At 66.2% G+C, this 53340-nt stretch carries 45 protein-coding genes and 2 tRNA genes; 27 read left to right on the top strand and 20 right to left on the bottom strand.

Translation table 11 applies throughout. The annotated features are described in order from the left end of the window. Positions 1-60 precede the first annotated feature (60 nt). On the bottom strand, positions 61-2088 hold the full coding sequence (locus tag U0R18_RS21435; protein ID WP_526372271.1) for a TPM domain-containing protein: 2028 nt from the start codon (positions 2086-2088) through the stop codon (positions 61-63). A gap of 72 nt (positions 2089-2160) precedes the next feature. Between U0R18_RS21435 and U0R18_RS21430 the strand changes: the two genes are divergently transcribed. From U0R18_RS21430 to U0R18_RS21420, 3 genes are all read left to right on the top strand, one after another. Next, positions 2161-3426: a deoxyguanosinetriphosphate triphosphohydrolase gene (locus tag U0R18_RS21430; protein ID WP_526372269.1), complete on the top strand. Its 1266-nt coding sequence runs from the start codon at positions 2161-2163 to the stop codon at positions 3424-3426. Positions 3427-3555: 129 nt separating this feature from the next. After that, positions 3556-5463, top strand: coding sequence for a DNA primase (gene dnaG, locus U0R18_RS21425; protein ID WP_526372267.1), 1908 nt, complete (start codon positions 3556-3558; stop codon positions 5461-5463). A gap of 28 nt (positions 5464-5491) precedes the next feature. Further along, the gene (locus tag U0R18_RS21420; RefSeq protein ID WP_526372265.1) at positions 5492-5776 is read left to right on the top strand and encodes a DUF7155 family protein; all 285 of its coding nucleotides are present in this window, start codon (positions 5492-5494) and stop codon (positions 5774-5776) included. A gap of 3 nt (positions 5777-5779) precedes the next feature. On the opposite strand, the gene U0R18_RS21415 is transcribed toward U0R18_RS21420, so the two are convergent. Beyond that, on the bottom strand, positions 5780-6061 hold the full coding sequence (locus tag U0R18_RS21415) for a hypothetical protein (protein WP_526372263.1): 282 nt from the start codon (positions 6059-6061) through the stop codon (positions 5780-5782). Positions 6062-6223: 162 nt separating this feature from the next. Here U0R18_RS21415 and U0R18_RS21410 point away from each other — a divergent pair. From U0R18_RS21410 to U0R18_RS21395, 4 genes are all read left to right on the top strand, one after another. Continuing rightward, positions 6224-6299 (top strand) — tRNA-Asn (locus U0R18_RS21410). 79 nt (positions 6300-6378) lie between these two features. Beyond that, positions 6379-7179, top strand: coding sequence for an alpha/beta hydrolase (locus U0R18_RS21405; protein WP_526372261.1), 801 nt, complete (start codon positions 6379-6381; stop codon positions 7177-7179). 71 nt (positions 7180-7250) lie between these two features. Beyond that, positions 7251-7409 carry a hypothetical protein gene (locus U0R18_RS21400; protein WP_526372259.1) on the top strand — a complete coding sequence of 53 codons (159 nt, stop codon included), beginning with the start codon at positions 7251-7253 and terminating at the stop codon, positions 7407-7409. 66 nt (positions 7410-7475) lie between these two features. Next, complete coding sequence (locus tag U0R18_RS21395; RefSeq protein WP_526372257.1) at positions 7476-8090, top strand: dihydrofolate reductase family protein; 615 nt, start codon at positions 7476-7478, stop codon at positions 8088-8090. 1 nt (position 8091) lies between these two features. Here U0R18_RS21395 and U0R18_RS21390 read toward each other — a convergent pair whose 3' ends face one another. The 6 genes from U0R18_RS21390 to U0R18_RS21365 form a co-directional block, all read right to left on the bottom strand. After that, positions 8092-11226: a bifunctional cytochrome P450/NADPH--P450 reductase gene (locus tag U0R18_RS21390; RefSeq protein WP_526372255.1), complete on the bottom strand. Its 3135-nt coding sequence runs from the start codon at positions 11224-11226 to the stop codon at positions 8092-8094. A gap of 70 nt (positions 11227-11296) precedes the next feature. Next, the gene (locus U0R18_RS21385; protein WP_526372253.1) at positions 11297-14656 is read right to left on the bottom strand and encodes an ATP-binding protein; all 3360 of its coding nucleotides are present in this window, start codon (positions 14654-14656) and stop codon (positions 11297-11299) included. Next, positions 14649-15356 (bottom strand): DUF4194 domain-containing protein, encoded by a 708-nt coding sequence (locus U0R18_RS21380; protein WP_526372251.1) that lies wholly within the window; start codon positions 15354-15356, stop codon positions 14649-14651. Before U0R18_RS21380 ends, U0R18_RS21385 begins: the two co-directional genes overlap by 8 nt. Beyond that, entirely contained in the window at positions 15353-16825 is a 1473-nt protein-coding gene (locus U0R18_RS21375; protein WP_526372249.1) for a DUF3375 family protein, read from the bottom strand. The genes U0R18_RS21380 and U0R18_RS21375 overlap by 4 nt, the downstream gene beginning before the upstream one ends. Positions 16826-16963: 138 nt before the next feature. Further along, on the bottom strand, positions 16964-17101 hold the full coding sequence (locus U0R18_RS21370) for a hypothetical protein (protein ID WP_526372247.1): 138 nt from the start codon (positions 17099-17101) through the stop codon (positions 16964-16966). 246 nt (positions 17102-17347) lie between these two features. After that, positions 17348-19267 carry an acyl-CoA dehydrogenase family protein gene (locus U0R18_RS21365; RefSeq protein ID WP_526372245.1) on the bottom strand — a complete coding sequence of 640 codons (1920 nt, stop codon included), beginning with the start codon at positions 19265-19267 and terminating at the stop codon, positions 17348-17350. Between the two features lie 75 nt (positions 19268-19342). Between U0R18_RS21365 and U0R18_RS21360 the strand changes: the two genes are divergently transcribed. Beyond that, positions 19343-20053, top strand: a complete 711-nt coding sequence (locus tag U0R18_RS21360) for a VIT1/CCC1 transporter family protein (RefSeq protein WP_526372243.1) — start codon at positions 19343-19345, stop codon at positions 20051-20053. A 21-nt stretch (positions 20054-20074) separates the two neighbouring features. After that, positions 20075-20368, top strand: coding sequence for a hypothetical protein (locus U0R18_RS21355; RefSeq protein WP_526372241.1), 294 nt, complete (start codon positions 20075-20077; stop codon positions 20366-20368). Here the strand turns inward: U0R18_RS21355 and U0R18_RS21350 are convergent. Continuing rightward, the gene (locus tag U0R18_RS21350) at positions 20361-21560 is read right to left on the bottom strand and encodes an MFS transporter (protein WP_526372239.1); all 1200 of its coding nucleotides are present in this window, start codon (positions 21558-21560) and stop codon (positions 20361-20363) included. The genes U0R18_RS21355 and U0R18_RS21350 overlap by 8 nt on opposite strands. A 19-nt stretch (positions 21561-21579) precedes the next feature. After that, a complete protein-coding gene (locus U0R18_RS21345) occupies positions 21580-22011 on the bottom strand; it encodes a MarR family winged helix-turn-helix transcriptional regulator (RefSeq protein WP_526372237.1) in 432 nt (143 codons plus the stop codon). 98 nt (positions 22012-22109) lie between these two features. Here U0R18_RS21345 and U0R18_RS21340 point away from each other — a divergent pair, with 98 nt between their 5' ends. Next, entirely contained in the window at positions 22110-24188 is a 2079-nt protein-coding gene (locus tag U0R18_RS21340) for an ABC transporter ATP-binding protein (protein ID WP_526372235.1), read from the top strand. After that, positions 24185-25018 (top strand): energy-coupling factor transporter transmembrane component T family protein, encoded by an 834-nt coding sequence (locus U0R18_RS21335; RefSeq protein WP_526372233.1) that lies wholly within the window; start codon positions 24185-24187, stop codon positions 25016-25018. The genes U0R18_RS21340 and U0R18_RS21335 overlap by 4 nt, the downstream gene beginning before the upstream one ends. Positions 25019-25080: 62 nt before the next feature. Here U0R18_RS21335 and U0R18_RS21330 read toward each other — a convergent pair whose 3' ends face one another. Then, entirely contained in the window at positions 25081-25692 is a 612-nt protein-coding gene (locus U0R18_RS21330) for an LpqN/LpqT family lipoprotein (RefSeq protein WP_526372231.1), read from the bottom strand. Between the two features lie 45 nt (positions 25693-25737). On the opposite strand from U0R18_RS21330, the gene U0R18_RS21325 reads away from it, so the two are divergent. From U0R18_RS21325 to U0R18_RS21305, 5 genes are all read left to right on the top strand, one after another. After that, positions 25738-27228, top strand: coding sequence for a PucR family transcriptional regulator (locus U0R18_RS21325; protein WP_526372229.1), 1491 nt, complete (start codon positions 25738-25740; stop codon positions 27226-27228). A gap of 156 nt (positions 27229-27384) precedes the next feature. Beyond that, a complete protein-coding gene (locus U0R18_RS21320; RefSeq protein ID WP_526372227.1) occupies positions 27385-27828 on the top strand; it encodes a GreA/GreB family elongation factor in 444 nt (147 codons plus the stop codon). Between the two features lie 23 nt (positions 27829-27851). Continuing rightward, the gene (locus tag U0R18_RS21315; RefSeq protein ID WP_526372225.1) at positions 27852-29366 is read left to right on the top strand and encodes a metallopeptidase TldD-related protein; all 1515 of its coding nucleotides are present in this window, start codon (positions 27852-27854) and stop codon (positions 29364-29366) included. Next, positions 29363-30724 (top strand): metallopeptidase TldD-related protein, encoded by a 1362-nt coding sequence (locus U0R18_RS21310; protein ID WP_526372223.1) that lies wholly within the window; start codon positions 29363-29365, stop codon positions 30722-30724. Before U0R18_RS21315 ends, U0R18_RS21310 begins: the two co-directional genes overlap by 4 nt. A gap of 244 nt (positions 30725-30968) precedes the next feature. Beyond that, the gene (locus tag U0R18_RS21305) at positions 30969-31766 is read left to right on the top strand and encodes a carboxymuconolactone decarboxylase family protein (protein ID WP_526372221.1); all 798 of its coding nucleotides are present in this window, start codon (positions 30969-30971) and stop codon (positions 31764-31766) included. On the opposite strand, the gene U0R18_RS21300 is transcribed toward U0R18_RS21305, so the two are convergent. Continuing rightward, entirely contained in the window at positions 31727-32797 is a 1071-nt protein-coding gene (locus U0R18_RS21300) for a threonine aldolase family protein (protein ID WP_526372219.1), read from the bottom strand. The genes U0R18_RS21305 and U0R18_RS21300 overlap by 40 nt on opposite strands. A gap of 66 nt (positions 32798-32863) precedes the next feature. On the opposite strand from U0R18_RS21300, the gene U0R18_RS21295 reads away from it, so the two are divergent. The 4 genes from U0R18_RS21295 to U0R18_RS21280 all read left to right on the top strand — a co-directional run bounded on the left by U0R18_RS21295 (position 32864) and on the right by U0R18_RS21280 (position 37394). Further along, positions 32864-34933, top strand: a complete 2070-nt coding sequence (locus tag U0R18_RS21295; RefSeq protein ID WP_526372217.1) for a DUF4185 domain-containing protein — start codon at positions 32864-32866, stop codon at positions 34931-34933. A 186-nt stretch (positions 34934-35119) separates the two neighbouring features. Next, positions 35120-35193, top strand: a tRNA-Ile gene (locus U0R18_RS21290). A 193-nt stretch (positions 35194-35386) separates the two neighbouring features. Continuing rightward, positions 35387-36046 (top strand): DUF4145 domain-containing protein, encoded by a 660-nt coding sequence (locus U0R18_RS21285; RefSeq protein WP_526372215.1) that lies wholly within the window; start codon positions 35387-35389, stop codon positions 36044-36046. 823 nt (positions 36047-36869) lie between these two features. Then, entirely contained in the window at positions 36870-37394 is a 525-nt protein-coding gene (locus U0R18_RS21280) for a hypothetical protein (RefSeq protein ID WP_526372213.1), read from the top strand. Between the two features lie 750 nt (positions 37395-38144). On the opposite strand, the gene U0R18_RS21275 is transcribed toward U0R18_RS21280, so the two are convergent. Beyond that, a complete protein-coding gene (locus U0R18_RS21275; RefSeq protein WP_526372275.1) occupies positions 38145-39254 on the bottom strand; it encodes a hypothetical protein in 1110 nt (369 codons plus the stop codon). Between the two features lie 604 nt (positions 39255-39858). Here U0R18_RS21275 and U0R18_RS21270 point away from each other — a divergent pair. From U0R18_RS21270 to U0R18_RS21245, 6 genes are all read left to right on the top strand, one after another. Beyond that, complete coding sequence (locus U0R18_RS21270) at positions 39859-40371, top strand: hypothetical protein (RefSeq protein ID WP_526372211.1); 513 nt, start codon at positions 39859-39861, stop codon at positions 40369-40371. Positions 40372-41175: 804 nt separating this feature from the next. Then, positions 41176-41484, top strand: coding sequence for a hypothetical protein (locus U0R18_RS21265; RefSeq protein ID WP_526372209.1), 309 nt, complete (start codon positions 41176-41178; stop codon positions 41482-41484). Between the two features lie 277 nt (positions 41485-41761). Beyond that, on the top strand, positions 41762-43153 hold the full coding sequence (locus U0R18_RS21260; RefSeq protein WP_526372207.1) for a winged helix-turn-helix domain-containing protein: 1392 nt from the start codon (positions 41762-41764) through the stop codon (positions 43151-43153). Positions 43154-43188: 35 nt separating this feature from the next. After that, positions 43189-44013, top strand: a complete 825-nt coding sequence (locus U0R18_RS21255) for a hypothetical protein (protein ID WP_526372205.1) — start codon at positions 43189-43191, stop codon at positions 44011-44013. A gap of 126 nt (positions 44014-44139) precedes the next feature. Continuing rightward, complete coding sequence (locus U0R18_RS21250; protein WP_526372203.1) at positions 44140-44778, top strand: recombinase family protein; 639 nt, start codon at positions 44140-44142, stop codon at positions 44776-44778. A gap of 1 nt (position 44779) precedes the next feature. Next, entirely contained in the window at positions 44780-46330 is a 1551-nt protein-coding gene (locus U0R18_RS21245; RefSeq protein WP_526372201.1) for a site-specific integrase, read from the top strand. Positions 46331-46343: 13 nt separating this feature from the next. Here the strand turns inward: U0R18_RS21245 and dag1 are convergent, their stop codons facing one another. The 6 genes from dag1 to U0R18_RS21215 form a co-directional block, all read right to left on the bottom strand. Continuing rightward, positions 46344-46949, bottom strand: coding sequence for a Dag1 family anti-phage DNA glycosylase (gene dag1 / locus U0R18_RS21240; RefSeq protein ID WP_526372199.1), 606 nt, complete (start codon positions 46947-46949; stop codon positions 46344-46346). Next, positions 46946-47878: a DUF8453 domain-containing protein gene (locus tag U0R18_RS21235; RefSeq protein WP_526372197.1), complete on the bottom strand. Its 933-nt coding sequence runs from the start codon at positions 47876-47878 to the stop codon at positions 46946-46948. Before U0R18_RS21235 ends, dag1 begins: the two co-directional genes overlap by 4 nt. Before the next feature lie 323 nt (positions 47879-48201). Continuing rightward, positions 48202-49608 (bottom strand): homospermidine synthase, encoded by a 1407-nt coding sequence (locus U0R18_RS21230; protein ID WP_526372195.1) that lies wholly within the window; start codon positions 49606-49608, stop codon positions 48202-48204. Then, entirely contained in the window at positions 49605-50789 is a 1185-nt protein-coding gene (locus tag U0R18_RS21225) for a type III PLP-dependent enzyme (protein WP_526372193.1), read from the bottom strand. The genes U0R18_RS21230 and U0R18_RS21225 overlap by 4 nt, the downstream gene beginning before the upstream one ends. A gap of 164 nt (positions 50790-50953) precedes the next feature. Further along, complete coding sequence (locus U0R18_RS21220; RefSeq protein WP_526372191.1) at positions 50954-51709, bottom strand: nucleotidyl transferase AbiEii/AbiGii toxin family protein; 756 nt, start codon at positions 51707-51709, stop codon at positions 50954-50956. 2 nt (positions 51710-51711) lie between these two features. Further along, positions 51712-52353: a type IV toxin-antitoxin system AbiEi family antitoxin domain-containing protein gene (locus U0R18_RS21215; protein WP_526372189.1), complete on the bottom strand. Its 642-nt coding sequence runs from the start codon at positions 52351-52353 to the stop codon at positions 51712-51714. A 121-nt stretch (positions 52354-52474) separates the two neighbouring features. Here U0R18_RS21215 and U0R18_RS21210 point away from each other — a divergent pair, with 121 nt between their 5' ends. Beyond that, the gene (locus tag U0R18_RS21210; RefSeq protein ID WP_526372187.1) at positions 52475-53092 is read left to right on the top strand and encodes a dihydrofolate reductase family protein; all 618 of its coding nucleotides are present in this window, start codon (positions 52475-52477) and stop codon (positions 53090-53092) included. 5 nt (positions 53093-53097) lie between these two features. Here U0R18_RS21210 and U0R18_RS21205 read toward each other — a convergent pair whose 3' ends face one another. After that, positions 53098-53331 carry a CDGP domain-containing protein gene (locus U0R18_RS21205; protein ID WP_526372273.1) on the bottom strand — a complete coding sequence of 78 codons (234 nt, stop codon included), beginning with the start codon at positions 53329-53331 and terminating at the stop codon, positions 53098-53100. Positions 53332-53340: the final 9 nt, after the last annotated feature.

The following is a 53340-nucleotide window of genomic DNA, read 5'->3' as shown; positions in this document are numbered from 1 at the left end:
CGGCGTGTCGCTGTACAAACACGGACGCTCGCGAGAAAGAGAGAAGAGAAAGGGGAAAAGCTAGAAGCGGCCGCCGCCGTAGCTGCGGCTCGACGAGTTCGACGACCCGCCGTAGGACGTTGGCCGGCCCGGGCTGCGGCCCCCGCCCCAGCTGCCGCCATAGCCTCCACCGTATCCGCCGCCCCAGCCGCCGCCGAACCCGCCGCGCAGCACGTTGCCGATGATCACCCCACCGAGCACCGAACCGAAATCGGAATTGCGGGCGTACTGCGGCGCATAGCTGCGCTGGGCGGATTGCACGTCGCTGTTGGCCAGCGACTGTGCTTGTGCCGCAAGTGAAGCCGCGCCGTTGGCATGGGCCATCGCCTCGGTCGGGTCGGTGGTCTGCTTGGCCTGGGCGGCTTCCAGTTGCCGCTTGGCCTCGGCCAGCCGGGTGCGCGCCTCCGGGCCGATGCTGCCCCGCCGGGTGTCGATGTAGTCCGACACCGACTGCACCCGGGTCTGCGCCGTCGACAGTGCCTGGGCCAGCATGCGAGCCTGAGTCTCGTCCTCCTGGCGCTGGTGGGTGACGGCGGCCAGCACCCGGTCCAGTTCCGCGTCGGCCGCCGTCAGCCGCACGAAGGTGCCCAGCGGATCGCCGGTGCCGTTGGTGCGGGCGTCGTCGGCGGCCTTGGCGGCGACAGTGCGTGCCTTGGTCAGTTCGTCGGCGTGCGGGGTGCCCGGCTGGGCCAACTGCTGGGCGGCCTGATCGATGCCGGTCTGGATGTCGGCGATGCGATCCGGCAGGTCGGCGACCGCGCGGTTGATGTCGGTGGCCGCGCTGTCGACGGCGTCGAGCAGCGTCTGGGCCTGGCCGAGTGCGCCCTCGGTGGCGCGTACGGCGTCGACGAGCTGCGTCTGGTCGGTGGCCGGCTTGCTGATCAGGCCGCGTCCGGCGGTGATGCTCTCGTCGGCGAACGTCAGCCGCTGCCTGGCGGTATCCACGTTCCCCGACACCGAGGACAGCGCGGTGTCCGAGAACTGTTGGTGCAAACCGGCCAGCGTCTGCGCGGTGGGATCCAGCCGCGCCGACAGCGCCACCATCTGCTGGGTCAGTCCGTCGAGCCGGTCGGGTGCATTGATGACCAGGTCCCGTAACTCATGGAATGCCTTGTTCTGCGACTCGAGCTGTTGATCCGCCTTCCCGGCGGCCACCACCACGCTGGTCAGCAGGCGGCGCTGCTCGAGCGGCGGCTCCGGCGAAGCGTCGTCGAGGGTCTGCCGGACCGAGAATGCCTGGGCCAGCGCGGCTTTGGCATTCGCCACGGCGTCGGCGAAGGGCTTGGTGCGCTCGGCGCCGAACTCCTCGACCGCCAGCTGCAGTTCGCTCTCGGAGGTGCGCACCGCATTGTCGACGTCGACGACCATCTGCTTGGACAGCTCATCGAGCGCTTCCAGCGGCACCGACGCCAATGCCCGTTCGTCGGTGGGGTCCAGCCGTTTGGCCGCTTCGACATCGGCCCGGTGCCGGCGGCGGTGCCGCGAGCGCATCCACCACCACAGCAGCACCGCGAGCAGGACCAGCGCCGCGGCAGCGATCAGCACCGCCCTGCCGGAGATCTGCGTGCCGCCACCGGACGGGGGCTGGGCGTTGAGTCCGTTGGCCGCGTTGATGGCCGCGCCGGCCCAGTCGTCGTTGCGCAGGGCGGGCGTGATCTTGTCGCGCCGGACGCTGTCGATCAGCGACGAGGAGCCGCCCGTCATCGAGGGGTCGACGTTGAACGCGAACGAGCGGTCCTGCGTGGCGATGGCCAGCAGCGCATCGTCGGTGCCCAGATCGCTGAGCCGTTCGGTCTGCTTGGACCAGTCCAGCCAGCCGAGGTCGTCGAACGACTTGACGTAGACCACCCACAGTTTGATCCGCCGGTCGTTGAACAGTCTGTCGACGGCGGCCTGGACGTCACGCTGCTGCGAGCCGGACAGCACCCCGGCGTTGTCGGTGACCTGCTGTTGCACCCGGAACGGCGGCTCGGCGACGGCGGCCGGCGCCGAGAGCAGACCGGTGAGCAGGACGACGAGCAGCAGTGGCAGAAGCCGGACGACGTGCATGAAATGCAATCTAGTGGCTGCGACCGACACGGACCGTTGAATGGTCGGCGCACCCTGGCAGACTGGGGCCCGGTGATGAGCAACGAGCAGGGTGGGTACGGGCCGTTCGACCGGGAACGGCTCGTCGCCGAGGGGCCCAAGAGCGCCGGAATCCCCGGCTCGGACACCGAATTCCGCAGCGACTTCGCCCGGGACCGCGCGCGGGTGCTGCACTGTGCGGCGCTGCGCCGGCTGGCCGACAAGACGCAGGTGGTGGGTCCCCGGGAGAGCGACACCCCGCGGACCCGGCTGACGCACTCCCTCGAGGTCGCCCAGATCGGGCGGGGAATGGCCATCGGGTTGGGCTGCGATCCCGACCTGGTGGACCTGGCCGGTCTGGCGCACGACATCGGCCATCCGCCGTACGGGCACAACGGGGAACGGGCCCTCGACGAGATTGCGTTCGCCCATGGCGGGTTCGAGGGAAATGCCCAGAACTTTCGGATTCTGACCCGGCTGGAACCGAAAGTGATTGACGCCGAAGGTCGTTCGGACGGCCTCAACCTGACCCGCGCATCCCTGGACGCCGTCACCAAGTACCCGTGGCCCAGGGATCCCGGGCGCAGCGGCCCCAGCAAGTTCGGCTTCTACGACGACGACCTGCCTGCCGCGCAGTGGGTCCGCGCGGGTGCACGGTCGGCGTGGCCGTGCCTGGAGGCCCAGGTGATGGACTGGGCCGACGACGTCGCCTATTCCGTCCACGACGTCGAGGACGGCGTCATCTCCGGGCGCATCGACCTGCGGGTCCTGGCCGACGGCGACACCGCGGCGGCCGTCGCCAAGCTGGGTGGTTCCTCGCACGGCGCCGACTTCGACGACCTGCTGGCCGCCGCCGAGCGGCTCTCGCAGCTGCCGATCGTCGCCGCCGTGGGCAAGTACGACGGGACGCTGACCGCGTCGGCGGCGCTCAAGCGGCTCACCAGCGAACTGGTCGGCCGGTTCGCGAATGCCGCCGTCCGGGAGACGCGCACCGAGGCCGGGCCCGGGCCACACCGCCGCTACGGGGCGGACCTGGCGGTGCCGCCGATCGTGCGCGCCGAGGTGGCGGTCCTCAAGACGCTTGCGCTGCAGTTCATCATGTCCGATCCCACCCATCTGAACATCCAGGCCGAGCAGCGCGCCCGGATCCACGCCGTCGCCGAGGCGATGCTCGCCGGTGCGCCGGCCACGCTGGACCCGCGGTTCGCGCCCGAGTTCACGGCCGCCGCCGACGACGGGGCGCGGCTGCGGGTGGTGATCGATCAGATCGCGTCGTTCACCGAGACCCGTCTCGAGCGCTTCTACGCCACGCTGGACTGACTCCCGGGCACGTCGGCATCGAGTCAGCGTCCAGCGCGACGTTGTGCGAGTGGGCCTCGCCGTGAGCGCTGAGTCGATCAGACGGCCATCGGAAGAGAACCGTCGCGGCCCGTCCGTACACTGACCCGCATGGCTGGCCGCATCTCCGATCGCGACATCGCGGCCATCCGTGAGCGCACCCGCATCGAGGACGTCGTCGGCGACTACGTCCAGCTGCGGCGGGCCGGCGCGGATTCGCTGAAGGGGCTGTGCCCGTTCCACGACGAGAAATCGCCGTCGTTCCACGTCCGGCCCAACCACGGCCACTTCCACTGCTTCGGCTGCGGCGAGGGTGGCGATGTCTACGCGTTCGTCCAGAAGATCGAGCACATCAGCTTCGTCGAGGCTGTCGAACTGCTCGCCGACCGGATCGGCCACACCGTCACCTACAGCGGGGCGGCGGCCACCAATGTCCAGCGCGACCGCGGCAGCCGCAGCCGGCTCGTCGCCGCCAATGCCGCCGCCCAGGAGTTCTACGCCGCCGCGCTGGAGTCGCCGGAGGCCGCCCCGGCCCGGCAGTACCTGACCGAGCGCAACTTCGACGCAGCCGCAGCGCGGCTGTTCGGCTGCGGGTATGCCCCCTCGGGCTGGGACAATCTGACAAAACACCTGTTGCGCAAGGGATTCGAATACAAGGAACTCGAAGCGGCGGGGCTGTCCAAGCAGGGCAAGCGGGGGCCGATCGACCGGTTCATGCGCCGGTTGCTGTGGCCCATCCGCGGCTCGGCCGGAGAAGTGATCGGCTTCGGCGCGCGCCGCCTCTACGACGACGACCCGATGACCGCCAAGTACGTCAACACGCCCGAGACCACGCTTTACAAGAAGTCGAACGTGTTGTTCGGCATCGATCTGGCCAAGCGGGACATCGCCAAGGGGCATCAGGCCGTCGTCGTCGAGGGCTACACCGACGTCATGGCGATGCACCTGGCGGGCGTGACCACCGCGGTGGCCTCGTGCGGCACCGCATTCGGCGACGAGCACCTGTCGATGCTGCGCCGACTCATGATGGACGACAACTTCTTTCGCGGCGAGCTCATCTACGTGTTCGACGGCGACGCCGCCGGGCGGGCAGCAGCGCTGAAAGCCTTTGACGGCGAACAGAATCTGGCCGGTCAGTCGTTCGTAGCCGTCGCCGCCGACGGTATGGACCCGTGCGATCTTCGGCTCAGGCAGGGCGATACGGCGCTGCGCGATCTGGTGGCCCGACGCACGCCGTTGTTCGAATTCGCCATCCGCACAGCGCTTTCCGAGATCGACCTGGATACCGCCGAGGGCCGGGTCTCGGCATTGCGGCGCTGCGTGCCGATGGTCGCCAAGATCAAGGACCCGACGCTGCGCGACGAGTACGCCCGCCAGCTTGCGGGGTGGGTCGGCTGGGACGACGTCGGACAGGTGATCGCACGGGTTCGCGAGACCGCCAAGGGCGGCCGGGCCGACAACGGCCGGGGCCGGCCCCGGGCCGCGACGACGGCCGCCGCGGCGACGGGCCCGGCGGGGGAGACTCGTCGGCCGGACCCGCGTGATCCCACCCTCTGGCCGCAGCGAGAGGCGCTCAAGGCCGCGTTGCAGTACCCGGCGCTGGCGGGGCCGGTGTTCGACTCGCTGGCCGTCGAGGGCTTCACCCATCCGGGCTATGCGGCGGTGTGCGGGGCCATCGCGGCCGCCGGGGGAACCGCGAGCAGCCCGGGTGGCGCGCAGTGGATCGACGCGGTGCGCCAGCAGGGGCAGGCCGATGCGGGGCTGATCAACGAGCTCAGTGTCGAGTCCATCCGAATGGACGACGAGGAGAAGCTGCCGCGTTACATCGGCGGTGTGCTGGCCCGCCTACAAGAGGTATGGATCGGGCGGCAGATTGCCGAGGTCAAATCGAAGCTGCAGCGGATGTCGCCGGTGGAACAGGCCGACGAATACCACGCCGTCTTCGGCGACCTGATCGCCCTCGAGACCTACCGCAAGAGCCTGCTGCAGCAGGCCAGCGGCGATGATGTCGGGACATGACCACCGTTCAGCGGTTACCCTTGCAGCCATGGCATCCATGAAGCGGACCCGTCGCGCCGTCGCTGTCGGCGCGTTCCTGCTGGCCGCCGGGGCGGCTCCGCTGGTTTCGGCGCTGACCGAGACCGCCGTCACGCCGCAGGCCGGCCAGGGTCAGTGCCTGGCCTGGTTCGGGGCCCGGGACACCGGCAAATGCATCGGCTGGGCCAATACCAGTGCCCCGGCCTGGTCGGTGGGCACCAACGGCGTCTACATCAACCCGGCCCAGCCCGGGCAGTCGGTCCTGCCGCCGAGCCACCCCGGCTACGGGGGCTGACGGCTACCTGCGGCGTCCCCGGCTCCGCGCGGGGACCTGCGGCGTTTCCAGGATCGGCTCTACCACCACGGTCTCGTCGTCGATCTGGATCTCGGTCAATTCAACGATCCGGGGATCGGGCGACACCTTCTCGGCGATCTTGCGGCGCCCGGCGTCGATCACGGACTTGGTCGCGGGACTCTGCGTGATGGCCCGGGCGGTCGCGGCGATCTGCTCATAGCGTTCGCGGCCGGCCTTGGTGCCCAGCACGTAGCCGACCCCGAGCACGGTGAGGGCGCGTAACACTGATGGCCTCCTGGGCGGTCGAACCGGATCGTCGGGCTCCATCCTGCCTCACCGAGCTGGGTGCCGAAGCCCAGGCGCGGTGAGCAGGCGATTCCCGGGTAACCGGCCCGATGCGCTAGAGTCAACGCTCGGTCCGCGGGCACGTTTCGCGGCCGAGTGCATTCCCCTGTAGCTCAATTGGCAGAGCTCCCGACTGTTAATCGGGCGGTTATTGGTTCGAGTCCAATCGGGGGAGCCAGGTCACTGAGGTGCCGACGGCGGGAGAAGTTTCCGACGTTGCGGACACTCTCGGACCGCTTCGATGAGAGCCTTGGGCCGTGTCGGCCACCAAGCATGTCGTCCTGATTCATGGCAATTGGAGTCGTGGCGAACAGTTGGCGGGCGTTCGCGCCGCCTTCGAACAGCGCGGGTTCACCGCGCACACACCAACACTTCGCCATCACCAACTGCCGATCGACGACGGCGCGATGAAGATCGCGTCACTGAGCCTTCGGGACTACACCGACGATCTTGTCGGTTTGGTCAATTCCCTGGATTCCCCACCGCTCTTGGTCGGCCACTCGATGGGCGGCCTCCTCGCGCAGCTGGTCGCCGCACGGACGCACCATATGGGCCTGGTCGCTGCATGTCCCGCTCCAGCGGCAGGCATCAACGCTTCGACGCCTGCCAACAGACGCATGGCCCTGCCGTTCTTCTTCCGGCTCCGTCCCTGGGCCAAACCGGTACCGCCGCCTGAATACGACCGTTGTCGCGAGTGGATCGCCAACACGCAGACCGAGGAGACCGCGCGTGAGATTCACGATGGCCTGGTGTGCGAATCCGGTCGGGTGCAATGGGAGTTGCTGCTCGCGGTACTCAGGCTTTCCAAGTCCACCGTCGTCGACTACTCGGCGATCACAACCCCGGTACTGGCGATATGGGGCGAGTGCGATCACATCGTGCCGGCCGGAGCTGTACGTCAGGCCGCGACCCGGTATCGGCACGGTACTTCGGTCGAGATTGCCGGGTCCGACCACATGGTGTTCTCGGGCGCGGCCCTACCGGTGACGATGGGCCACATCGACGACTGGATGCTGAGAAACCGCCTGTTCTCGGTGTCGGGCGGGCCCTCGATGTGAACCCGCCATCATTCGTTCCCGTATCCGGAGGGCAGGATGCGCCACGGCGCACATGACCGAAGGTGCGAATCATGGCACGCAGATTCTTGGCGACCAGTGCGGTCGCCGGCATGGTCCTGATCGGCGTCGCGGGGTTGGCCAACGCCGAGCCGAACTCCGGTGATCCGAGTGCGCCGGCAACACCCACGACCACCACCACGAACGCCCCCTACCAGCGCCCCGGCTACTGACGTCGGCGATGAGTTCCCCGGCCCACCCCGGTCTTCATTGGTATACCGAAGCTGGATGGAGGCCACGTGAGCAGAACCAACCTGTCGATGTCGATCTCGGCCGACGGCTATGTCGCCGGTCCCGATCAGGGCGAGGACAACCCGCTGGGGGTCGGAGGCCCGCGGCTGCACCAGTGGCACCTGGGCCCGGCCGCGGATCACCCGGTCAATCGGCAGGTGGTCTCGGACATGATGGACGGGATGGGCGCCACGATCATGGGGCGCAACATGTTCGGCCCGATTCGCGGTGACTGGGGGGATTCGGATTGGCAGGGGTGGTGGGGCGACGAGCCGCCGTATCACTGCCCGGTGTTCGTCCTGACGCACCACCCGCACGAACCGATCGAGATGGCCGGCGGCACCACGTTCCATTTCGTCACCGACGGGATCGAATCGGCGTACGCCCGGGCGCAGACCGCCGCCGGCGACCGCGACATCTCGATCGCCGGCGGCGCATCATGTGCCCGGCAGGCGATTTCGGCAGGGCTGGTCGACGAGATCGATCTCCAGATCAGCCCGGTGATCCTGGGTACGGGTGAGCGCCTGTTCGACGGATTCGCGCCGGGGACTCCGAACCTGGAGCTGGTCCGCGTACTGGAAGCCCCGGGGGTCGCACACCTGCGCTACCGCGTCATCCGCTGAGTCAGCCCGCCCACACGTCCTCGACGTAGTGGTCGGAGGCCACCAGCGCTTCGAGCCAGACCTTCGCGGCGTCGTCGTCGGCACCGGTCCGGTCCCGGTAGATACCGAGGAACGCCTGCCGGACCGCGGGTGCCATTCGCGCGCCGTCACCGCAGATGAACACGTGGGTGTCCTTGGCCGGATCGCCGAGCAGGGCCCAGACCTCGTCGGCGTCGGCGGCAATCCGATCCTGCACGTAGCGGACGCCGTCCTGCGGGGCGCGGGAGAACGCCGGCCGCATTCGCACGATCCCGAGGCGTTCGCCCTCCGCGAACAGATCGCGGAAGATGTAGTCGACGTCGGGATCGCGAACGCCGAAGAAACACAACGCCGGCGCGAACGGCGCACCCGCGTCCTTGGCGGCCAGCCGATCGCCCAGGAAGCCGCAGAACGGCGCGACGCCGGTGCCCGCACTGACCAGGATCACGTTCTTCGCCGGCTCCGCGCCCGCCCGAAACGCCTGCCGGGCCGGGTCGACGCGGGCCCGGATCTGGGTGCCGGGGGCCACCCCGGCGAGATGATTGGAGGCGACGCCCTTGAACACGCCGCGGCCGGAGCGGGCCGGGGTGTCCAGCACGCTGACGATCAGGGCCACCTCGTGTGGCGAGCGCTTCGACGACGATCCGATCGAATAGTGCCGCGGCGTCATCGGTTCCAGCAATTCCAGGAGTTCGGCGCCAGTGATCGCGCAGGCGGGGAACTCCTGCAGGCATTCGATGACGCTGAGCGCGCACGGCTCTTCCGAGTCGGCGAGTTGTTGTAGCTGTTCCTTCTCCGGTGCGCAGGGATTGGAGTTGGCCAGCTTGCGTAACTGACTGTGCGTCACCGGTTTACGCAGTTCGACGAAATGGGTCAGCAGTTCGTGCACGCTGACCTCCCGGTCCAGGGCGATGAGCCGACGCGATGTGCGGCGCGGGTTGATCGACAGCCGCAGCTGCGGGTCGATCCCCAGGGCATCGGTCACCGCGTCGACCAGTTCGGGCGGGTTGTCCGCCAGCACGGTCAGGTGATCGCCGGTGGAGTACTCGATAGTGTCCGGCAGGCTCACGCGCACATACCTTTTGGCCTGCCCCGGCACGTTGACCAGTTCATCATTGAGCACCACGGTCATCGGCTCGACGTTGAATCGGGCGTCGATGGCCGCGGTCACCGGACCGAAGATCGGGTGCAGGTCGTAGAGGGGCTCGTCGTCGGCGGTCACCGGGGCTGCGTTCGGATCGCCGAAGTGCTCTGACAACGCCGCCCACAGCGCGGTGGTGAACTCCTCGAGAGTACCGGTGAGATCACCCGAGGTGTCGGCCGACGCGCGCGGAACCAACGCGGTGGCACCCAGTGCGGTCAACCGTTCATCGATCTCCTCGGGGATGGCCTGATAGGTGTCGGCCCAGTTGTGATCCCCGACGCCGAGCACGGCGAACAGCGGATTGCCCTGCAGGGCAGTACTTTCCGCAGTCAGCCAGGTCATGAAATCGCGCGCGTCGTCGGTCGGCTGGCCGTTGTACGACGACGCGACGATCAGGACGGCATCGGCGTCGGGTAGCCCACCGGCGGCCTGGTCCAGCGGTCCCACCGTCGCGGTGCAACCGATATCGGCCGCCTCCTCGGCGAGTTGTTTGGCCAGCGCCCGGCAGGTGCCCAGGTTCGAGCCGTGCAGCACGGCCAGAGTGGTGCCGGCCTTGATCGGGCTCACCGCGGCGGTGGTCGCCGGCTGGGCGGTCGGTGCCGGGGTCGCGCGACGGCGCTCGTCCGGGGTGCGCCGGACCAGGTCCAGCTGGAAGCCCACCGGCCGTCGACTGCCCGGGGTTTCCCAGTGCAGCACATAGTGTTTGGAGTCGATCAGGCGGTACCGGTGCACCAGTCGCGCGATCGCCATGGCCGCCTCGTGCAGGGCGAACTGGCGCCCGATGCAGGACCGCTCGCCGGTGCCGAACGGTTTGAACAATGCGGTGGAGCGCTCGGCGGCCCGGTCGGCGTCGAAGCGTCCCGGGTCGAACAACTCGACGTTGTCGCCCCACTGTGGTTGCCGGTGCAGCGCACCGGTCAGCACCGTCAGGGCCTCCCCGCGCTTGATCGGATATTTGCCGCCGATGACGGTGTCCTGCAACGCCATCCGGTCGAAGTTCAGCACCGGCGGGGATAGTCGCAGCGTCTCGCTGATCACCTGGCGCAGGTACGCCAGTCGGCCGATGTCGTCGTAGGTCGGCACGTAGTCATCGTCGGTTCCGAACACCTCGTCGACCTCGTCGCGGACGCGCGCGAGCACCGCGGGGTGGTGCACCAGGTTGTAGACCGTGGTGGGCATCAGTTCCGACGTGGTCAACTGCCCGGCGATCAGGAAGGTCATGATCTGGTTGCGGATGTTCTCGGTCTCGAGCAGTGGTGCACCGTCGGGACCCTGCCCGAGCATCACCGTCAACAGATCCTGGGACGTGCCGTCGGCGCGGTGCTCGGCGATCAGGTCGTCGAAGTAGGCGTGCAGGGTTGCCTTGTCGGCGTCGAATCCCGGTGTGGTGCCGTTGGTTACGGCCTCGATGAGCGCGGACATGAAGGTCTGCGGGATGGGGGCCAGGCCCTCGTGGTCGTACGAGTCGAAGTGGGCGCCGAACCCGGCCAGGCCCACGGTGTCCATTGCCAGCTTCTGCAGATCACCGGATACGTCGACGGGGTGGTGGCCCACCGCCGCATCCCAGCGGGCGATCAACTGCGCATTGATCTCGAGCATCGCGCCGTGGTAGTTGCGCAGACCGGCGTAGCTGAATCCGGGCAGCAGTACGTCGTGGGCCTTCTGCCAGTTCGGCTCGCCGTGGTACGCGGTGAACAACCCGTCGCCGGCCAACGCGCGAACCCGGGCCAGCGCTCCGGTCAGATTCTTGGCGAACCGAGTCTCATCGCAGAGTTCCTCGACCAGCTCCAGCGAGCACGCGTAGAGCTTCCGAAAGCCGCTGTGGTCGCCGTAGAACAGCGGCCCGTACAACTCGCCGAGCAGGTCCACGGGCAGTGCGTACGGCCGACCGGCCAGATCCGCCGCCGACGGAAGGCCGGCGACCGTGGGTACGTCGTCGAGCTCCGGGGGCAGCGACGGTGCGAACTCGGGCATGCGCGCAGCATAGGCGTCGCGCTACGGGACATGCGCCCGGTTGATCTACAGAGCAGATCGGGGTGTCGGCTCACACGCCGGCCGGCACCCGTCCGGCAGCCCCCATCTCGTGCCGCAGCGCGGTGAAGTCGGAGATCGTCTTGGTCGCCACGGTGGCCACGGGTCGGGCGTCGCGGCCGGTGGCCTCCCGCTTCGACACCATCACCACCGAATCGATGTAGGGCTGGATGGTGGTCGCGTTCTGCACCGTGGCCACGATGACGAGCTGGAAGCCGAACTTGCGGAACGCCTGCAGCGCCTGCTGGGCGAACTGCGGGTCGGACTTGGAGAACGCCTCGTCGAGCATCAGCTGCGCGAACACCGGTTTGTTGTCGCCGGATTCAGGCGATGCCAGGTTGAAGCTCAGCGCGCCGGCCAGGCAGAACGCCATCAGCTTCTCCTGCTCGCCGCCGGAGTTATCTCCCGCGTTGCTGTGGGTGCGGATCAGTTCGTCACTGTGCGCATCCCATTCGGCGCAGTCGAAGGTGAACCGGTTGCGCACATCCAGCGCGTCGCGTGTCCACGCCTTGTCCTCGGGTGCGGCCGACGCCAGCCGGTTGCGCAGCCGCAGGATGTCGGCGTACTGGTCCAGGATCGCCTGTTTGTCGCCCAGGCCCACCTCGGCGATCCGGCCGGAGATCTTGCGCACGATGTCGGTCAGCTCGGACACCGCCGTCAGCGCGCGCGGGGTGGCGCGCAGGGTCAGCCGGGTGCCGCGGTTGAATTCGACGGAACCCAGACCGGTGTTGACGCGGGCGATCTGGTCGCTGATGCGCCGGGTCTCCTGCTCGGCCACCCGGTGCAGGGTCAGGATGGCGTCGGGTGCCTGCTCGGTCACCAGTCGCATCATCCGCTCGTAGGCCTCGGGCAGCTCGCGTTCGTCGATGTGACGGCACAGCGCGACGTAATCGTGCACCCGCTCGTCGAACACCTCGCTGTCGTTGGGGATCGCGTCGGGGAACGCGGTGTCGAACGTGTTGAGGATGCGGGCCAGCTCATCGTAGGAGCGCCTGCGGTTTTCGCGCAGTTGCTCGCGTTCGCGGCGGATGGCGGCGAACAGCGCCTCGCGGTGCGGCTCGGGCCCGAGGACCTCGAGCGGTACCGGCAGCGCGGCCGCGTACCGGTGCAGCAGCTCGGTCAGCGGCTCGGAGACGAACGCCGGGGTCAGTCGTTCTTCGAGCTCGAGCAGTTGGGTGCGACGGCTGTCGAGATCGTCGCGGCGGGTCTGGATCGCTCCGCGGCGGGTCATCAGCGTCTGGATCTCCGACCAGCATTCCTCGGCGCGCGCCGACAGGGCCTCGATGTCGGGATGGTCGGCCAGCAGGATCTCGAACTGCTCGCGCAGCCGGTCGGCATGGTTGTCGGCGGTCTCGGAGTCGATCTGGTTCCACTGCGGAAACTGTTCGCAGATGGCCTTGTTCGCCGCGGCCCGGTCGCGCCACCGCTGCCGCTCGGCGGCGATGTCGTCGGCGGCCCGGCGGGCCTTCTGGTAGGCCTCCTCGGCGGCCGCGAGGTCGACGGTGAGGGCGTCGATCTTGTTGGTGACGTCGCCCTGGAAGATGTATTCGGATTGGCGCAGCGGTCGCCGGTCGTCCTTGACGGCCAGCCGGTCGGAATCCTTGTACAGGCCCGTGTCGGTGACGGCGCGGCGGAACCGGCTGAACACGTCGGGGGTGTCGACGCAGGTGTGGTCACCGGCGGCGGCGACGATATCGGCGGCCTCGGCCGCGCACGGATGCGTCGCGTCAACGACGAAGAGCTTGCCCGCCAACGTGTTCGGGTCCGCCTCGGTGGGTACGGCACCGACGAGGGCGGCGCGCACATGGTGCAGTTGCAGCCGTCCGCGCATGTCGGTCTCGTTGACGAAGCGCAATACGGCCGCGTAGTGCCGGTCGGGCGCCAGCAGCCGCAGCCCGACCCCCCGCAGCACCTTCTCGACGGCGACGCGCCACCGGCTGTGCTCGGGCCTCAGGTCCAGCAATTCGGCGACATACGGTAGTTCGGCGGCATCGAGTCCGACTGCAGCACAGATGAATTCGCGCATCGTAATCGCGGATTCGGGCAGCGCCGAGCCGACCTGTTCGACGCGCTTCAGTTCCTTGGTGGCCGCGTCGCGGGCCATCCGGGCCACCTTCTGGGTGTACTCGGCGTCGGTCGAGGTTTCCCGCCCGCGGTCCAGGCGGGCCAGCAGTTCGGTGGTCTGCGTCGTCAGTTCCTCGCGCAGGTTCCAGAATTCGTCGGCGGTGTCGGGGAATTCGATGTCGTGGGCGCCGAGCAGCATCTCGTAGGCCGCACGCCGGCGCGACACCTCCTCGGCCTGGGCCTCGGCGGCGGCCACCTGGGACTGCAGCGGACCGATGCTGGAACTGGATCCGCTGATCTGTGCGTTCAGCGAATCCGCTTCCGCCTTGGCCAGATTCAGCGCGCGGGTGACGTCCTCGTATTCGTTGCCGAGCTGATCGATGGTGTGGTCCAGCGACGTGATCTGCGCCGGGCACTGGGACAGCCGCACGTGGTCGGTGTATGCGCGCACCATGGGCGCGTCGACCAGGTCGATGATGCCCAGGTCGGAGGACTCCGAGGCGTAGCGCTGCTGGATCTTCTCGATGTCGCCGAGGATGGTGCGTTTGCGCTGCGCGACGGCCAGCAGTTCGCGCGCCTCCACCAGCGGGTCGATCTGCTTGAGCGCCTCGGGTAGCCGGGCCAGGCTCTCGGGTTCGTCGAGCATGAATTCGCGGACGAACTGCTCGAGGCCGCCGACGCTCTTGAGCGACTTGGCCTTGCCCAGCAGCTGCTGGGCGGCGTCGGAGGCGCGGATCCCGATGGTGGCGTAGAGCTGGGCCAGATACTGGGACTCCACCTTGGTGGTGAATCGCCAGTCGTCCTTGAACACCCCGGTGTCGAATCGGCCTGCGGCCCAACGGTTGCAGACTTCCTCGATATCGCGGTTACCGTCGGCCAGCACGAACCGGCTCGAGGAATCCGACCGGGAATCGCCGGTGAGCCACTTGAGCACCAGGCCGGTGACCGAGCGGCCGGTGTTGGACGTGTAGGTGACCGCGATGGCCGACCAGGCGGTGCCGTCGCCACGCAGGTACATCACCTTGCTGGTGGTGCCGTCGCTGCGCTGCCCCCAGGCGCCGCGGACGTACTTGTCGACGGTCCGCCGGCCGGCGCTGGACCCGGCCGCGGTGTTGTCGCCCGAGGCGTTGAAGTTGCGCCGGTTGAACGGCAGGAACCCGAGCGAGATCGCATCCAGCAGTGAGGATTTGCCACTTCCGGAGGCACCGGCGATCAGGGCCCCGCCGTCGCTGAACGGGATGTCGTGGTAGCCGTCGAAGACGCCCCAGTTGATGACCTGCAGGCGGGCGAGGTGGAACTGCTCAGTCATCTTCGTCCTCGAGTTCTTCGGAAGCTGCCCCGCCGTTCAGCAGCAGTTCGAACTGCTGCTGCAACTCCGTGATCACCGAGGCCGTCATCACCGCGGTGATCACCGGGCTGACGGTGTAGCTGTCCTCGTCGTCGCGGGTCCTGCGCAGGATGTCCAGCCCGGCCAGGCGGGCGATGGCCGCATCGATGCGGGTGGTGAAGGCCACCACGTCGCGGTCGACGCCGCCCGGCACGCCGGTGAACATGCCGTGCATCTCCTCACGGCTGATCACCACGTTCTGCCCACCGGAGGCACGCATCAGCTGGGCCAGGTGCAGCGCCAGGATCGAGTCGTAGGTGCCCAGCGGCTCACGCCGCAGAAGCTTGACGCCCCTGACGGATTCGTACCGGGCCTGCTCGACGAACGCGATGCCGCCGTTGTCGAAGACGCCCTCGACGACCCGCAGTTGCAGGTCCAGTTCGGAGAGTCGCACGCCGATCGGGCCGCGGTACTCGATCACCCAGCTGTACAGGTCGGCATCGGAGTCGGCGCTGATGTAACGCCGGGTCATCAGGTGCTGCAGCGCCCAGCAGGCGCGGTCGGGCAGTTCGCTGACATCGCCCTCGAAGCGGGGCCGCCGCGGCTGCGGGGTGCGCGCGCTCTGGTCGACGTGGGGGAGTGCGGACAGTGCGGCGATATCGACCGCGTCGGTGTCGGTCACTGGGCTCCTGCCAGGGTCGAGATCGGTTCGGTGAACATCAGACGGGGGACCTCCATCTCGCGGTCGCGCCCGTCGAGGGACTGGAAGCGCACGATCTGCGATTCCGCTGCGTCGGCCAGGCCCGGCTGCTTGAGAGCCCAGGACCACAGCACGATGACGTGACCCAGGTACGCCGAGTCCAGCAGGCCCACCGCGTCCGGCAGCGACAGCGGGCCGTCGACGATGGCGGTGTTGATCAGCTCCGACATCGCCGGCGCGTCGACCTGGGTGGTCAGTGCGGCGAAGCTGGCCAGGTCGACTTCGCCCTCCGCGGCTTGGGCCGGCTTCGGGTTCGACAGATCACCGATCCGGAAGCTCAGTGCCCCAACGGAACTGATGGTGTGGCGGGCCAGGGGCAGTTCGATGTCCAGCCGTGAATCGGTCAGCGACGACTTCAGCAGATTGCGGGCCGCGCCGATCGCGTCGCCCAGTTGGCGGGCCACCCCGCGGCTCTGCTCGAGGGTGCCGAACGCGGTGAAGCGTTTGACCCGCTGGGCGCAGCGCTGCTGGATGCGCTCGACCTCGTCGATCTGGTGGCCGACCAACTCGAAGAAGCCGGCCATCACGGTGCGCAGTGCCGGGTCCAGGGCGGGCAGCGCATCGGCGACGGCGAGGACATCGGCCTCGAACTCGGCCCGCTGGTCGGGATCGTTGATCATGCGCAGGAACGCGCGGTGCGAATCGCGGCCCTGCGAATCCCAGGCCGCCTGGTAGTCCTCGTACATCTGACGCTGCCGGTCGGCGTAGGCGGTGTTGCTGTCGATCGGTTCGTCCAGGGCGGCGGTGGCCTGTTCGATGAGGGTGCCGTACTGGCCGATGTCGGTGATCAACCGCTCCATCTGCAGGGCGATCGCGCGGGCCTCGTCGTAGGCGTCGGTCAGATCCGCATCGGGCCGCTGGAACCCGGCATGATTCTCGGAGTCCTCGAGCGCATCGAGTTCGGTTCGCAGGGCGGCGATCTCGGCCTCGATACCCGCACGGATGCGGTCGGGGTCGGTGCCGACCCGGATGGCGACCTGCTTGAGCCGGGATGCGATGCCGGTGATCGAACCGCCGGTGGCGATGGTGTCCTTGCGGCGCATGCCGCGCAGGAAGTCCAGGGCGCGCCGGGCCTCCTGGGTGAGATAGCACAGATTGCGTTCGTACCCGCTGCGGGTGTCGGCCACCCGGTGCAGCCAGCCCTGGCTGGCCCACGACTTGATCAGGGCGAGTCCGGATTGCCCGTCGGGGTGGCCGAGGCCGTCCAGGTCGCGTTCGAGCAGTACCACCAGCTCGGTCTCGGGGACGACACCGCCGGCCAGGTGACGCTCCATCAGGGTGGCGTAGAGGCCCAGGTTGTTGGCGGTCAGCAGCCGGACCGTGGGGGAGCCCTGGATCTCGCGATTGAGTTCGAGCAGCTCGGCAGCCGACAATGGTGTGTTGTCGTCCACCTGGCTCCTTCCTGTCGGTCTCTGGCCGGTCCAACTTAGGGCACGGTTCCGACAACCAGCGGTCGCCACGGTCGTGTCCGGGGGCGTGTCGTCGGGGCCGAGTCACAGGGGTCACAGGGGTTGCGCCTGCCACAGTGGTCACGGCGTCGGCGGCCCGCCGATGCGCTGCGCGCTGATTTCATCCGACAGCCATCGGTCGGCGCGTATCGGGTCTTGCTCGACTTCGCGGCTGGTCTGGATCGTGTCGCCACCGAGCGCGCCTGGGCCATGGATCACGCCAAGACGCTGGCTTCGGACCGCTTCGAAGAGGGCGCGGTCCTGGTCAACCTACTGATGAGCGACGGCGACATCGATGGCGCCTGGGACGCCGCCGAGCGTTACGGGGCAGGACTACGGTCGACGGCCGGCACTGATGAAGGCGCTGGACCGCAAGCGCCTCTGAGCGCCGCGGCGCGTGTAGAGAAACGTCACGCAAAACGCGCTTTCGCGTGCCAAGTCGACGCAAGCCGCGAAGGCGGGGCCTCAGGCCGGCAGGTGCTCCGGATGCAGCATCTCGGCGTAGCGCAGCTGCTCGGGGATGCCGAAGCCGTCGACCAGCAGCTCGGCATGGGGGCGCAGCCGTTTGCAGCGGTCGTTGATGCCGCGGGTGACGGCCTTGGCGCGTTCGGTCGACAGAAACCGGTGCTCGATGAACCAGGCCTTGTCGTCCTCCATCACACTCAGCGCGTACAGGTCGCAGACCATGCCGAGGATCTCGCGCGTCTCCTCGTCGGCGCAGGCGTCGATACCGGCGACGAACGCTTCCAGGATCACCCGGTCGATGTGCGCCTCGGCGGCGTGCAGCACGTGGTCCTGCACGGAGTTGAACGCCTCGAAGGCACTCATCTCCTTCGACTTGCCCTGCAGCCGGCGGGCCACCGAGGCGATCATGTACTCCTCGCGGTCCTCGAACATCTTGACCTGGGTGCCGCGGTTGAACAGCGATCCTTCCTCCTCGTTGTCCTGCCGGGTGTCGAGGATGGTCTGCATGATGGTCTGCGCCGCAGTGCGTTTGAGCACCCGCTCGCCGGCGAAGTTGGCCGCGAAGCGGACCCATTCGACCGGGCTCATCCCCTTGATGTCGTCGGCGTAGGCGGTCAGCAGCGCCTTGGCCACCAACTGGGTCAGTACCGTGTTGTCGCCCTCGAACGTGGTGAACACGTCGGTGTCGGCCTTCAGTGCGATCAACCGGTTCTCCGCGAGATAGCCTGCGCCGCCGCATGCTTCGCGCGCCACCTGGATGGCGCGGGTGGCGTGCCAGGTGTTGGCGACCTTCAGGCCCGCCGCCCGCGACTCCAGCTCGCGCTGCTCCTCGGGGTCGGGATCCTCGGCGGTCTGCAGGTCGTGGGTCTTGGCCACCAGTTCGTTCTGCGCGAACTGCAGCGCATAGGACTTGGCGATCAGCGGCAGCAGCCGGCGCTGGTGGGCCAGATAGTCCATGATGACGATCTCCTGACCGGTGTCCGGATCGTCGAACTGCTTGCGCTCCAACGCATATCGGGTGGCGATGTCCAGGGCGACGCGGGCGGCGGCACCGGCGCTGCCGCCGACGGTGACGCGACCGCGGATCAGCGTGCCGAGCATGGTGAAGAACCGGCGGCCGACGTTCTCGATCGGCGAGGAGTAGACCCCGTCCGCCGTGACGTCGCCGTACTTGTTGAGCAGGTTCTCCCGCGGTACCCGGACATGGTCGAACGTGATGCGGCCGTTGTCGACGCCGGGCAGCCCGCCCTTGTACTGGCAGTCGCCGGTGGTGACGCCCGGCAGGTCGTTGCCCTCGTCGTCGCGGATCGGCACCACCAGGCAGTGCACCCCGTGGTTCTCGCCGTCGGGGGTGATCAACTGCGCGAAAACCGCTGCGACACGGGCAGTCTGGGCCGCACCGCCGATGTAGTCCTTGCGCGACGACGGCGTGGGGGAGTCGACGACGAACTCCTGGGTGGCCGGGTCGTAGGTGGCCGTCGTCTCCAGGGACTGCACGTCGGAGCCGTGGCCGGTCTCCGTCATCGCGAAGCAGCCCAGCAGGTCCAGGTCGATGATCTTGCGCACGTAGGCCTCGTGGTGCCGCTCGGTGCCGAGGTTCTCGACGGCGCCGCCGAACAGGCCCCACTGCACGCCGGCTTTGACCATCAGCGACAGATCGCTCATCGCGAGCATCTCGATCTGGGTGACGGCCGCGCCGACATCGCCGTTGCCGCCGTGTTCCTTCTTGAACCCGTCCTCAGCGGCGCCGGCGGCGGCCATGATCTTGAGTTGCTCGCCGACCTTGGTCCGGGCGATGACGGTGTTAGGGGTGTAGTGCGGCTTGAAGACCTCGTTGGACAGCTCGGCGCGAACGCGGTTCTTCACGTCGCGAAAGCGTCCGTCGAGGGCGTTGCGCAGGTGTTCTGCGGTGGTGGTCATACCGCACGGTAGCCCGTTGCCGGATGAGGCAAACCTGAATTGGGCGGGGTCACAGCGCTGGAGAACAATCAGCCCATGACCGAGCTACTGGATCCGCACGAATTCGATCACACCCATGCCGACGTGAGCGGGGGCTGGTTGCGTGCCGCGACGTTCGGGGCGATGGACGGGCTGGTGACGAACACCGCGCTGATCGCTGGCGTCGGGGCGGCCGCAGGCGAGCACACCGTGCTGTTGTCCGGGGTGGCCGGCCTGGTGGCCGGCGCCTTTTCGATGGCGCTGGGCGAGTTCACCTCGGTCACCACGGCCAACGAACAGATCGACGCCGAGGTGAAGGTCGAACGCGCCGCCATCGAGCGCAACCCGGAGGCCGAGAAGGCCGAACTGGTCCGGATGCTGATGAAGAAGGGGCTGACCGAGGCGACCGCGCGCGACGCCGTCGAGGAGATCCACGCGGACGAGGACGAGGCCGTCGCGGTGCACCTGAGCAATGAGATCGGGATCCAGCCCGGCCATGAGCCCTCGCCGTGGGTGGCGGCCGGGTCGTCATTCCTGATGTTCGCGATCGGGGCCGTCATCCCGCTGATTCCGTACCTGCTGGGCCTTGGTTCGCTACCGGTCGGACTGATGTGCGGGGGTGTCGGTCTGCTGATCGCCGGCGCGCTGGCGGCGCACTTCACCAATCAGCCATGGTGGCTGGGGGCGTTGCGCCAGTTGCTGTTCGGTGCAATCGCCGTCGGGGCGACTTATCTCATCGGCGACCTGATCGGGGCGACGGTCTCGTAGCCGCCCGGTAGCGTCGAGCGGGTGGACCCGCATGCGCTGGAACCGACGAATCATGACCCGAGCCGGATCTTCGGCGAACCCTACGAGACGGGCGGGGTCACCATCATTCCGGTGGCGCGCACGGGCCGGAACCATGAGATGAGGCCCCTGGGCGTCTATGCGGTGCGCGACGACCAGGTCACCTGGCACGCGGCCGTCGATCACGAGCGCATCGCGCTGATCGGGGTGGCAACGGGGTTCTTCGCCGCGGTGCTGGGAACCATTGCCGTCATCCGCCGGCCGCCCTGGCCGGACCTGCGCCACGAGATCAGGTGAGGGCGCCGACCACCTCGTCCTGCATTTCCTCGACGGCCGTCTCGGGTTCGTCGACCCCAGCGAGATGCGGCCGGGTGGCCATCAGCACCACCGCGCCCAGGGCCACCGCGCCGGCGCCCACCCAGAACGGCAGGTGCACGCTGATCTGCTCGCCGAGCACACCGGCCAGCCACGGCGCCACGGCGGCGCCGGCGAACCGCAGGAAGCTGTAGGCCGCCGACGCCACGCCGCGTTCGACGGGAGCCGCTTTCATCACGGTCTCGGTGATCAGGGTGTTGTTGACGCCGCAGAACAGGCCGGCCACCACCACCGCGCTCGCCAGCACCGCGCGGTGGTCGGTCCCGACGGCCATCACCGCCAGCGTGGCCGTCATGCACAGCAGGTTGACGATCAGCGTCGGCAGGGTCCCGAACCGGCGTTGCAGTCGCGGGGCGACCACCACCGACGTGAACGCCAGGCACACGCCCCAGCCGAAGAAGATCAGGCCGATCCCGTGCGCTCCCATGTTCAGCGGGAACGGCGTGAACGCCAGCAGGGTGAAGAAGCCGAAGTTGTACAGCAGCGCGGTCACCGACACCCCGAGCAGGCCGCGGTGCCGCAGCGCGCGGAACGGATCGGCCAGCGTGGTGGCCTGCTGCGGGCGCGGGGTCTCCGGCAGCAGGAACGCCGTCACCGCCAGGGCCACCGTCATCAGTGCCGAGACGCCGAAGAACGGACCGCGCCAGGAGATCGATCCGAGCACGCCCCCGACCAGTGGCCCCACCGCGATGCCCAGGCCGAGTGCGGCTTCGTACAGGATGACCGCTTGTGCCACAGAGCCTTTCGCGGAGTTCACGATGGTTGCCAGGGCGGTAGCGATGAACAGCGCGTTGCCCAGGCCCCACAGCGCGCGCCAGCCGACGATGCCGGTGACCGTCGAGCTCATGCCGGCCAGGCCCGCGCCGACGATGATGATCGCCAACCCGAGCAGCAGTGTGCGCTTGGGACCGATGCGGCTCGACACCACGCCGGTCACCAGCATCGCCACGCCCATCACCGCCATGTAGGAGGTGAACAGCAGCGACACCTGCGACGGCGACGCGCCCAGGTTGTCGGCGATCGGCTTGAGGATCGGGTCGACGAGACCGATGCCCATGAAGGCGACGACGGAGGCGAAAGCGACGGCCCAGACGGCCTTTGATTGGCGCCACATAGCGCGAGTACTCCTCGGTTCAGGCGTTGGAGACGTTGTTCAGAAGGCGGCGCATGACGTCGATGGCAGCGCCGAGTGTCTCCCGGTCGGCGGCGTCGAGTTGTTCGATCGCCGGGTCGATGACGGCCGCGCGGTCGGCGCGAACCTGCGCCAGCGTGCGACGGCCGTCCTCGGTGATGGCGATGAGCACGGCACGCGCATCGCCGGGGTCGGCGGTCCGCGTGACCAGTCCGGCGTCCTCGAGGCGGCGGACCTGCGTGGTCATCGTCGGCTGCGAGCAGTTGTCCAGGGCGGCCAGATCGGAGATGCGGGCCTCGCCGCGGTCGTCGATGGTCGACAACAGGCGGGCCTGCGCCCACGGCAGGGGCATCCGGATCCGCTGGGTGGCCAACCGGTTGAGCCGGGAGACCACACTCAGCAGGTCCACGCCCAGGTCGGTTGCTGCAGCCATGTCCAACAGTTTACATAGGTTCACTATGCAGTCAACCGGGTAGGCCGAGCGTGCCGTCGAGTGCACGGCACCCCGGCTGCGGCTGGCAGAATCGTCTGATGACGTATGGGACCCCGGGCGTGCCGCGCCCCACCGGCCCCCTGCGTCCCTCCGAAATGGCGCAGGCCGCCGTCATGGCCGCGCTGTGCGCCGCCTGCGCGGTGATCGCCGTCGTCGTCCCGTTCGGCCAGGTGTTCTCGCTGCTGGGCACCGTCCCGATGGGCCTGCTGGCCTACCGCTACCGCATCCGGGTGCTGATCGCCGCGCTGGTGGCCGGCGGCATGATCACGTTCCTGGTCGCCGGGCTGGGCGGCTTCATGACGGTGGCGAACTGTGCCTACATCGGCGGCCTGACCGGCGTCATCAAACGCCGGGGCCGGGGCTGGCCCACCATGTTGTTCGCCTCGCTGATCGCCGGCGCCGCGTTCGGAGTGTTCGCCGTCGGCGCGCTGGGGCTGCTCTCGCGACTGCGGCACCTGATCTTCGAAACCATCACCGCCAATGTCGAGGGTTCGGCGCGCTTCGTCGAGTATCTGGCCGACTCGCTGCGCGGCGCCGGAATGGCGCAGCTGGCCGACCAGATGCACGTCTCGGCCGACCTGGTGCGCGACCTGACCGACACCGCCCTGCGGTTCTGGCCGCTGCTGGTGGGTGGCTACGCGATCTTCGCGATCATGGTGGTCTCGGTGATCGGCTTCTGGGCCCTGTCGATGGTGCTCGAGGCGCTGCGTGGCGTGCCGGACGTACACAAGCTCGAGACCCCGCCGCACGGTCCGGTCGGTCCGCTGCCGGTTCGTCTGCGCCACATCGGCTTTCGCTATCCGGGTGCCGACCACGACGCGCTGGCCCCGATGAGTATGGACATCGATCCCGGCGAGCACGTGGCGGTCGTCGGGGCCAACGGCTCCGGCAAGACCACCTTGATGCTGATCCTGGCGGGCCGGCCGCCGACCACCGGGACCGTGGATCGCCCCGGTGCCGTCGGCCTCGGTGAACTCGGCGGTACCGCGGTGGTGCTGCAGCACCCCGAGACGCAGGTGCTGGGCAGTCGCGTGGCCGACGACGTGGTGTGGGGCCTGCCGCAGGACCGGTCCGTCGACGTGAACCGACTGCTGGCCGAGGTGGGACTGGACGGCATGGGCGAGCGCGACACCGGCGGGCTGTCCGGCGGGGAGTTGCAGCGCTTGGCCATCGCCGGCGCGCTGGCGCGCGAACCCGCGCTGCTGATCGCCGACGAGGTCACCAGCATGGTCGACCAGGCCGGCCGCGACGCGCTGCGCGACGTCCTCGCGGGCCTGACCGACCGGCACGGCCTGGGCCTGGTGCAGATCACGCACTACGCCAACGAGGCCGAGGCCGCCGACCGCGTCGTCAACCTCTCCGATTCCGTCGACAACACATCCGGCATGGTGGATACCGCCGCGGCCCCGCGGGCCACCACCGAGCGATCCGCCGGCGCGACGATCATCGAGCTGGACCGCGTGGGCCACACCTACGCCGCGGGTACGCCGTGGGCCAAGACGGCGTTGCGCGACATCACATTTCGGGTGAGCGCCGGTGACGGCGTGCTCATTCACGGCGGTAACGGCTGCGGCAAGTCGACACTGGCGTGGATCATGGCCGGCCTGCTGAAGCCGTCGACCGGGACCTGTCTGGTCGGTGGGCTGCCCGCCGATCAGCAGGTCGGCACGGTCGCGGTCGCGTTCCAGGCCGCCCGCCTGCAGTTGCTGCGTCCCCGCGTCGACCTGGATGTGGCTGCGGCAGCGGGCTTTTCGCCGTACGACACCCCGCGGGTGGCGGCGGCGCTGGCCGCCGTCGGTCTGGACGCGGCGCTGGCCCGTCGCCGGATCGACCAGCTCTCCGGCGGGCAGATGCGCCGCGTGGTGCTGGCCGGGCTGCTGGCCCGCCGGCCCCGGGTGCTGATCCTCGACGAGCCGCTGGCCGGTCTGGATGTGGCCAGTCAACGCAACCTGGTGCGGCTGCTGGTCGATCTGCGCCGCGAGACCGGGCTGACGGTGGTGGTGATCTCGCACGATTTCGTGGGGCTCGAGGAATTGTGCCCGCGGATCGTGCATCTCGACGACGGGGTGCAGCGTCTCCACGCGCCCGAGTCGGCGTCGGCGGGGGAGTTGTCATGACCGCACCGGCCGGACCCGCGCCCCGCAACAAACAGCGTCGCCCGGTGGCGCTGCTGCGCGCGGTGCCGGGCCCGTCGCCCATCCACGACCTGTGGGCCGGCACCAAACTCATTGCCGTGTTCGTCATCTCGGTGTTGTTGACCTTCTACCCGGACTGGGTGGTACTGGCCATCCTGTCGGCGCTGATCCTGCTGACCGCCCGGCTGGCCCGGGTGCCGTTCGGTGCCCTGCCGTCGATCCCGTTGTGGTTCTGGGCGCTGATGGCGCTCGGCGGTATCACCGCGACCCTCGGTGGCGGGGAACCGATGGTCGACCTCGGCGGCTGGCACGTCGGCCTGGGTGGGCTACTGAGCTTCCTGCGGATCACGCTTGTGGCGCTGGTGCTCCTCGGCGTCTGCATGCTGGTCTCCTGGACCACCAACACCGCCGACATCGCGCCGGCGCTGGCGAAACTCGGTCGGCCGCTGAAGATCTTCCGGCTACCCGTCGACGATTGGGCGGCCACCGCGGCCCTGGCGTTGCGGTCGTTCCCGATGCTGCTGGACGAGTTCCGGGTGCTGCTCGCGGCCCGGCGGTTACGGCCCAAGCCGCATGTGTCGACCAACCGGGGCCGGCGCTGGTCGCACGAACTGGTCGACATGATGACCGCGGGGATCACCGTGGCGCTGCGTCGCGGCGACGAGATGGGCGACGCCATCACGGCGCGCGGCGGCACCGGCCAGATCGCGGCCGCGCCGTCCGGCCCGAAGCTGCGGGACTGGGTGGCGTTGTCCGTCGTGTTCGCGGTGTGCGCGGTGGCGCTGGGCCTGCAACTGACCGTCTTCGCCTGATCTGTTCAGCGTCCTCTGCGACGTCTACTCGAACTTCTTCGCAGCCACCGCGGAACAGATCGCTATTTCGGGTTGGCGGGTGGCAGGATCTGCAGGCCGTCGAGGATGGTCTTGCTGTCGCGCTGCCACACCGGATTGTCGGGGTCGGTGGTCTGCAGCACCACGGTGATGACGTAGGTGTTGTTCCCGGAGTTCAGCACCGCTTCGCGCATCACGCCGGGGTGCGGCCCGACCGACGGCGGGATGGTCGCGGTGTAGTGCATGGTCTGACCGGGAAAGCCGCACACGGTGTCCGGCGTGACCACCAGATCCGTGGCCCCGCCGGTCTTTTCGAGGCCGTCGCGTTCCTGCTTCAACGCCTTGCTCGCCTCGATGTTGCCCGGGAGCTTGTCGAGTGTGTAGACCGCGTTGGGGGTGAAGGCGTTCTTCATCAGTGACTTGTTGATGATGGCCAGGCGGGCCACCCCGGCGTCCATGCCCACGTAGCGTTCCCAGCCCTCGGGCACCGGGAGCTTCACGCGCGGTTCGCTGTCGTAGTTCGTGCCCGCATCCATCAGCGGTGCGTCGACCTTGGTGCAGGCGGCCTCGCCGGTGGGCCCCTGCGGCGCGTTCTTGCCGCAGCCGACAACGGCGAACAGGAGTACGGACGCGGTGGCGAGGAGGACCCGAAGCATGGCGTCATTAAACCGTGGCGCTCGTCCCGGCATAGGCTCGGCGACGTGATCACGCTCGACCGGCTGGTCAACGTCCTGGGCGGCTACGGCGTGGTGGCGCGCCTCGGTGCGGTGCCGCGGACGGCGGAGCTGCGCCGTGTCGTGATCCCCGAGCCGGGGGTCACGGGCGACGTCGTGCTGGCCATCGGCGCCGACTCGCCCGCGCAGGCGCTGGGCTGGGCGCGGGACGCCGGCGCGGTGGCCGCGATCGTGCGCATCGACGTGCCCGACGACGTCGATGACGTTGCGGTACTCACCGTCGACCCGGCGGTGCCGTGGAGTGAATTGGCCGCGGTGGTCTACGGACTCGTCCTCGAGGGTCGGGAGACGGAGTCCGGCCGCGGGCCGACGGACCTGTTCGCGCTCGCCGACAGCCTGGCCGCTGCGATCGGCGCCGCGGTGGTCATCGAGGGGCGGCGCGCGCAGGTGCTGGCCTACTCGCAGCTGGGCGACGACGCCGACGAAGCCCGGGTGCAGACCATCCTGGCCCGCCGCGCACCGGACGACGTGCGCGAATCATTGGAGCGCCGTGGGGTTTTCGCGCATCTGAACGCCTCGGATGAGCCGCTGTTCGTGCCGCCCGATCCGGCGTCGGGCTCGGTGGGCCGGATGGTGGTGGCCGCGCGGGTGGGCCGCGAACTGCTGGGGTCGGTGTGGGTGATCACCCCCACCGAGTTGCGCGGTCCGGCGCTGGCCGCGTTGCGCGACGGAGCCCGCACGGTGGCGCTGCACCTCCTGCGCTCGCGCGCCAGCGCCGACCTCGAACGGCAGGTCGAGTCCGAGGCGGTCCTACGTCTTCTGGACGGTGCGGCCGACGCGGTGACGGTCGCCAGCCGGCTCGGGCTGGCCGGCGGTCCGCTGCGGGTGATCGCCCTGCGCGCCCGTCTGCAGAGCGAACCGCACACCGCCCTGCTGGTGGTGTTCGAACGCGCGACATCCGGGTTCGGCTGGTCCCGCCCCGGCCGCACTGCGCTGGCCGGCAACACCGTCTACACCGTGTTGCCCTGCGACGACGCGGACGCGGCCCGGCGCTGGGTCGGGGCGCTGCGCGACGGGCTGCCGCGCGGCACCGCCGTCGTGGCCGGCATCAGCGGGCCGGCCGGCGCGGGGGAGTTGGCATCCGCGCGCCGGGAAGCCGACGAGTGCCTGGCGTTGCACGAGCTGGACCCCGACGCCGAGCCGCCGGCCTACGACGAGTCCTGGGACGACGTGCTGTTGCAGCGGCTGCGCACGGTCGCCGGTTCGGGCCGCGGGCCGTCGCGCGGTCCGATCGCGGAACTCCGGCGCCACGACCAGGCCTACGGAACGCCGTATGTCGCGACATTGCGGGCCTGGCTGGAGGCGCAGGGCGACCCGGTGCGCGCAGGAGCGTCGCTTGGTGTGCACGAGAACACCGTGCGCTATCGACTCCGCAAGATGGCCGAGCTCAGCTCGGTGGACCTCGCCGACGGCCGCAAACGGGTGGCCTTGATGATCGAACTGGCGGCATTGCCGTAATCCGACAATTTTCGATCCTCAGTTTGTCGGATTCCACAAACTAGGGCCTCGACGTCCCGGCCATGATGACGGGACCAGCTTCACTCCGGCTGTCAGGGGCGGTGCCAGCCCTCCAGCCCGCCCCTGACAGCAAGTCCTCCCGACAGGAGAACCACCATGGCCATCTGGTTGACGCCGGCCGCCTACGACCGCCTGCAGCAGGAACTCGACGCGCTGCGCCGCTACCTGGACACCTCGACCCAGGACGACCCGAACGCCATTGCCGTGCGCCGCGCCCAGCAGGGCCGCATCCAGCAGATCCACGAGATGCTCGTCGACGCCGTGGTCGGGGAGGATCCGCCCAATGACGGCGTGGCCGAACCGGGAATGGTCGTGACGGTGATGTTCGGCGACGGGGAGACGGAGACGTTCCTACTCGGGGCCCGCGAGGCCGACTACGGCGACATCGAGGTGTATTCGATCGCCTCCCCGCTGGGCGCGGCGATCAATGGCGCCCGTGCCGGGGAACGGCGCAACTACGAGCTGCCGACGGGATCGCTGCAGACCGTCACCGTCGTCGGTGCGGTGCCTTTCGGGTTGCACGCGGGCGCACGCACCTGATCCGACCGCTACGGTAGGGATCCGTGATCGCCGACGTGGATCCCGCCTTCCTCAGCCTGCCCCGTCATGAACTGGCCGACGCCGCGCTGTCCGCGGCACTGGCCGACGGGGCGCAGTACGCCGACCTGCGGGTGCACCGCATCGTCAACGAGATCATCCAGATCCGCGACGGCGAACTCGAGACCGCGGTCACCACCACGCAGGTCGGCCTGGCGGTGCGGGTGATCGTCGACGGTACCTGGGGGTTCGCCTCGCATGCCGAGTTGTCCGGCGAGGTGGCCGCCGATACCGCGCGGCGTGCCGTGCAGGTGGCCCGCACGTTGGCGCCACTGAACGCCGAACCCATCGCACTGGCCGACGAACCCGTCTACCGCGACGCCGCCTGGGTGTCCAGCTACCGGGTCGACCCGTTCGCCATCCCGACGTCCGACAAGATCGCGGTGCTCGACGAGTACAGCGGCCGGTTGCTCGCGGCCGACGGCGTGGATCACGTGACCAGCTCGCTGAACGCGGTCAAGGAGCAGGTGTTCTACGCCGACAGCTTCGGATCGTCGATCACCCAGCAGCGGGTGCGGATGCATCCGGTGTTCGACGCGGTGGCCGTCAACGCCGCCGAGGGCAGCTTCGAGTCGATGCGCACCCTGTGTCCGCCGATGGGACGCGGCTGGGAGGCGCTGGCCGGCGACGAGGTGTGGGACTGGTCCGCCGAGCTGCGGGACCTGCCCGAGCTGCTGGCCGAGAAGACCAAGGCACCCAGCGTTGTGGCCGGCCCCACCGACCTGGTGATCGACCCGACCAACCTGTGGCTGACCATCCACGAATCCATCGGGCACGCAACCGAATACGACCGTGCCATCGGCTACGAGGCGGCCTACGCCGGGACGTCGTTCGCGACGCCGGACAAGCTGGGGACGATGCGCTACGGCTCCCCGGTGATGAACGTGACCGCCGACCGGACCGTCGAATACGGCTTGGCCACAATCGGTTTCGACGACGAAGGGGTGGCTGCGCAGAGCTGGGACCTGGTGCGCGACGGAATATTCGTCGGCTATCAGCTGGACCGGGTGTTCGCACCCCGACTGGGGCAGGCTCGTTCGAACGGCTGCTCCTATGCCGATTCGCCGCATCACGTGCCGATCCAGCGGATGGCCAACGTGTCGTTGCAGCCCTCGCCGCAGGATATCTCCACGGCCGATCTGATCGCCCGCGTCGAGGACGGGATCTACATCGTCGGCGACAAGTCGTGGTCGATCGACATGCAGCGCTACAACTTCCAGTTCACCGGGCAGCGGTTCTTCCGGATCCGCGACGGCCGGCTGGACGGCCAGCTGCGCGATGTCGCCTACCAGGCGACGACGACCGACTTCTGGAATTCGATGGAGGCCGTGGGTGGCGCATCGACGTGGCGGCTGGGCGGGGCGTTCAACTGCGGCAAGGCGCAGCCCGGTCAGGTGGCCGCCGTCAGTCACGGCTGCCCGTCGGCGTTGTTCCGAAAGGTGAACGTGCTCAACACCCGTTCCGAGGGAGGCCGCTCGTGATCCCGGCACAGCAGGTCGTCGACCTGGTACTCGACGCGGCCGGTGGTGTGGAGACCATCGTGCTGGTCAGCGATCACGCCGAGGCGTCGTTGCGCTGGGCGGGCAACTCGATGACCACCAACGGGGTGTCCTTCAGCCGGTCGACAACGGTGATTTCCATTGTGCGCCAGGGTGATAGCGCGCACGTGGGATCGCTGGAGACCACCGAGGTGGACCCGGCGCTGCTGCCCGAACTGGTGGCAGCATCGCAGGCGGCCGCGCGGTCGGCCCCGGCGGCCCGCGACAACTTCGCGCTGCCCGTCGGCACCACCGGGCCCGACGAGTGGGACGGCCCGACCCCCGGCACCGGCGCGGAGGTGTTCGGTTCCCTGGCAACCGAATTGGCACGCGGCTTCCGCGGGCCGGATGCGCTGTACGGTTTCGCGCACCACACGGTGGAGACGATGTTCCTGGCCACGTCGACGGGTGTGCGGCGGCGCTGGGAGCAGCCGACCGGATCGGTGGAGATCAACGCCAAACGCGATGGGGCCAGTGCCTGGGCCGGGGTCAGTACGCCGTGGTTCGCCGAGGTGGACGCCGAGGCGCTGCTGGCCGAGCTGTCGACGCGGCTGGGCTGGGCGGCGCGCACCGTGGAACTGCCGGCCGGACGCTACGAGACGATCATGCCGCCGTCCACGGTGTCGGACATGATGATCTACCTGATGTGGACGATGGACGGCCGGGGCGCACAGGAGGGTCGCACCGCACTGTCGGCACCCGGTGGCGGAACGCGGGTGGGCGAGAAGCTGACCGACCTGGGTCTGACGCTGTACTCCGACCCCGGCGCCCCCGGTCTGGCGTGCGAACCGTTTGTGGCCGTGGGCAGTTCATCGGAGACCGTCTCGGTGTTCGACAACGGTCTCGATGTCGCGCGGGTCGACTGGATCCGTGATGGCGTCATCAACGCGCTGGCGTATCCGCGCGCCGCGGCGCGGGAGTTCGGGGTGCCGGTCGCGGTGCCGTGCTCGAACCTGCTGATGACCGGCGGATCGGCGTCGACCGCCGACATGGTCGCCGCCACCGAGCGCGGCCTGCTGCTGACCACCCTGTGGTACATCCGCGAGGTCGATCCGACGACGCTGCTGCTGACCGGCCTGACCCGCGACGGGGTGTACCTGGTCGAGGACGGCCGGGTCACCGGGGCGGTGAACAACTTCCGGTTCAACGAGTCGCCGCTGGATCTGCTGCGCCGGGCCACCGAGGCCGGGATCTCCGAGTCGACGCTGCCGCGCGAGTGGGGCGACTGGTTCAACCGGGCCGCCATGCCGACGTTGCGGATCCCGGACTTCCACATGTCGTCGGTCAGCCAGGCGCAGTAGTTCCGCCGCTGCCGGCGGACATCGTTCTGGCTCCTCGAGCGATATCGACCTCACGGTTGTCCATCTCGTCCAGATCTACGCGGTGGCAGCCCGGCCGTCGATCTCGCCGAGATCGACGCCACGGTCGCCAAGGTGGCGGGTACGCGGAATACCGCCGCCCTGATGTCGATCTCGCTCGAGCATCCGAGACGCTATGTCCTCTGAACCCGGGCGCATGCCCGCCACTGAGCGCGATAATCGGCCCATGATCGCCGAACTGGACCACCTGGTAGCGCTCTCCCCGCCGGACCTGGCCGCCCTCAACGCCGCGGTGCGTGAGGTCTGCCCAGCGACGATCGGGCTGCCGCCGCTGCCGGCCGATGGGTCCGGCGGCGCGGTGGATCCGATGGTCACCGAGTTCGCCGAGCAGTTCAGCGCCGACGTCACCGGCATCACCGCTGACCAGCGACTGGCGTTTGTGGATGCGTTGGGCGCCAAGGTGTTCGGGGGCACGGTACTGATCTTCGTTGCCGACTTCGCGCCGCGGATGCGGGCCGGGTTCGCCGCACTGGGTCAAGAGTGGCAGCCCGACCCGGTGTGGGATCACGAAACCGATCCGGCAGCCGCGCTGCTGGACGGCTTCGTGCCGGCCGTCGGCCGGATGCGCCACCTGGACCCGGTGACCTCGGAGATCGTCCGGCTGCGCGGCGCCCGCCAGCACAATTGCCGACTGTGCAAGTCGTTACGGGAGGGATCCGCGCTGGACGCCGGCGGGACCGAGGACCTCTACGACGCGATCGACGACTACGAGAACTCCGGGCTGTCCGAGCGGCACAGGGCAGCGCTGCGCTACGTCGACGCCCTGATCTGGACACCGTCGCGGGTCGACGGCGCCGACCTGCTGGCGAACTTCACGCAGGACGAGGCGGTCGAGCTGACCCTCGACGTCATGCGCAACGCGGCCAACAAGGTGGCCGTCGCCCTGGGTGCTGACGCCGCACGCGTCAGCGAGGGCACCGAACGCTACGCGCTGGGCGCCGACGGCAACCCCGTATACAGCTGAAGCACGTCGTCGACCTCGTCGGCGGTGGTGGACCAGGAACACACGAACCGCACCGTGGGTGCCAGTGGATCGGGCTTGTGCACCGAATAGTGCTGGGACAGTACGGCATACGCCTCGGGGGCCAGGTTGACGAACACCTCGTTGGCCTCGGTGGGCACGGCCAGCTCGACGCCGCGGTCCACCAGTCCGGCCGACAGTCGGGTCGCCATTTCGTTGGCGTGCGCGGCCAGCCGCAGCCACAGGCCGCCGTCGAACAGCGCGGCGAACTGCGCCGCGACGAAGCGGTGCTTGCTGGCCAGATGACCGATCTGCTTGTGCACGAAGCGAATTCCGTCAAACTCCGCCGGCCGACGGACCAGGATCGCGTCGCCGAACACTGCGCCGTTCTTGGTGCCGCCGACGGTGATGATGTCGGCGTCGCCGGTGGCCGTCAGCGGTTCGACGCCCAGCGCCGCGGTGGCGTTGGCGATCCGCGAGCCGTCGATGTGTACGAGCAGGCCGAGGTCGTGGGCGTGCGTGATGAACTCGGCGATGGCCCGTGGATTCCAGACCCGCCCGTTCTCGGTGGACTGGGTCAAGGTGACGATCCGTGGCTGGGAGTGATGCACGACTCCGCGGGCGGTGATCACCCGGTCGAGCTCGCCCGGGTCGATGATGCCGTCGCTGCTGGGCAGAGCGGTGAGGGTGGCGCCGGAGACGCGGACCACGCCGCCGGCCTCGTCGACGATGACGTGGGCGATGTCGCTGCACAGGATCTGTTCCCACGGCCGGACCGCGGCAGCCAGCGCGACGATATTGGCGCCGGTGCCGGTGAGCGCGAACAGCACGTCGGCATCGGGGGAGTCGAATGCGGCCCGCAGCGCGTCGGCCGCATGTGCGGTGACCGCGTCGTCGGCGTAGGACGGCATCGCACCGGTGTTCGCGGCGACAATTGCGTCGATGACCTGCGGATGTGCCGGGGCGGCGTTATCCGAGGCGAACGCGGACGAGGGGGCGATCATCCGGTTCAGCCAACCAGATTCTCTGGTCATTTGCTGTGAAAGATGAGACTATTGGGACTTCAGCGGGTACCGGGGGCCATGGTTACGAGGTTCGTCATGCGTGCAGGATCGGTTGCCGGTCGGGTTGGAACATTGGCGGTCGCGTTGGCCGTCGGCATCGTCGTCACGGGCGGGGTGGCCTCGGCCACCGAGGAGTCCGGCGACAGCGGGCCGTCGTCGGCGGGATCGTCGCAGTCGCAGTCTTCGGTCGGGACCGGCGGTGCCGAGACCGCCAAGACCGACAAGGCGGACCCTGCTCCTGCCAAGGACGAGGACTCCTCGGACCCGACCGCGGAGACGGATTCGCCGACGAAGGTGCCCACCAAGGAATCGGAATCGGCCGATCCCACGGCCGAGGTCACCGAGGAGCCGACGGAAGAGCCGGCCGAGAGCGAAGCGCCGGAGCCGACCGAGGCACCCGAGCCGTCCGAGGCGCCCGAGCCGTCCGGGGCACCCGAGCCGACGAAGACCGAGACCGTGACGCCGACGACGCCGCCGCGCGCCACGACGGAGAAGGTCACCGAGACGGCGACCGAGAAGGTCGCCGAAACGAGCGATCCGGCGCCGTCGCGCACCGTCGAGACCGTCACCGAGGTGGCGGCGAAGACCACCACCGATCCCGAGCCCACCACGGCGGCGCGCACCGAATCGGTCGCCGTCACCACCGTCACTACCCTGGCGAAGCCCAAGACATTATTGGACGGCGTCGTCGAGGCGGTCAGCACCGTCGTCGACGCGGTGTTCACCACGGTGCTCGGCTGGATCGGCGCCACCCCGAGCGTATCGGGCTGGACGGCGAACAATCCGCTGGCCGCCGCGGTGATCGCGTTCTTCGGTCTGGGTACGCGCCGCGAGACCGGCGTCGACGAGACCACTGTGGCCAGCCAAGAGGTTGGCACCACTTACGACATGGCGACCATGGCCGCCGCCATCGCCGCGCCCACCACCGTCAACCTGGGCTGGGTCACCGGCGTCAACAGCATCAACAACACGATGCAGCGGTTCGCCATCTACGGCACCGATCTCGGCATCATGTGGGACAACGGGTTGACCGGCAGCCAGCGGCAGATTCTGATGGCCTTCGGCGACACCTTCACCAATGCGGCCATGTCGTCGGGCTGGCGCAGCAATGTCCTGCTGCGCACCGCGGACAACGTCCTGTCCAACGGCATCAGCGTTCCCGACGGCATCCCGGATCTGCCCGGTATTCCGCTGGGCATGTACAGCGGCTCGCCGATGGATCCCGGTGTGCCGAACTACGCCCGGCAGATCATCGGCAAGTATCCCTACACCTGGTGGACGCAGGTGACCGTCATCCCCACGGGCGCGATCTCCGTCGCCGGCGCCGGGGTGAACGGGGCTACGCGGCAATACGTTTCGTTCATGTCGGTCAACAACTGGGGCTGGCCCGGATCGTGGACCACCAACTACAACGCGATCGCCTACTCCGATGACAACGGGCAGAACTGGACGCAGGTGCCGCAGTCGTCGGTCCGCTCGGGCGGGTGGATCAGCTCGACGGTGGCCTACAAGGCGGGCGACGAGAACTTCCAGATGGTCAGCTTCGTCAAGCCGCCGGACGGTTCGGCCGATGCGACCGCCGGCTACATCTACGCCTACGGCACCCCGTCGGGCCGCAACGGCACGGTCTACCTGTCGCGGGTGCAGTCGGCGCAGATCCTGGACGTCAGCAAGTACCAGTACTGGACCGGCAGCACGTGGGTGACGGGTACGCCGTCGGCGGCCAAGCCGGTGCTGCCGGGAATCAAGCAGAGCTTCTTCGGGCTGTTCAGCTGGACGACCAATGCGACGGCCGGTGAGCTGTCGGTGCAGTACAACACCTACCTGAACAAGTACGTCATGCTGTCGACCGACTCGTCCAACAACGTGGTCATGCGGACGGCGGATTCCCCGACGGGCACCTGGTCGGGGCCGACGACCCTGGTCACCTCGGCGCAGTACCCGGGCCTGTACGCGCCGATGATCCACCCGTGGTCCGGGACCTCTCTGCTGAAGACGACGTCCGGTGGGACTGACAACCCGGCGTATCTGTACTGGAACATGTCGATCTGGGGGAACTACAACGTGACCCTGATGCGGACGGATCTGTCGTCGATGCTGGTGTAGCTACCGCCGCGAGGAGCCACTTAGGTGACTTTTCGGCCGCTCCAGGGACAATAAGTGGCTCCTCGGCAGTCGCTGTCGAGATACGTCACGCAAAGCCCGGTTTCCCGTGCCATATGTCGACGGCCAGCGCCGGTTCACGGTCCGGCGAGCCCGCATGCGACCATGGGTGCCGCGTTCAGGCGCCGAGGGGCGGTAGCTCAGTTGGTTAGAGCCGGGGACTCATAATCCCTTGGTCGCGGGTTCGAGCCCCGCCCGCCCCACACGTTATTTCTGCAGCTCAGAGGCACTTTTTGCCGAGCCCGCCGGGGGTCGTTTTCGGCCCTCCGGACGGTTTTGTCGGTGGCTTGTCGTCAGTCAGCTGACTTAAGTTTCGGCCGGGGGTTGGTGGCAAACAACAGGCAAATCCGGCGTTGCCTCCCATGACGTGTCGCCTCACGCCGATACGGTGGCCGCATGCTCAATCACGTCTGTTGGCTGTGTAAGGCCACCACCGGCCACCAGCTGGTCGGTGACCCGAGATTTCTGGGACCAGAGACCGGTGCGCGTCCCGAACAGTTGGCATGTGCTGCATATGAATGTTCCGTTTGTGGCGGCATTTCGATAGCGCTGCTTCCGTTCCAGCATCCCGGAACCTTGCCGATGCGCCTCGACAAATTCCTAGAGACCGTCCGTGGTGAGGAGCTTCGCTGGCGACCCTCGGTCAAAGAGACACGGAGTTACCCAGACGTCCCGCAACACATAGCAGATGCTGCCACCGAAGCCTACGAATGTGATAGCTGTGAGCATTATCGAGGGGCGATCATGCTTGCTCGTGCGGTCATTGAAGCGACCGCGAAAGACCAAGGCATCGCCAAGGGCACGTTGCACGACAAGATCGAAGCGATGGCGACCAACGGGCTGATCCGAACGATGATCAAGGATGCCGCTCATGGCGTGCGAGAACTGGGTAACGAGATGGCGCACGGAGACTTTGTAGATCCGATTAGTGCCGAAGAGTCTGAACTGGTCATCCGCCTCATGGGCGAGATTCTGAACGATGTCTATCAGTCGCCTGCGGCTATCGCGCAAGCGCAACAGGCTGCACAAGCGAGACGCCACGGCGGCCAACCGTAAGGCGTCTTAACGCGAGCCGCGCAGCGTTGCCTGTTTCTCTTTGTCTGTTCACCCCCTCCCCAACCGCCGCCCTGAAACGGCGGCCTTGCCCGCGCGGAACGAAGGCACGAATCATGGTTGGTAGAGGCAGCGCAGCGTACACCTCGGCCACTGGGTGGAATGTGACCCACTTCATATTCCAGGGATAGGCAAATTGGCACCGGATGTCAGAAAGGCGAAATCGGCGCTGTTTGACAGGTGTCAAAAACGTATCACCGCACGTCCAGCCCGAATTTGGTACGGGAAATAGGTAACAAACTCGCGCCAGCAAACACTTAGGGCCTGTTTTGCCTGGTAGAGGCACATGACAGTTATCTGATCTGGCGCTACTGTGGCGACTGTGCCGCTGACCACGGCACCACGGGCAATGTCAGAGCCCGCATTCACGTCACGGCCCTTCGGGAGGCACGCGCGTGGGAATGCGAATGACGGGGCGTTACGTCAATGCCTGAGTACGCGGCACACGGGCGGAAACGACGGTTCACCTTCACCAACCGGTGATATTGGTGCCCGTTTCACTGAAAGGGACGTAATGTCCACCAAAGTACAAGCCAAACCCCTGTGTTGCTTGGGTTCGACAGCCCAGAAGAGCTGGCTGAGTTAACCCAACTGCTGAGCGAACAAGGGTCGCATCTGAATTTGCAGCCCGCACCAACCCCTCCTGACGACGATCTCCTGTGGTACGTCGTGGAAGAGGGCGAAGAGGCCGAAAGGGTAAGGGCGGCAGCTAGATTGATGGAAGCCGATCGACAGTAACACCCTTGCCACAACAGGTTTCGGACCGTTGAGCCGTTACGGCTTTACCGCTACGCGGTTCAACGGTTCGTTCCCGGCACCCCAAATTACCCAGCTGCTAACCCTGCGGCGGGAAGAAACAATGAAAGGTATTGCCATGTCTATAGATAACGACGACCTCTACGCGATGGTTGCTGAGGAACTTTCGCCACCGGCCTATCGCGTGTTCCGGGTCCTGAAGGAAAATTTCGACAGCGGCGGCAAAGGCTCAGATGTTGCGGGGATTGCTGTGCTTACCGGCCTCACAGAGGCCGAAGTCGAACAGGCAGCGGATGAGTTGGACGAGAAAGGCATTGTTCGGTACGAGGACAAGTGCAATTTCTGCGAGCTTGGCTTCTCAAACCCGAACGACTGGTACCTACACGAACTCCAATTTCACCCAAAGTCAATTGAGGTGACTTGCAGGCTTTGCGGAGCAAGGATCACTGGTGCGGACGAAATCGAAGCACACGGGCAAACGCAGCACCCGCAGCTATGGGCGGCACTGGAGAATATCGCACGCAGTCGACAGTGACTTCTCCCCTTCTGCCAGAACGGTTCTCGGGCATACTGCCCGAGTCGCAGTTCGATTCTGTGACTGGCACTAGCAGAACCGCGAAGCGGTGAGGCTTCACTGCGTCACGTTAAGGCGCTGCGTACCTTGACAACTGGATCCCCCCCGCCTTGCTTGCGAGTACCAACGACGGTGCAAAAGCGCCGGAGTAGCACACTGACCGCCAGGCGGTAAGTCTCGGAGAGACGAGCCTTGTGGCTAAATAGCACACTGACCGCCAGGCATGGCAGACCTGACGGCCAGTGTGGCGCTAGGGCGAACGGTTCTGAAGGTGAGAACCTTTAGGAGACAGCGAAGCTGTTGGGTGCTCCGCTATCTCTTAAGGCCCGCCCTAGCGCTTTTGAGGGCGCGGCGGGGAAAAGGCAATAAACCCGCGCTGCCCGGCTATCTCCCAACGCCAATTTGAGGCGAACAAGGCGGTGTGGTGCCCCGGTATCGCCCGCCCTCACACGGCGGCTTTCCCTGTAACCCAACCGGTTCCAGGCCGTCACCCCAACAGAACTCGCTGGGGCCGGTATCGCCGGTCTCGAGGTAGGCAAGGTTGCGCCTTAGCTGCGAGTCCCGTACGGACTCACTGTCACTAAGGCCTGACGTGTCGACTCCGGTGCTGCTCATCTTGCGAACGCCGTTCTGGCGTGAGCACTGTTCACAGCTGACGCTGTTCTCATCTTGCGAACGCCCCTTTCCTTACTCACCTAGAAAGGCAATGAGTTACCTAGGGATTGCCGGGGTCTCGTATTCGCCGCTGGCCTTGATTTGCGTCACGCAAGCCTGACCGCGACGGCGGACACCAACACCGAACGCGCGGGTAAAAAAGGCGTCCTGTAACGGGTACGGACCAACACCGGGAATGTTACGCAGACCTTGATATTGGCGCTGCGGGTGCTCCCGGAAGCCGATCACGTTGTCCTTGCTGTTGCTGCCGTAGGTGGCAACCACCGCAACGTATCCGGCGGGGATGAAGTCGCTGGAGATACACCAGGCCGGGCCATAGCTGCCGTCAACCTTGAGGCCGTTGTACGTTTCCGGCGCAACCTGTCCGACAATCGTTTCGGCCGTCAGGTATGCCGGTGCTCCGGCGCTGGGGATGAAGTCGTGCTTGGCCGCAACGCCACCGGTTGTCACACCGGCCCGGAAGCTGGCAACCACTTCGGCTTCGGCGGGGTTCATCAGCGCCAGCAGCCGCGAATTGGCTTCTGTTCCATAACCGTGCTGCGTGACGTGTTTGATGGCGTCCTCAAGATCACCGGGGTCAACTGTCACGGCGTTGCTGACCAGGAAATGCTGATGTGCCGTCTCGAAATCCTTGCCCAGATAGGCGGGCGGAACCATGGTGTCACCGTTGTAGAGACCGTAAACCGTATGGCCCCATTCGTTGGTGGCTGTAGTCGGGTCGAACAGCCGCTGCAAGATAGTGCCGGTGGTGAGGCGGTTGTCGGCCTCAAGGGCGTAGTTGGCAATTGCCCGCACCTGTTCGGCAGTGCTGTCCCGCAGGAACTTCCACGTCCACCGGCTGGCCTTGTCGTAGTCCTTGAACGTGTAGCCCATCAGTGAGTACTCCGAAGGAGGACGAAGCCCCTCCGGCTCTCCGAACTCGCTGGCCTCCTCAAAGCTGTCGACACTGCGGCTCTGCGGGATGGCGTCTGCGGTGTTGGTGGTGTTGAACGTCAGAAGGCTTGAAAGAGCTGAACGTTCGGCGTTCCACGCCTTGATGACGTCTGCCACTTCTGCCCAGATGACGTTAAGGTCAACGCCGTCTGCCGTGGTGTTAACCAGCACGTCGCCTTCGGTGGCAATACCGCCTTCTGCGCCGAAAGGCAAACGCGAAATGCCAAAGGGCGAAAAGTCAAGAGCCTCACCGCTAGCGCGGCTCAGCGGATCACTTGTAAACGTAGTCACAATGTCTTCCTTAGGTTTTCCGGCCTTGCATCCGGCCTCAGCTACAGGTGTAACCGGTGCATTACCTACCGGGCTAAGGGACTGAAGCCAAACCCGGCAGGTAATACCCGGTCGGCCTTTGCTGACTGCGCTAGCTCGGAAACCTCACCAGCGGTGAGATTTTGAGGTTCACCACCTAACGGTGGCTCACCGGCTCCGAACCGGTCAGATGCCTCAGGAAAACTTACACGGCGAACCGATGCCCGTAGGTCTTTAGGATACCCGACGCAAGGCCAGCCCGCGTTGCACCCCAACGGTTTTCGGCCCGCCAGCCCGCGCGGGGTCGGCTAAGCTGACGATGTGAACCCCTGGCGAAACCGGCACTGTGAGACTTTGCCGGCACACGCCGAAACTGATGTAGCACAGTGTGATTACTGCCCTGCAGGGCCAATGTGCTACTCCGGCACAGGGTGCCGTCGTTGGGCGGCTCTTGACGAAAACGCAATAGATGTTCCGATTCCCAACTGGGACTCCTGAAAGGAAAATGATGACAATCCTGAACGAAACGTGGCAGCGGATCGCTGAAGCCAACGCCGCTGCCGGTGTCGCCGATGATTGGACCGTGGCTGAACGGGACCAAATGGAAGCCTTGGCAGACGACCTGAACCGGGAACTTGAATGGGCTCCGATGGTTTACGCTTGGCGTACCAAGAACGGTTCGCAGCTTCAGTTTTGGTGTCAGCACTGCAAGGGGTATCACCACCACGGCAGGCACGTCACCGGCCAAGGTTACAGCCTGGACGGCAAGGCCGGTTCCGTACTGCCACTACGGCTGTGGAAGCGGTACGTCCGGAAGATCCAGTTCTGCAACTACAACCCCGACGCTCCGGGCGGGCGCGGCTTCTGCACCTGTCCAGCGGGTATCAGCGACGGCCACCGCGCTGCACACTGCTGGAAAGAGGACAGCGGCTACTACAGCCACGGCTACTTCCTGCACGAGGTAGAGCCGAATGACGAGCGGGCAACCGTTAGACCTAAGCGGCAAAACACCAAGCGGTGAAACCGCCCGAAGCACCTAGTGTGCCTTCATCTCTCAACGCCCGTATTGTGGCGCTACACCAACAGGGCTTAAGCACCGCTGCCATTTGGCAACGCCTACACGTACCGAGCGACTATGTACGTCTAGTGGTTTCTTGCGAACAAGCCCGCCAGCTGGCGGCACGGGTTGAGGCTTCTCGGCAAGCGCGGGCAGCGGCTCAACAAACCCTTCGGCGCACGAAAGCCGAACGTAAGAAGGCCAAAGCCCTAGCGCAACTACAGGAAGCCGAAGCCTTCCTTAAGCCGCTCTAGAAGCGGTAGCGGTTCTAGCGGCCTTTTCAGGCAGGGCTTCTACACTTTTTCGGCCGGGTGCATTGTTCGCCCCGGCACACTTCGGCAGCCAGTGGCCTTCTCAGCTAGGCGCACGGGGCATCCAGGGGCACCGGCCTGACGTTCGCCCGCCACCCGCCTGCTTGCTAACTTCACTTGTACCAAGCTCAGCACTTGCTAGCGACAGTGCAGCGCCCGTGGTGCCAACTACAGCCGCTATAGCTCTCACCTGGGAGTTGTAGCGGCTGTATTGCGTTTCGGGTAGTTCAGCGGCGGTAGCGGTGCTTACGTTCTAGGGCCGTGTTTGTGCGAAATGCCTTACTGCAGAGCCGGTTACGTCGCAGTGGAGTGTAATGCCGCTGTATTGCGTTGTGCCCCAGTATATTCCGAGGTGAGAAGGTGGACAACGGCGCGCGCATCGCGTAGAACTGAGGGGGCGGCGAGTTGGCCGCGCCGGACCGCCCGAGACCCCGGAAAGCGAAGGGAGAAAACGCTGATGCCAATGTTCGGAAGGTATTACACCGAAGCCGAAACAGTAGCGATAGCTCATGAACGCGGGCACGTAGATATCACCAGAAACAGCGTTCAAAAAGCTGCCTATGACGGCGATAGACCGTTAGTGCGAACCAAGATTGGCAACAAGGTCTATTACCTTGATGACGACATCGACAACTGGCTTACCGGTCGGATTCAAAGACTTGACGGCAGCCGCGTTTCCTCGGCAGAACGTAAGCGCGAGAAGGCGTTACGCCAGCTGGCTGAGGCCGAAGCGGTCCTCGCTGAACTGGAAACCGTCAGCAACTAAAGGAAGACCCCGACTCGCCGAATCTGAAGGGACAAAGCGAGCCGGGGCCTGGAAAGGAAATGATGAGCCATATTATGAGCGTCTCCGGGGGCCTTGTCCACCCGGAGACGCCGGAACCGGTTGTGCCAGTGGACAGCACGACTTGTGGGCCGAGTCCGCGCTGGGGGTCTGGGTTTGGTGGGGCTGTGGCGTTGGTCGGGGGTCCAAGAGCAGAAGAAGCTCGCGCCTTCGGCGCTCTCGAGTCCGCTTCACAGCCGTCGGCACAAGGGATGGCACAGTGAGCCTCAACAACCACCAACCCCGGAGGCTGCCGGTCCCCGATACCGTTCGGTTACAACGAAAGCGTCTCGCGAAGCTACACAACCGGTTTCTGCATTGGTTCTCCGAACACTACGACCTTGCGGCCATTGACGTTTCGTTGGCCGCCGCTGCCGTTGAACGGTTGGAAGGTGACCCGCTGTGGCTCATGCTGGTGGCAGGTTCGTCCACAGCCAAAACAGAAACCGTGTCGCAGTTCAAGACATGTGCGAACGTGCACGAGATTTCGACCCTCACGTCAGAGGCCGCGTTGTTGTCGGCCAGCAAAAAGGACGACCACGACCACGGTGCAACAGGCGGCTTGCTGCGACAAATCGGTGACCGGGGGTTGTTGATCATCAAAGACTTCACGTCCATCCTGTCAATGCACCCCAGCACCAGAGGTCCATTGTTGGCGGCGTTGCGCGAGATCTATGACGGGTATTGGGACCGGTACAAGGGCAGCGACGGCGGATCAAACCTGAGTTGGGCGGGCCGGATCACGCTGCTGGCCGCTGTGACAACCGCCTGGGACAAACACCACGCCGTCATCGCAGAGATGGGTGACCGGTTCGTGCTGCTGCGCATTGACTCCCGTGACGCCAACAGTCGGGAAGCGTTCGGGTTGAAAGCAATGGACAACATTGCCGCTGAATCCGAATACCGCCAAGAACTGCGGGCCTTGGTGAACGAGATCGTCTCCGCAGTCGACCCCACAGCAGCACCGACGCTCACCGAAACCGAGAGGGACCGGATCTTTCGTGCAGCCAACCTAGCTTCCTACGCACGCACTGCCGTTGACACTGACTACAAGGGCGAAGTGATTGACTCTCACGCGCCCGAAGGACCGGCGCGGCTCGCAAAGCAGCTCACACAACTGTTCCGGGGCTTGTATGTCGTCGGAGTGGACCGAACGTACGCACTGCAGTTGGTCATCCGGTGCGCTCGCGACTGCCTGCCGCCTCTGCGCCTGCAAGTGTTGGAGCACCTGGCAGACAATCCGAACTCGTTCACCAGCGATGTCCGCAAAGGAATCCAGAAGCCGCACGCAACAGTGGACCGGGTGATCCAGGCGCTCGTTGCTCTTGGCCTTGTCACACAACAGGAAGAGACCAACGACAGGGTGCAAACCGTCGCCAACAATGACAAGAAGAGATGGCGGTTCGCCGTTGCCCCGGATTGGGATGTGTCCGTTCTGCAGATCCCCGAGGCCCGACGCTCCGGGAATCACAGCGGGCCTGCGCCCCTGGCGCTCGCTCCGGGAATCACAGGGCAGGCACGCTCTCTATCTTCTCACTCTCCGACTGTGAAACCCGGAGCGGTGGTGACCTCGACAAATGCAGAAGGCGGCACGACAGGCCGCGAATTTTGAAGCAGCCGTTGAACCAAGCAGAAAGGTGCCAGAGTATGTCCAGCAACGAAGAGCCGGAAGTCATCGACGTAGAGGCCGTGGAAGTTGAAGACAGCGACGATCTTCCGGCGGTGATTGCCACACAGGCTGAGACCAAATCAAGGCCGAACGCCGAGGAAGCCTCATCGACTCATTCACACAAGGACAGCAGAACCCGGGCGCAGAAACGCCTCGAAGAAACTGACGAGCTTGGACGCACCTGGCGTGACAAGCGGCTTGAGGAGAACGAGACTCGAAGGTGCACAGCCCATCTGTCCGACGGCAGCGGAGAGCGTTGCCGAAAGTGGGCCATTCGCGGCGGCACCACATGTGCCACACACGGAAGCGGCACTAAGGCAGCAAAACTGGCCGCTCGCGAAAGACTCGACAACGCAGCCGACCGAATGGCCAAGGAACTGTTGAAGATTGCGCTGACAGCCGACAGTGAAAGTGTGGCTCTCGCCGCCGTCAGAGACGCACTGGACCGGACTATCGGCAAAGCGCCAACTACCGTCGAGATAGGCGCATCGAAGCCGTATGAGGCTGTCTTCGATGGCATCTCGGCCCTACCGCTGGACGGCACTTCCTTTGCGGAACCGAGCCTTCCCACCGAGACCGGACCAACTCAACCCACCCAACCGGACCCAACAACCCAACCGTGCCCCAGCGCGCGGACAAACGAGAAAGGCTCAGACCCGCAGCAGCCACATTGGCCAGCCGCACCGGTTCGGCACATCACCGGCGAGGACGCAATCAGGATCGCCAACGAAACCAACCGTGCCGCAGGCGTGTTTGAACAGAAGGCCATCGAAGGACCGCACAAACGATACCCCCGGCCCTAAGGAACGAAACCGGATGTAACAGTAGGAGAGTGGCGGTTTGCGGACAAGGCATATCAGGTCGGCTATAAGTAGTGGCTGAGGTGGATGTCGCCCGACACCCGCCACACCCACCACCAGGAGAGCAGGATGACGAGCACGAAAGCGATTGGCTACATACGGGTTTCGACCAACCGGCAAGCTGACAGCGGTTACGGTCTACAGGCACAACGTGAGCAGATTGTCAGGTTCTGCGATGACAACGGCCTGGAGCTGGTCGCGCTGATACCCGACGTCATGAGCGGCAAGCGCACCGATAAGCTGTACGGACGCATAGCCGCAATCCACGCCATTCGCACCGGTATGGCAAATGTACTGGTAGTCAACACCTTAGACCGCAGCAGCCGCAGCATGGCAGACGGCGCAAAGCTGATCGCTGACGCCAAGGCCGAAGGCTGGCGCATCGTGGGTTTGGACGGAACCGACAGTGACACAGTGTCGCAACTGACCGCTCACGCCAGACTGCTTGTAGCAGAGGAAGAACGTGAGCTGATCTCCAAGCGCACCAAGCAAGGTTTGGTAAAGGCCAGGCAGGCCGGAAAGCAGCTCGGCAAGCCCAGCACTATCGACCGAAAGGTAGTGCAACGCATCGTCGAACTGCGGCTGGCCGGCAAAGGCACCAAGGCAATCGCGAACTGTCTCACCGATTCTGGTGTTGCGGCACCCCAGGGCGGCAACTGGAGCTATAGCACCGTTCGCGACGTTCTGGCACGTGAGGGGCAGAAGTAAGATGGCACATATTCGCAAGAGGCCGTCCGGCAAGCTGGACAAGTTCGGCAACCCTGTAGTGCGGTATCAAGTGGTGTGGCTAGAGCCGGTGCGTGACGACTTCGGGGCTCCTACTGGCAAGCTCAAACAGACCTCGGAAACCTTTGCGACAGAACGCAAAGCTAAGGCACATGCCCGAAAGGTCGAGGAAGCGCTAGAACAGGCTTCCGGCATTGACCCATCTTCCGCTAAGGCCAAAGCCAATCGGACACTAGGGGAGTACGCCCGTCAGTACCTGGACAGCCTTGCCGGCCAAATCGACACCGAGACCATCCAGCGCTATGCCAACATCTACCGTCGCCACGTCGCCGCCGAGTTCGGTAGTAAACCAGTTGCGGCCATCACCGCTGCCCAGGTTGCTCAGTTTCGGGCCAAGCTTCTGGCACCGCACACCGAGCGGGATTATGTGACTCGGGGGACCGCCAGTGCTGCCACGGCCAAGAAGAAGCGCGCCACCGTCACCCGCAGCCCTAAGACGGTGAAGCACATTGTCGGAACGCTGAAGCGGATTCTTGATGTGGCGGTAGACGATCAGGCAATCCCAAGCAACCCGGTGGTGGCCAACCGCCGACACACTACTAAGCGTGCAACCCGCAGTGACGGGCGTGCACCGTTCAAGCACCGGCCCCTCGCAAGCAACGAAGTGGCTGCGATACATGACTGGATTGCGCGAACTCCTGCAAGGGGAGAGCAACCTAATTCTCCCCACGGCGGCAAGAGCAACCCCGTGTACGCGTTGGCGGTGCTGTTTTCGGCCTACACCGGCGTACGCGTGGCGGAACTGCAGGGTCTGCAGATTCGGGATTTGGTGCTGTCCGACATCGAGGGAACCGTAGGGTCCGTTCGTATTTGTCGCACCGCCAAAAAGTCGCGCCCTGTTGAGCCGTTCCATGACGGCGGTCCTGACAGCGACAGCGAAGAAGGCTCAGCGCCTACGGCCGAAGGAAAAGGGGACTCACCGCTTCAGTGGGTGGAGGGCACACCGAAGTCCGACGCCTCCACCGACCGGGTGATCCCGATTCCGTCCTGGCTGGCAGACGACATGCGGGACTACCTGACTCAGGTTCACCCGTTCTCAGGTCTCGGGAACGGTGAGCCGCACAGCGGCGAAAGCTCACCTCCTGCGAAGGCTCGCCGTATTGGTCACGCGCCGCTGTTTCCCGGTCGGCGAAACAACCGTGGCGGCAACACTCGCGGCGATGTGGAGCTGTTCGATTGGGCGAAGCCGGTTGCGGTAGACAATCTGTTCCACAGCTATTTTCAGCCCGCCTGCCAGGCCCTGGGTCTCGGGAGGGTCCGGTTCTACGATTTGCGCCACACTTTCGCAACGCTGGCGCTGTCCGCGGGAGAACACTACATGCAGGTCTCAAAGTGGCTGGGACACAGCAGCTTCGTGCTCACCTTGACCACTTACGCGGACTACATCCGCGAGGAAGACAACGCCGCCCCGAACCTCAAGCGGCCGGTAGTCAAGTCGGTAGAGAATGTAGTAGCGCTACACAAGAACGCATAACGCGGCTCCGCGCCTACTTGAGGGATTGTCGCTCCTTTGCAAGCATCCACAGGTACTTGTCGATATCGCGGATTGAGAAGGCATCTAGGCCATAGTGGGTTCTGAACTTCGTGATGGACCTATTCCAGACGGCATAATCAGCTTGCCAACGTTCACCCGGGGTGAAGCTGTCAAATTCCTCTCCCTGGCGGAGCAGCGTGTTCAGGGCGTTAGCGACTAGGGAGTCGTAGATTGGATACAAGTCTGGTCGGTGGAAGGCGCAGTATTTCGTTGCAAATGAGTAGTTGCGACGTGCCTTTCCTTTGATGGTGAAGGTTGCAATTTCTTCAATGAGGTCTGGATCGACTGCGGGTTCGGCAAGCTTCTTGTCGATGTCCAAATTGGCAATATGTGCTGCCACCTGCACGACTGCGAAGATATTGGTTGAATAGATACCGTTTAACGCCGCTAATTTGACGGCGACCTCGCCTACATCGTCGTTGCGGGGCATGACCTGAAATAGGGTCTTCAAAGCAGAATCGAGTTTCTCGTTGTTACCCTCATTCCACTTTGTAAGGTACTTCTGCACTTCGGTAGCAGAAGGTTGCTGGATTGGTGGAAGCGTGTCGCGGCGTGTCATGGAGTTGACCTTTCGTCAGGCGGAGTTTCTTTGATCAGACCAATGTCCCTCTGGAAGCGCTCGTGATCGCGTAGCCACTGCTGGTGCTCCTGCTCGCGCCTATCTCGCTCTTTGTCGGCCGGGTCGCTATAGGTCCAAATCCCTTTGCCTTCTTGGCCGTAGGTTTCGAGTGTGTCTGCAATGTCGTAAAGCGCCTTCTCGACGCTCTTACCCTTGTTCCGCTCGATCCGCATAATATTCCAGAACATGTTGGTGTCCAATGATATTGGGTTCCAGTAGCTTTCCTTCTCGGCTCCCACCATGTCGTCGAAATCCACCCGGCCTTCAAACTGGGTCTGCAATTTGGCGCCGTCCGGCGCTCCTTTTTCGTGCCTCGTCCGCCTTTCGTACGAATCCCAGAGGGTTCGCCACTCTTGGCCGGGGGCGAGGACCGCGATGTTCTCCGGTACGAAGGCGTGAGTTACTTCCTTGCCGTCCAGATTGTTCGTGAAGGGTGCAACCTCCAGCGGGGGCAGTGCTATTCGCACGTTGTATGCGGCGGTTTGGCCAAAGTTCTTTACTACCAAGTCGAAATAACCATGAATGTCGTTGAGCGCGATAAAGACAACAACATTCGGCTTCACTGTGTGTTTGCGATTTAGTTGAGCCTGTTCGGCGTCGTGCTTGAGCGTTTCCTGTGCCAGTTGCGCCTGTCTAATGAGGTCCTCATTGGCAAGACGAACCTGTGTGGCAAGTGCATCTTGGGCATGTTTGTCCTGCGCTAGCCGTGCCTTCTGTGCCTCAGTAACTTGGCGGCTTGCTTCGGTGACCTGTCGTTTGGCATATCGGCCTGCGACGAACACCGTCACCAGAGCGATGAGAGCTGTAGCCCACGTTCCGAGCGCCGACCAACCCTCGGGCGAGACGTGCTGTTGGAGCCAGTGGTACACAAACCCTCCCCGAACCTGAAGACCGCAGTGGGCGGCGCTTCTCCCTTGGACTGATTCTATCAAACAGGTGTTCGATTTGGCTCCAGCAATCTCCCCGGCGAACCGTCTTGTCGGTGGCTTGTCGTTGTGCCACCGACAACCCTCCGGCTTGCTGCGTTCTGGCTGCAGCCGCTGCAATGCCCCGATTTCAGATATTAGCGCTGTTAAAAGTACTCAAAAGAGCGGCTGAACCGAAATTCCGGAGCGATTCAGAGTTTGCTGAAACGGCTCACCAAGCGACTCATAATCCCTTGGTCGCGGGTTCGAGCCCCGCCCGCCCCACTTCAGTGCACCAGCACGTTGCGGAACTGCCAGGGATCGTCGGGGTCGACGTCGTCGGGGAACAGGTCGATCCGGTCGGTCAGCGGCGTCCAGTCGGTGAAGTGCCCTTCGACCGGCCCGAGGTAGGGCCGCTGCACCTCGAGGCACCGCGCGAAGTCCAGCTCATCGGCCTCGACGATCCCGGCGTTGGGATTTTCCAGCGCCCAGACCATGCCGGCCAGCACCGCGGAGGTCACCTGCAGCCCGGTGGCGTTCTGGTTCGGCGCCAGCAGTTTGGTCTCGTCGTTGGACAGCCGCGAGCCGTACCAGTAGGCGTTCTTGGCGTGCCCGTAGAGCAGCACGCCGAGTTCGTCGATGCCGTCGGTGATGTCGTCGACGTCGAGGATCACCCGGTGCTGCGGCGGCCGGCCGCCCAGCAGTTCGTGCCAGGACATCACGGCGTCATCGGCGGGGTGGTAGGCGTAGTGCACGGTCGGCCGGTACTCCGGCCGGCCGTCCTCGTCGAAGGACGTGAAGTAATCGGAGATCGACACGGATTCGTTGTGCGTGACGCAGAAGCCGTGCTGCGGACCGGGTGTCGGGCACCAGGTGCGGACCTTCGTGGCCGCGCCGGGCTGGGCCAGGAAGATGCCCGGAGCGCTGGGATCGGTATGCCGGTAGGCATTTTCGGGCATCCACCGCTCGTGGGTGCCCCAGCCCAGCTCGGCCGGCTGCAGCCCCTCGGACAAGAACCCGTCCACCGACCAGGTGTTCACGAACGTTCCGATGGGCCGCGGCGTCCGGGCGTGCTGGGTGTCTCGCTCGGCGATGTGAATACCCTTCACGCCGGCGTCGCGCATCAGCGCGGCCCACTGCGCACGGGTGCTCGGCACGGAGTACGACAGGCCGATCGCGTCGGCGACGTCCAGCAGGGCCTGCTTGGCGAACCACGACACCATACCCGGGTTCGCGCCGCACGCGGACACCGCCGTCACACCGCCGGGACGCTCCCGACGCTCGGCCAGAAGTGTCTGCCGCAGTGCATGATTGGTGCGTTCGGACATCGGCAGATCGGGATCGTCGTAGAGACCGGCCCACGGTTCGATGACGGTGTCGATGTAGAGCGCTCCGCGTTCGCGGGCCAGCCGCAGGATCTCGACGGAGGAGGTGTCCACCGACAGGTTCACCACGAAAGTGCCTGGCGTCAGCAGCGGTTCGAGCACCTCGGCGTAGTTGTCGTGGGTGAGGAACGCGTCGACGCGGGTGACGCCGGCCTCCTTGAGGACGGTGTCGTTGTCGTCGTTGGGGGCCAGGACGGTGATCCGTTCCGGCTCAATGTCGAAGTGCCGCAGGATCAGCGGCAGCGTGCCGCGGCCGATCGAACCGAAGCCGATCATCACGACGTTGTCGAGGTGCCCGTAGGTGCTCATTGCTCTTCTCCATTCGATGTGGTGGGGAGGTGGTAGGTCCGTAGCGGCTCGATCCCGTTGAATCCGACCGAGGAGTACGACGTGGTGTACGCGCCGGCCGACAGGATCTCGACGGGGTCGCCGGCCCGCAGGCCCGCGGGCAGCGGGTAGGGCGTGCGCTCGTAGAGGATGTCGAGGCTGTCGCAGGTGGGGCCGGCCAGTACGCACGGGACGTCATCGCCGTCGGCGCCGGGGCAGTGGATCCGGTAGCGGATGGCCTCCTCCTGCGTTTCGACGAGCCCGTTGAAGACCCCGATGTCGAGATAGACCCAGCGCCGGCCGTCGTCGGACGGCTTGTCCGTCGCCAGTACCACCTCGGCCCGGATCATCCCGGCGTCACCGACCAGGAACCGGCCGGGTTCGGTCATGACGTTCAGATCGGCCAGGTCGTAGCGGTGCAGCGCACCGCGAATGGCCTCGCCGTACGACACCAGGGGTGGGGTCGGCTGCGCGTGCCGGCTGGGCAGGCCGCCGCCGAGGTTGACGGCGACGAGGTCGTGGCCCTGGCGCTGCAGCATGTCGCGCAGTCGCCGGGTCGCGGCCAGCGGTGCGGCCCAGGCGTCGGGATCGTGCTGCTGGGATCCGACGTGGAAGCTGATGCCGACGCGATGCCCATGTGCGACTGCGCCATTCAGCAGCGCCGCCGCCGCCTCTTCGGTGGTGCCGAACTTGCGGCTCAGCGGCCAGTCCGCGCCGCCGCCCTCGGATGCCAGTCGCACCAGCAGCGTCGAGCGCGGCGCGTGCCGGATGAGCTTGTCGAGTTCCTCGGGGGCATCCACCGCGAAGGTACGGACGCCGGCGGCGTGGGCGGCCGCGATCGCCGATTCCTTCTTGATGGTGTTGCCGAACGAGAGCCGTTCCGGTGCGATACCGAGAGATTCGCACAGCGCGATCTCACCGATGCTCGCGACGTCGAAGCACGACCCCGCCGCGTCCAGCACGCGCAGCACCTCCGGCGCGGGATTTGCCTTGACCGCGTAGAAGATTCCGGCTTCGGGGATGGCGTGGCGCAGGGCGTCGTAGCGTTCACGCACGATGTCGAGATCCATCACCAGGTACGGCGTGGGCAGGTGGTCGTTCTCGTCGACGAACTGCCGCAACCGGTCGGTGGCGACGCGCGTGTACTCCATGGTGGTGGTCACGGCCGGACCTCCGCGTCGTGAGAATTCTGATGGACCATGACTCCCCGCCTCTCGAATCGTGCTCATTGGTACGTGTGTCCCACGATTGCGGAGCGGCGTGCGCGAAGCCTGCGTAGTGCGGTACTCGACTGAGCGATGCGGTTACCTCAAGAGCAGAAGAGGCCTCACGCTTCCGCGACAGCCCGCTCCCATGCTTCGCGTACGACATCGAGGGCTTCTCGAGCCGAGACGGTGAGCCGTGTTTGGCCTGCGAGTTGTGCGCTCCAGGCCGCGTCGGATGGTGGGTCGCGAAAGATGTAGGGCGCGGGGTACTTGTTGGTGGGTCCGAATTTTCGGAATAGCGCCGCGGAGGCTGCGTTGATCGCGCCAGCTGCGGCGAGGGCCCAGAGATCCCAGAGGTCGCGGGGTGCGCCTCGGTCGAACCACGTTGCGGTCTTGGACGCAGCGAACGCGGGAAGCGTCGGGACCAAGAGTTCGGCGGGTGGCGCATCGGTGTAGCGCTGCACCAATTGGCGTCGCTCCGTCGGCCATATGACACGTTCTCTGGGCGATAGGAGCTGAAGACGGACAGATGCGCCGTCAGCCGGGCGCAAGAGCACGGGAGCGGCTTCGGGGACGTCGCTCAAACCAGGTTCGATGGTCAGCCTGCCGTGGGTGCGGGACACCGAACGGGGGAGTACGCGATCGAGGTGGTTCGCGAGGTCCTTTCGACTGCCAACGGCGATGAGATCGATGTCCTCGCTCAGGCGTCCACCGGGCAGATGTGTGCGGGCGAGCGCCGTACCGCCGATGAAGTGGATCCGGTCACCGAATTGCTCGCTCAGAAAGGCGAGTACATGAGAAATGAGGTGGTCACGTTGGACCTGCTGGGTTGCAACACCGAATTGCGCTGCGATCGAATCGCGTTCGTCCTGGTTCACCGTTACTTGCTGACCCATGCTTCAGCGCGACGTAAGGATGCCAGCCGCCTCTGTTCGATGGCCAGCGATTCCAACCGATCCAAGTCGCTGCGTGCGTAAAGCGCGGAGATGGCTGCGGGAACTTCGGTTTCGGCATCGCCGAGGCCTGGTCGATGCGCGAGATCAAGGACGGTCTGTTCGGGAGTGGTGACCAAGACCGGTCCTAGTTCGGTAGGAATCCGCTCGGCGTCGATTCGCCGAGTGTCCCGTTTGACGAATCGCACGATTGCCGGCCGGTCGGACAACACGATCGGACGATGCTGGCTGGGCACCGCCACGACGGCAGCTGCCAGTGCCCGTGGAATGGAACCGTGCAGACGTGCGGCGCTCACGCCCATCACTACGATGTCGTCCGGGCCGTAGATCGATGATGCGATTCCGGCCGCGGCCGATTCGAGTCCCGGCTTCCACGTGCTGCCAACTGCGTCCGTCGGGACGATGACGTAGTAGCCGTCGGCGAGTCGATGTAGAAGCCCACGTTCGTGAAGTCGCGCGACCTCGGCTGCAGGATGGGCGTACGCGGCCCTGGCCTGCCCGGACCGGAACGTTCCCAGGGGCTTGCCGGCGAGGGTGGAGGGGACTGCCGTGCTGTGTTTACGCGCCATGTGCCTCCTTCAGTATGCAAATCATAGGTTATAAGCCTATGATTTGCATACTTAACCTCGACGATGAGTCCACAGTCTTCAATGGGTCTATTCCGGTACCGAGACAACCGAAGGAGAAACCATGGGCCTGATCCACATCGAGATGTTCGCGACGCTGGACCTGGTCGGTCAGGCGCCCGGCGGTCCCGACGAGGATCCGGTGGGATTCCCGTTCGGAGGCTGGCAGGCGCCCCTGATCGACGAGGTGTCCGGTGCACAGATCGGTGCCGCCTATGAGGGAACCGATGCCCTGCTGCTCGGGCGCCGCACCTACGAGATCTTCGCCGCGTACTGGCCGCACTACGACGGCGACGAGGACGACGACATCGCGACGCTGTTCAACAGTGTCCCGAAATACGTGGCTTCCCTTGGGCGGCCGGATCTTTCGTGGGCCGGCTCGAGCCAACTCGGCGCGGACCTGCCGACCGCGGTGCGCGAGATCCGCGATCGGCACGAGAACATCAAGGTGGTCGGCAGCCTGAACCTGGTGCAGACGTTGTTGCGCGAGAAGCTCTTCGACCGCCTGGACATCTGGGTGCATCCGGTGGTGCTCGGGGTCGGCAAGAAGGTGTTCGACGGCGGCGCGGTCCCGACCAGCCTCAACCTGCTCGACGCACCGGAGGCTAGTCCGAACGGCATCGTGCACCTGCGTTACGGCCTGGCCGAGGGCGAGCCGCAGACAGGGGATATGAGCGCTTGACGCCGCTACGCCAATTGCGGCGGCGGCGCCGGGGCCGGGGGACCCGCCATGGGCGCCGGCGGCGGGCCGGGGACGACGAAGCAGTTGGTCCCGCCGATTCCCATCACGTACACCGTGGTGCAGCGCTGGAAACTGCCGTCCGGGGCGATGGGCCCGTCGCAGTTGCCGCCGCCGTTGCCCCACATGTAGAACTCACCGCATTCGGCCAGCGCCGTGGGTGCCGCGGCGACGGCGCCGATGACCCCGGC

Source organism: Mycobacterium sp., from assembly GCF_046330795.1.
In the GTDB taxonomy this organism is placed as follows: Bacteria; Actinomycetota; Actinomycetes; order Mycobacteriales; family Mycobacteriaceae; genus Mycobacterium.
The sequence above is the reverse complement of the archived record's forward strand: the minus strand, read 5'-3'. Positions and strand labels throughout refer to the sequence as shown.

What these genes read in the sequence shown, in the direction of transcription:
- U0R18_RS21420 (WP_526372265.1), top strand. Translation starts at nt 5,492, where the DNA reads ATGGCATCCATGAAGCGGACCCGTCGCGCCGTCGCTGTCGGCGCGTTC.
- U0R18_RS21435 (WP_526372271.1), bottom strand. Translation starts at nt 2,088, where the DNA reads ATGCACGTCGTCCGGCTTCTGCCACTGCTGCTCGTCGTCCTGCTCACC.
- U0R18_RS21300 (WP_526372219.1), bottom strand. Translation starts at nt 32,797, where the DNA reads ATGACCAGAGAATCTGGTTGGCTGAACCGGATGATCGCCCCCTCGTCC.
- U0R18_RS21285 (WP_526372215.1), top strand. Translation starts at nt 35,387, where the DNA reads ATGCTCAATCACGTCTGTTGGCTGTGTAAGGCCACCACCGGCCACCAG.
- U0R18_RS21210 (WP_526372187.1), top strand. Translation starts at nt 52,475, where the DNA reads ATGGGCCTGATCCACATCGAGATGTTCGCGACGCTGGACCTGGTCGGT.
- U0R18_RS21340 (WP_526372235.1), top strand. Translation starts at nt 22,110, where the DNA reads ATGACGTATGGGACCCCGGGCGTGCCGCGCCCCACCGGCCCCCTGCGT.
- U0R18_RS21295 (WP_526372217.1), top strand. Translation starts at nt 32,864, where the DNA reads ATGCGTGCAGGATCGGTTGCCGGTCGGGTTGGAACATTGGCGGTCGCG.
- U0R18_RS21335 (WP_526372233.1), top strand. Translation starts at nt 24,185, where the DNA reads ATGACCGCACCGGCCGGACCCGCGCCCCGCAACAAACAGCGTCGCCCG.
- U0R18_RS21250 (WP_526372203.1), top strand. Translation starts at nt 44,140, where the DNA reads ATGACGAGCACGAAAGCGATTGGCTACATACGGGTTTCGACCAACCGG.
- dag1 (WP_526372199.1), bottom strand. Translation starts at nt 46,949, where the DNA reads ATGACACGCCGCGACACGCTTCCACCAATCCAGCAACCTTCTGCTACC.
- U0R18_RS21365 (WP_526372245.1), bottom strand. Translation starts at nt 19,267, where the DNA reads ATGACCACCACCGCAGAACACCTGCGCAACGCCCTCGACGGACGCTTT.
- U0R18_RS21245 (WP_526372201.1), top strand. Translation starts at nt 44,780, where the DNA reads ATGGCACATATTCGCAAGAGGCCGTCCGGCAAGCTGGACAAGTTCGGC.
- U0R18_RS21215 (WP_526372189.1), bottom strand. Translation starts at nt 52,353, where the DNA reads ATGGCGCGTAAACACAGCACGGCAGTCCCCTCCACCCTCGCCGGCAAG.
- U0R18_RS21330 (WP_526372231.1), bottom strand. Translation starts at nt 25,692, where the DNA reads ATGCTTCGGGTCCTCCTCGCCACCGCGTCCGTACTCCTGTTCGCCGTT.
- U0R18_RS21270 (WP_526372211.1), top strand. Translation starts at nt 39,859, where the DNA reads ATGACAATCCTGAACGAAACGTGGCAGCGGATCGCTGAAGCCAACGCC.
- U0R18_RS21230 (WP_526372195.1), bottom strand. Translation starts at nt 49,608, where the DNA reads ATGAGCACCTACGGGCACCTCGACAACGTCGTGATGATCGGCTTCGGT.
- U0R18_RS21255 (WP_526372205.1), top strand. Translation starts at nt 43,189, where the DNA reads ATGTCCAGCAACGAAGAGCCGGAAGTCATCGACGTAGAGGCCGTGGAA.
- U0R18_RS21320 (WP_526372227.1), top strand. Translation starts at nt 27,385, where the DNA reads ATGGCCATCTGGTTGACGCCGGCCGCCTACGACCGCCTGCAGCAGGAA.
- U0R18_RS21265 (WP_526372209.1), top strand. Translation starts at nt 41,176, where the DNA reads ATGCCAATGTTCGGAAGGTATTACACCGAAGCCGAAACAGTAGCGATA.
- U0R18_RS21360 (WP_526372243.1), top strand. Translation starts at nt 19,343, where the DNA reads ATGACCGAGCTACTGGATCCGCACGAATTCGATCACACCCATGCCGAC.
- U0R18_RS21385 (WP_526372253.1), bottom strand. Translation starts at nt 14,656, where the DNA reads ATGACTGAGCAGTTCCACCTCGCCCGCCTGCAGGTCATCAACTGGGGC.
- dnaG (WP_526372267.1), top strand. Translation starts at nt 3,556, where the DNA reads ATGGCTGGCCGCATCTCCGATCGCGACATCGCGGCCATCCGTGAGCGC.
- U0R18_RS21305 (WP_526372221.1), top strand. Translation starts at nt 30,969, where the DNA reads ATGATCGCCGAACTGGACCACCTGGTAGCGCTCTCCCCGCCGGACCTG.
- U0R18_RS21400 (WP_526372259.1), top strand. Translation starts at nt 7,251, where the DNA reads ATGGCACGCAGATTCTTGGCGACCAGTGCGGTCGCCGGCATGGTCCTG.
- U0R18_RS21390 (WP_526372255.1), bottom strand. Translation starts at nt 11,226, where the DNA reads ATGCCCGAGTTCGCACCGTCGCTGCCCCCGGAGCTCGACGACGTACCC.
- U0R18_RS21350 (WP_526372239.1), bottom strand. Translation starts at nt 21,560, where the DNA reads ATGTGGCGCCAATCAAAGGCCGTCTGGGCCGTCGCTTTCGCCTCCGTC.
- U0R18_RS21345 (WP_526372237.1), bottom strand. Translation starts at nt 22,011, where the DNA reads ATGGCTGCAGCAACCGACCTGGGCGTGGACCTGCTGAGTGTGGTCTCC.